Below are 57,671 nucleotides of genomic sequence, written 5' to 3' on the forward strand. Positions count from 1 at the left end.
TAATAAGCGCACGATATATCTTGTTAATGTGTTTTTTAGGAGCTAATAATTCATGTGTCAACTGACCATCATTAGTTAGCATCAATAAGCCAGTAGTATCCTTATCCAATCTACCTACTGGTGCTATTCCTTGATATTGATCTTTTTTTCTTAGTAGGTCAATTACAGTATTCTGGCTCTTATCTTCAGTTGCTGACAAGACCCCTTTTGGCTTATTTAATAAGAAATAGTGATATTTTTGGTAAGTAATTTTCTGTCCATCAACTAAAACTTCATCTTTTTCGTTCACTTTTTCTTTGGGAGTCTTAGCTTTTTGACCATTGATAGTCACAATTCCCTGCTTAATTAGTTTATGAACTTCAGATCGTGAGCCAACATTCATATTTGCCAAATATTTATCGATTCTCATTTTATTTCCCTTTTATATAAAAAACGCGACAATTCTGTCGCGTTAATTTTACAATAATTCAGCGTCTTCTGCTGCCTTATCATTTAAGAACTTTTCATTTGGATAAATTGGTGTTACTTCAATACCATCCATTGCACGCTGTAATAGCCCATCAACATCAAGTCTAGCTTCAAGCTTTCTAGCCTCTTCTAGCTTAGGCTTAGTCTTAGGACGTGGCGGAGCAAAGATAGTACAGCAATCCTCAAATGGCTTTATTGATAAATCAAAAGTACCAATATCCTCAGCTAACTTAATAATCTCTGTCTTATCCATAGTAGCTACTGGACGAATAACCGGAGTAGTAGTCACATCATTAATTGCTGCCATTGATTCCAAAGTCTGTGAAGCAACCTGACCAACAGATTCACCATTGAAGATAGCAAGACCACCACGTTTAGCACGAATCATATCAGCCAAACGCAACATGAATCGACGCTGAATTGTCATCAAGTAACCTTCCGGTAACTTCTCCTTAATTTGTTCTTGAATTTCAGCAAATGGAACCGCAATAAAATTAATCTTTCCAGAATAATTAGCCAAAATTCCAGCTAACTCCTTAGCCTTAGCTAATGCCTTGTCACTAGTATAAGGAGGACTGAAGAAATGAACCATTTCAATATCTACACCACGTTTAAGTGCTAGATATGAGGCTACTGGAGAATCAATACCACCTGATAACATCATTACTGCCTTTCCGGCACTGCCAACAGGCATCCCTCCGGCACCTTTAATCAATTGGTTAGAAATATAGATAGCATCTTTTCTAACTTCAATGCGCAAGACCAAGTCAGGCTTCTTCATCTTAACCTTAAGATTATCCATATTATCGAATAAGTAATCGCCAATCATTTCATTCATTTGGTTAGTATCATATTCGAATTCATGATCACTACGACGAGTATTAACCTTAAAAGTCATTCCATCTTTAAAAGTTGCCTGCATTAATTCTAGCGCTGTCTTTTTTACAGCTTCAATATCTCTTTCAACTTTAACAGTTGGAGAATAAGTTTGAATACCAAAGACACGCTTAAGACGATTATCAATCTTTTCAAATGATGCACCATTTAGCACAATGTGCAAGCGATCATGTTTAGGATGGATCTCAATTTCAGGGAAATCATTGAGCAATCTAGTAATATTACCAGCTAGACGACCAATGAAGTCCTTACGGTTTTTACCTTTAGTAGAGAGTTCGCCATAGCGAACCATTACTTCTGTATATTGCATTATTTCACCTTACTTTAAATGATTAATCTTTGCAAAATGATTATAAATCTTATCAAATACTTCAATAAATTGTACGGCTTCTTCAACAGTATTACTTGGATCAAAGCTCAAACGAATTGCACCTGTAGCAATATCATCAGGTACCTTCATTGAATTAAGGGTACCACTTTCAATACCGCTTCTTGAAGAACAAGCACTAGTAGTAGAAACAAAAATATCCTTTGATTCTAAGGTATGAACTAGTGTCTCACCACGAATTCCTTCCATACCCAAGCAAAGAATGCTCGGAACAAAATTATCGTTTATTGGTGAAAAAATATGCAAACCTGGCTTGTCTTTTAAATAGTTAATAATTTTAGTCTTAACAGCGAGCTCTTTTTCTGCGTTTTTCTTTTCGTCTTCAAGATACAAGCGCATTGCCTTTGCAGTTGCAGCAATTCCAGCTAAATTCTCAGTACTTGAACGCAGCCCCTTCTCTTGACCACCACCATCAATTAGTGGATCAATCATCTTGCCTTCTTTTTTGTAGAGGATACCAACGCCACGAGGGGCGTGGAACTTATGAGCCGATAAACTCATCAAGTCAACACGAGGAGTAAATACTTCATCCCAGATATTCTTACCAAGTGCCTGAACATTGTCAACATGGAAAGTTACATTAGGATAATCTGCTAGAATTTCACTAACTTCTTTAATAGGCTGAATTGAGCCGATCTCATTATTAACGCCCATAATTGAAACTAAAATAGTTTCACGATCCAGTGCCGCCTTTAAATCCTCAGGGTTAATCCGCCCAGTCTTATCAACTGGTAACATTGTCACACGAAAGCCTTGCTTTTCTAGAGCACGTACACTATTAGCTACACCAGCATGTTCAATGCTAGACGTAATAATATGATTGCCAAAATCCTTCTTAGCTAATGCTGTCCCTTTAATTGCCCAGTTATCAGATTCACTGCCGCTTGAAGTAAAGAAAATTTCATCTTGCTTAACACCAAGCAAATTAGCAATCTGCTTCCTAGAAGCTTCTAATAACTGATGGGAACGATCACCCATCTTATGAAGACTTGAAGGATTGCCCCAAATCTGTGTAGCAACCTTATCAAACGTATCCAGTGATTCAGGATAAATTTGAGTAGTTGCACTGTTATCAAAATAAATCATGCACTTTCCTCCAAAAAAACGGTCATTAAAAATGACCGTTTAATCAATAAATTTATCTTACCTTAAGTAAGCAAAAATTTCAATTATTCATCATCCTCTTGCTCAGCAAGTTCCCTTTCCTTTTTATCAGCATAGTATTCTTGCTCAAGTCGTTGGAATGATCCCGGTTCAGATTTTTCAATTGCAGTAGCAATTGTATCAAGAGCTTCTTGATATTCATATTCATTTTGGTATAAATTATAAGTTTCTTTACGAGCTTTTTTAATTTCAGGATCATTTAAGAATTTATTGGAGTACTGCATTGTCAATTCAACCAAATCAGCAGAACTTAAAATTTCTTCTGCTTCTTTTTTAAGACGTTCAATATCTTCTTGAATTTGAATTAATTCATCAGAAATATGTTCCATATTTATTCTGACTTGTTTCAATTCATTACTAGTTTTGGTTATCTCATTGACAACTAAAGTATACATTTGTACAAAGCTTTCTGGCTTTCCAGGTAGGCTTCTTCTCTCCAATTTACGATAAATTAATGAAACTTCTTGCTTAAACTTTTCAATCGAATCGTTAGCAACAGCTTCAGCATCAAATAAGCCATCAACATCTTGTGAAATTTGCTTTTCACGTTGATCAATCTCTTCCAACTTCTTTAACAAGTCAAGCCACTTGTTTTGGATTTCTGAATATACACCCTCACCGTCAGCTATCTTTTGACAATCTGTGCCAAATTCTACATTCAAGTGGTTGACCTCACTTTCTAAAGTCTTTGCCTCTTGCAATTCACCATGGGTTAACTCATAGCTTTCATCAATATGCTGCAGCTTAGTTACCAACTGCGATGAATTATGTGCACTATGTCCTAATAGCTCAACTATCTTATCTTGGTTCTTATCTACGAAAGGCCTAGCCTTAAATTCCTTAGTTAAGATGCTATATAAATTATCAATTTGACTAGCTATAATCTCATTATTCTTATTCGCAGAGTCAATGTTCATCTCACCCAAAGTAGTGAAATTCTTATCAATCTGATCGTAGATATTCTTTACTTCATCTAAGATATTTACTTCCTTAATCTTATACTTTTCCTTGACCATCTTCTTATAAGTATCATTGATTTCTTCTAATTGTTCCGGAAAAGTATTCTTTAAATCATTATCTAGTTCTTTAATCTTAGGAAGTTGTTTCTTTAATAGCCTAAGTTCTTCATCAATTTGATTCAATACTCGTTTGGCCTCGACATGATCTCCTTGAGCAGAGAGATTTTTAACTGAATCAAATTTACTCTCCATTGTAGTGAGCTTATCTTCAATCTTATCAAGTGCTACTTCATAATTATACGACTTAGCTAATACTTCCTTCCTCATCTCCTGATATTCTTTAAGCAAGGATGCATATTGAACTTGATTATCATGATTTGATTCAAGTAATTCAGTGAAGACTTTTTTGCTTTCTTTTAGATTTTTGTGAGCACGTAAGCTAAGTTCTTGGGCTTCGCTAGCTGTCTTTTTAGCTTTAAATAAACTATAGCGAGCATTCTCAGCAACACCGCGTTCAAGCAATTGATGTAATGTAGCAACATCTTGTGTTTCTACACTATCGTAGGTCTTCTTCCATTCATTAAAAGTAGCAAGACTTTTACCAGCTAGATCCATCTTATCTAGGCGCTTAATATCTTCCTTAATAGATGCATCATTTAAATCAGCACTATCTCGTTCTACTTTATCCAGCTTATTAGTATTCGATTTATTAATTACCACTGCTGTAGTGACAGCAACAATAATCGCAATGATAATTACTATAATTGTTATTGATAGTCCAGATGACATAATTTCCTCCAAATTTTCTGATTTTATTATAGCAAAAAAATTGATTAAGAAGTATTTAAAAAATACATAGTTTCACTTGATTTAAGCACCTTTTATCTCTATAATAGACGACGTGTAAAATATTTGCAGCAATAAGTGACAAGAACGTCAACATCTTAAGACGTTTAGTGAACGAGTAACCCGCCGCTGCACTGGGCGAAATATGCAACTTAAGATGCACGAATGTTGAACTTATTCCTTATATTTTACTCCAGAAATTTGTAATATTTTATGGAGGATTTTTTATATGTCAAGATATACTGGCCCAAGTTGGAAGCGTTCAAGACGTTTAGGTATTTCTCTTTCCGGTACTGGTAAGGAACTTAGCCGTCGTAACTATGCACCTGGTGATCATGGCCCTAATAATCGTGCTAAGGTTTCAGAATATGGTCAACAATTAAAAGAAAAGCAAAAGTTACGTTGGATGTTTGGCTTGAACGAACGTCAATTCCAAAACTTATTCATCCGTGCTGGTAAGATCCGTGAAGGTAAGCACGGTGTTAACTTTATGGCTTTACTTGAAAGTCGTTTAGACAATATCGTTTATCGTTTAGGATTGGCTGTTACTAGAGAACAAGCTCGTCAACTTGTTAACCATGGTCACATCTTAGTAAACGGCAAACGTGTTGACATTCCTTCTTACGAAGTTAAGCCTGGTGACGAAGTAAGCTTAAGAGAAAAATCAAAGAACTTACAACAAGTTAAGGATGCTCTTGAAGCAGTTACTGCTCGTCCCGCATTCGTATCATTTGACGAAAGTAAGATGACTGGTACTTTAGTACGTCTTCCAGAACGTGATGAAATGGAACCTGAAATTGACGAAGCCCTTGTTGTTGAATGGTACAACAAGAAACTTTAATTTTTTGGCTTCTATTACAAGTCCCTCCCTGTGGGTGGGGCTTTTTTTTGCCCAAAATTTCTTAAAATTGTTACACTAGTAAGTGTAATAATTTTATAAGAGGTGACAATTATGACTGAAGATTTAAATCAAAGATTAGAGCAAGCATCTCTAAATGGAGGCGTTCCACAAACTAAGCCTGATGAAAGGCGACGATTCTTAGGTTCATTGAGAGAACGAGCTTTAGTTAGGATGACTGTTGCACAAACTCAACAAGACAAATGGCAAAAAGTATTCTTAGATCATCTTAAAGATTATCAAGACTATACTATCTTAATTAATGGAAAGATGCCCCAGAATAACTTTATTAGTAAATTAATGGGTGATTGTGCTTCACTTAACGAAAAATTTACAATCGTTAGTGATAATACTGCTCAAACTGATCCTGATGCAACCGGTGTTCTAGTAGTATCCCAAAGCGCTATTAACAGAATGAGAATTGAAATTAACCAGGTCTATGCTCCTGAATTCCCTACCGAAAAACTAGCAGCGCCTAAGAAACATAAACACAACATATTAGAAAAAATATTTGGTAAAAAAGATTAATCATGCAACCATTAGCATATAGAATGCGGCCTACGAATTTAGATGAAGTTGTTGGCCAGCAGCATCTCGTAGGACCTGGAAAAATTATTCGTCGTATGGTCGAAGCCAAATTACTGTCCTCTATAATTTTATATGGACCACCTGGCATCGGTAAGACTAGTATTGCCAGCGCAATTGCTGGTTCGACTAAATACGCCTTTAGGAAGTTAAATGCCGCCACTGATAGTAAAAAAGACCTTCAAATTGTAGCTGAAGAAGGTAAGATGAGCGGTACTGTTATCTTACTTTTAGACGAAATTCATCGTTTAGATAAAATTAAGCAAGATTTCCTACTCCCCTTACTTGAATCAGGCCAGATTATCCTCATTGGTGCTACAACAGAGAATCCTTACATCTCTATCTCTCCTGCTATTCGGTCACGGTGTCAAATTTTTGAGTTGCAGCGCTTAGCAGAAGCAGATGTCAGCAAGGCAATCAATCGGGCTCTTTTAGATAAAGACAAGGGCTTAGGAAAATATAATATTGAACTTACCGACGACGCGCGTAAGATTTTAATTGAAAAAGGCAATGGCGATCTGCGATCAACATTAAATGGGCTAGAATTAGCTGTTGTCTCTACTAAGCAAGAATTAGAAAATGCTGGCAAAGAAACAAGCAAAATTACTATTAGCAAGACTGAAATGGCTGATTCTTTGCAAATGAAAAGCCAAGATTATGACAGTCATGGTGATAGTCATTACGACTTGATATCTGCTTTTCAAAAATCAATTCGAGGCTCTGATACTGATGCTGCTTTGTATTATCTAGCACAGTTATGTGAATCAGGCGACTTGATCTCAATCTGTCGCAGACTTACAGTTATTGCTTACGAAGATATTGGCTTAGCTAATCCACCAGCTTGTCAACGCGCCATCACTGCTATTCAGGCTTCCCAAACCATTGGCCTGCCTGAAGCTAGGATTGCTTTAGCTAACGCAGTAATTGAACTGTGCTTATCTCCTAAAAGTAATAGCGCAATTACGGCAATTGATAAAGCAATTGATGACGTTAGAAATAAAAAGAATGATCCAATTCCCAACAGCTTAAAAGATGCTCACTATCTAGGTGCTAAAAAATTAAATCATGGTGTTTCTTACATTTATCCCCACTCTTATCCTAATGATTGGATTCCACAACAGTATTTGCCAACTAACTTAGTAGGCTCTTCTTACTTTAATCCTAAAGGTAACTCTAAATTCGAACAAGCTCTTAAAAATCAATATCATAGCTTAAAAAAAATGCAGTCCGATGGTCTAAGAAAAAATAGCCACGGTTAAATTTATTGACAAGAAGACATAATTTGCTAAAATATATTATGGTCTGAGTTGATCGTGAAGTTTAATAATAAAGTTGACCGATCAAACAATAGACGTTGGAACTTATGAATAACTACCGAATCGGAATGCTAGCTAGTTCTAGAATCCATATTCGCTGCGACATAGGTTCAAATTTTGAACACTGCGGGTTCAACAAGCGTCATTATTCGAATCGTCAACTCAGATTTCTTTTGAATTTCAAAAAGCGGCTTCGGCCGCTTTTTTCATATCAAATTTATCTGGAGAATTTTTATGACAGTAAAGATTTTAATGCTTATATTTATTATTTTTCTTTTCTTAACTGCTTGGTATTACTTCTTCGCCCTTAACCAAGAGAAGTTCATAATTTTTGATATTAGTCAGAACTACAAGATAAAAAGACTAATTAAAACGACCGCTATTAGCTTGATAATAATGGGATTTATTGGGGTTATTATTTTATTCACGCTAAGTAAATATTATAATTTCATTACCCTATTTATCAGTGCTGTAATTATGACTATCTTTTCTTTCAGATTTACTAATTTAAATAATTAGTTTGAATTGCCCAATTTTTGGTAAAATATAAGTGAGAAAGGTGGTCAACATCATGTTAAAACAATATAAACACATTCAAGTTGCAGTTGATGGCTCAAAAGAAGCTGAGGTTGCCTTCAATAAAGCTGTAGAAGTTGCTAAGAGAAATGGAGCCAAGCTTGAAATCTTGCATGTAGTCGATACACGAGCATTCCAAGATGTTTCTAGCTTCGATTCTGCAATGGTTGAACAAGTTTCAAAAGAAGCTCAAGATAAGATTAAGGACTATTACCAAAGCGCTTTAGATACTGGAGTTAAAGAAGTTAACTATTCAATAGAATTTGGTTCACCTAAAAATATCATCGCTCATTCCTTCCCGGATAAACATGATATAGATTTAATTATCCTGGGTGCTACCGGTTTAAATGCAGTCGAAAGATTATTGATTGGTAGTGTCACTGAATACGTAACTAGAACTTCAGAGTACGATGTGCTGGTAATTCGTCAACCTGAAGCTCAAAAAGCAGATATTCAAAAGAATCAAGAATAAAAACAAAAAATACAGTAGAAGTTAAAATTCTACTGTATTTTTGTCTTTATTTAGACTTTCCTGACAGGAGTTCTGGTCTCTGAGCTAGTTCTACATAAAATGTATTTTATTCCCACATAAAAAGCAACATATCTAAAAGATAAGTTGCTATCATGATATTATAAAGGCTTTATTAATTTAATCAAAAGTCACCAGCGGTACTAAACATATAATCTCTATGGTGCCATTTCATTGATAGGATTAATCCTACACCTACCATATTACTTAATAAGGCCGATCCACCTTGAGAAACAAATGGTAACGGAATACCTGTTAATGGTAAAACATCAATACCCATGCCAATATTTTCAAAAATATGGAATAAGAGCATCATGATGATACCAGTAGAAATATAAGAATAAAAGGCATTCCTAGTTTCAAAGGTAATATCTACCATCTTATAAATTAAGTAAAAGTAAATCAAAATTAAGGCACAACTACCTACAAAACCAAACGATTCCGCAATGACAGAGAATATCATATCTGACGTTCTAACTGGTACATAGACGCTTACTTTACCAAAACCTGCACCAAATAGTTGACCTGATCCAATAGCCTTCATACTCTGCCATAACTGGTAGGCTCCAGATGAAGTATCTGCATAAGGTCTTAACCATGAATTAATTCTTTGAAATTGATATGCCTTAAAGCCAAAATTGCCTAAAACCACTTGGCCCCAATCAGTAGTAACAAGCAATATTGCAGTAGCTCCAATAGCTGCAGCCACTATTGCAACTGGAACAATAATCTTCCAAGAAATTCCTGAAACTAAAATTACTCCTACTACGATTGCAAAGAATACCAGCATAGTTCCAAAGTCATTTTGCAACTTCAGTAACACTGCCACTGGAAGCAACCATGCGGCAATCTTTGCCAGTAAAATCCAATCATTTTTGATTGTATGTGAGTACAAGGCATTATGCTTTTCAACGACACGGGCCAACATTAGGATAAATGCTGGCTTCATAATCTCTGATGGTTGGAACGTTAGTGGCCCTAGCTTAAACCAACTCTTAGCACCTGTACTTTGAAAAGTTTCTCGGTTATACAAAAACAATACAGCAATTAAAAGTACTATCCCCACACCGTAAACTATCGGTGCGACTCGATATAATTGATCTGCATCAAATTGCATCACAAAAATAATTAAAACAACTGATATTACATACCAAATTGCTTGCGAAGCTACCATCTTAACTGGTGAACCCACTGAGGAATCATTAGCTGCGGCAACCCAAATTGCATATAAACTAATAACAGCTAGTATTGCAACTGGGATAGCTATGCCCCATGCAATTCGATCATACCAAGCTGCTTTTTTTTCAACTTTTGCCATGAATAATTCCTAACTTATTATTTTTATTTTTCGTGTAAAGTGAAGTATGAAAGTAATTCATTAATTGCACTTTCTAGAGTTTTAGAGTAAAGACTGTGCTTATTCTTACTAGATACTGCACGATAGCGTTCCTCAACTTGTTCAATTACACCAATTGAACGCTTACCAGGAATAATTACTTCCCAAGTAGGATTAGCTACACCTTTTTTTTCATTTACTTCAATATCAATACTTTCAAGTTTTCTCGACATAATATCTCCTATTTGTGTTTGTGAAAAGCTTCAGCAATTATTGGATCCTCATAACGTTCTGGATGAGGATTACGCCTAAGAGTAAAATTATCTGGAACAGGATCCACACCACCTCTAATAAAGGGATTACACCGAATAATACGCGATACTCCCATAATTAACCCTAAAATAGCACCATGCTTCTTCAATGCGGTTATCATATACGACGAACATGTCGGATAATATCTACATGATGGTGGTAGAGCTGGTGAAATTATCTTCTGATAAATTCTAACTAAGCCAATCAAAATCTTCTTCATTATACAATATCTTAACTTAAAAATTGAAACAATTTAGCCCATGTGGAAGGAAAGAATATCGCAAACGGATTCGATCCTGCAACTCCACAGCCTACAAAAGCACCAATAATCAAGGCTAGCAAAAGATATAATATTACTTTACCTATTTGCTTTAAATGTTTCAATAAAATAGCTGAATTAAAAACTTTATTATCCATAATTAGCGTTTCTTGGTATGTTGTTCAATGTTTTGTAATAAAATTCCGGTCCCTAAAGCTACAGCTTCTAATGGATCATCTGCTGTTAGAACAGGAACTTGAAGATAATAAGTAATTAAACTATCCATATTTCTAAGCAGTGCCCCACCACCGGTTAACATAATACCGCGATCAATAATATCAGCGGAGAGTTCCGGCGGAGTTTGTTCTAGAACTTCTTTTGTGGCTGCTACAATCGACATTAATCCATCTTGCAAAGCAACCTGAATTTCTGGAGCAGTAATTGTAATTTGCTTAGGTAAGCCATCAACAATATCACGACCTCTAACAGTCATCGACTTATCAGGGTCAGGCTTAAATGCAGCCCCAATTTGAATTTTAATTTGTTCTGCGGTTCTCTGACCAATTAGCAGATTCTTCTCATTTTTAATATAGCTGATAATTGCTCTACTCATTGCATCTCCTGCCCATTGTAATGAGCGGGAAGTTACAATCTCTCCCATAGATAAAATAGCAATGTCGGTAGTACCACCACCAATATCAATTACCATATTACCTTGGGGCTTAAATATATCTAGCCCTGCACCAACAGCTGCAACTTTAGGTTCAAAGTCAAGATAAACTTGACCTCCACCAGACTTCTCCGCAGCTTGAATTATTGCTTTTTGTTCAATTGAAGTTATTCCAGTTGGTGCACAAATTAAAATATTAGGTTTAGACATAAAACCTTTAACATTTAATTTTTCAATGAAATAACTTAACATTTCTTCTGTAATATCAAAATCCGCAATAACACCATTCTTAAGTGGGCGAATTACACGAATATTCCCAGGGGTACGTCCTACCATCTCATAGGCGTCAGTTCCCACTGCGACAACTTTATCGGTATTAGTATCTACAGCTACAACAGACGGTTCGTTTAAAACTATTCCTTTACCTGATAAGTTAATCAGTACATTAGCTGTTCCTAAATCGATTCCTATATCTCTTGCCACGTTTGTGCCTCCAGTATTTAATCAATAAAAATTGTAACACAAAAGTGCGATTACTTTAAGAATTACCATTAACTTAGCTATTCTTAATATTTTCTAAAACAATAGTTTTAAGGCAATTGATTGATCTATCAATGCTAACAAAAATTGAGCTACTAAGTATCCTAATGCAATTGCTAAAAATAATAAAAATGCCTGAATTTCAAAAGTATGACCCTTTCTAAAGAATTTATCAACTCGTAAAGACTTTACAATTCTAAAGGAAATACCAATAGTTATCAAATACGTAATTATACTAACTAAAGCATGTGCTCCAACTTGTTTCATTTTTACTCCATTTATTACATAAAAAAGGGCCGACTTAAAGTCCGCCCTTTAATTATATTACTTACCGTAATTATCATGAACATTTAATCTGTTAACGGCACGACGTAAAGCAATTTGAGCTTCAAGATATTCTCTATCATTGTGCTTGGCTTCTGCTTCGCGCATATGTTCTTGTGCACGTTCCTTAGCTGATTGAGCACGTTGAACATCAATATTTCGAGCTCTTTCAGCACTATCGGCAATAATGGTAGCTACATTATCAGAAAATTCTACATAACCACCATTGACCGCAATATGGTCTATGCGATCATTCATGTCATGACCACGCTTGACTTTCACTTCGCCAATAGTTAGTGGTACGACAATTGGCAAGTGATCATGCATAATTGTAAGATCACCATCAATTGCACGCATTTCCAACATCTTAGCACGATGTGAATAAATTTCGCCATCAGGTGTTACGACGCTTACTGTTAAAAGTTTATCTGGTTCTGCCATCGCGCATCACCCTACTTTGCTTCTTCTAACATTGCTTTAGCTTCAGGATTCTTAGGAGTTACACCCATTTCCTTAGCCTTCTTAATAACATCCTCAATTGGACCAACGTTACGGAATGCATCTTCAGGAAGATCATCTAACTTACCGTCGATAATCATCTTAAAGCCTTTGATAGTTTCCTTGATTGGAACATATGAACCAGGTACACCAGTAAACTGCTCCGCAACAAAGAAGTTCTGAGATAGGAAAAATTGAATTCTTCTTGCGCGAGAAACAATTAGCTTCTCATCGTCTGATAATTCATCCATACCTAAAACAGAAATAATATCTTGTAATTCTTGGTAACGTTGTAAAATGTGCTGAACTTGTACAGCGACTTGGTAGTGGTCTTCACCAACAACTTCTGGATCCAATGCACTAGAAGTTGATTCCAAAGGATCAACAGCTGGATAAATACCCTTATCAACTAAACTACGTTCCAAGTTAGTGGTTGCATCCAAGTGTGCAAAAGTAGTAGCTGGAGCTGGGTCAGTATAGTCGTCAGCAGGCACATAAACCGCTTGGATAGAAGTAATAGAACCCTTCTTAGTAGAAGTAATTCTTTCTTGTAATTGACCCATTTCAGTAGCTAAAGTTGGCTGATACCCAACGGCACTTGGCATACGTCCAAGAAGTGCTGAAACTTCTGAACCAGCCTGAGTGAAACGGAAGATGTTATCAATAAAGAGCAATACGTCTAAGCCCTCAACATCACGGAAGTACTCTGCAATTGTCAAACCAGTTAAGGCAACGCGCATTCTGGCACCAGGTGGCTCATTCATTTGACCAAATACCATAGCTGTCTTGGCTAAAACGCCAGATGCTTTCATTTCAAAGTAAAGGTCGTTCCCTTCACGAGTTCTTTCACCAACACCGGTAAATACTGATATACCACCGTGTTCTTGAGCGATATTGTGGATTAATTCTTGGATAATAGTAGTCTTACCAACACCGGCACCACCAAACAAACCAACTTTACCACCACGAACATAAGGTTCGAGTAAGTCGATAACTTTGATACCAGTTTCAAGAATTTCTTCACTAGTGCTTAGTTCATCATACTTAGGAGCACTCTTGTGGATGCTGTCGCGTTCAATATCGTCAGGCAATGCTGGACCACCATCGATAGGGTCTCCCAAAACATTGAACACACGACCTAATGTAGCTTTACCAACAGGTACAGAAATTGGAGCTTTAGTATCTTCAACTTCCATACCACGTCTCAAACCGTCGGTAGAGTCCATTGAGATTGTTCTTAAAACGCCATCACCAAGTTCAAGTGTTACTTCAAGAATGATAGTCTTGCCGCTATTATTTACCACACGCAAAGCGTTATTAATATCAGGTAAGTCTTTACCGATTGGAAATTCTACGTCAACGACTGGTCCAATAACTTGAACAATTTCGCCTTTGCTCAAAAACATCTACCTCCTTTTCTATTGTTATTCTAAGGCATTAGCACCACCGATAATTTCGGTAATTTCGGTAGTAATTTGTGCCTGTCTAGCTCTATTTAATTTTATCTTCAAACCAGAAACCACATCATCTGCATTTTTAGACGCACTTTGCATTGCCGTCATTGAACTGGCATGTTCTGCAGTTTTAGCATCCAAAATAGCGCCAAAAATCATAGATTTAGCAAATTGTGGCAAAATAGCTTTCAACACAGAATCTATATTGGGCTCAATTAAATAATCTTTAGGCATAGTGTCTTCATGATTAATGTCAATATCAGAAATTGGCAACATCTTTTCAACACGAAATGCTGAAGTTAATGTATTTACATGGTGAGTATAACAAACATATAGTTCATCATAAACACCATTGAGGTACATCTTTACAACAGTTTCAATGACATCTTTAACTTGATCATAACTTGGGACATCATTAATACCGCTATATTCATAAACCACATTAAGATTTTGTTTTTTGAAAAATTGAGCAGCAACGCTACCCACAGTTAAAATCTTGACATCCTTATTCTCAGCTTCAGAATCTTTAAAAATACTCATCATATTTTTAATGACTTGGCTGTTATAAGAACCTACTAATCCCCTGTCACCACTAATTACTAAATAACCAGTAGATTTTATTTTCTTGCGAGGCTGAATTAATGATGTTAAAGTTCCCAAATTAAAAATATCGGAATAGTCCATCGAGCTAAAACTCTCTGAATCCATTTCAGAACTCGAAAGTTTGCTCAAAATCTGAGAACTCATTAAGTGAGAAACAGTTGTCCTGATCTTATCATTATAAACAGTGTAGCCTTGGTCCAATTTTTCAGTTTGATTAAGCTTAACTCCAGAAACCATTCTCATGGCTTCAGTTATTTGACCAGTTTTTTGGATTGAAGCAATCTTTTTCTTTAGTTCAAGGAGAGATTCTGCCAATGAAAAAACCTCCTCTTCTAATTTTTAGTGATTGTAAAACCTTCGTTGAAGTTCTTCAATGCTTCTTTTAGCTTATCTTCATCAGGTAACTCACCTGTCTTACGGATAACGTCAAGCAAGTCATCATGATTACTTGCAAAGTAATCATATAATTCAAGCTCATAACGTTGAATATCGGGAACAGGAATTGAATCAATAAAGCCGTGAGTCAAAGCATAAAGTATCAAAACTTCGTCTTCAACAGGAAGTGGCTTATGAAGTGGCTGCTTCAATACTTCAACAGTACGGCGACCACGATTTAATTTAGCTTGAGTAGCTTGGTCTAAGTCACTACCAAATTGAGCGAAGCTTTCCAGCTCACGATATGAAGCTAAATCAACACGCAAGGTACCAGCAACTTTCTTCATAGCCTTGATCTGCGCACTACCACCAACACGAGAAACAGATTCACCGGCATTGATAGCAGGACGTGTTCCAGCAAAGAATAAATCTGCTTCCAAGAAAATCTGACCATCAGTGATAGAAATAACGTTAGTTGGGATATATGCAGAAATATCCCCAGCTTGCGTTTGAATAAATGGTAAAGCAGTCATTGAACCGCCACCAAGCTTAGCACTTAACTTAGCACTACGTTCCAATAAACGTGAGTGTAAGTAGAATACGTCACCTGGGTAAGCTTCACGACCAGGCGGACGACGAAGAAGCAAGGAAAGTTCACGGTAAGCAACAGCTTGCTTGCTTAGATCGTCAAAGACAATCAAAACATCCTTACCATTGTACATAAACTCTTCACCCATAGCAGTACCTGCATATGGGGCAATATAAAGCATTGGTGCTGGTTCACTAGGACCTGCTTCTACAACGATTGTATAGTCCATGGCACCAAAACGCTTTAAGGTTTCAACAGAATTCTTAACTGTTGATTCCTTTTGTCCAATGGCAACGTAAATACAAATTACATCTTTACCCTTTTGGTTGATGATAGTGTCCAATGCTAAGGCTGTCTTACCAGTCTTACGGTCACCGATAATTAATTCACGTTGTCCTCGACCAATTGGAACTAAAGCATCGATTGCTTTGATACCAGTTTGTAAAGGTTGGTTTACGGATTGTCTATCCATAACACCAGGAGCTTTACTTTCAATAGGTCTAGTTTTATCAGTCTTGATTTCACCTAAACCGTCAACAGCTTGACCTAAAGGATTTACGACACGACCGATCATAGCATCTCCAACAGGAACTTCCATGATTCGACCAGTACGTTTCACTTGGTCACCTTCACGAATATTGTCAAATCTACCTAAAATAATGATACCAACATCATTAGCTTCAAGGTTTTGGGCAATACCATATGAACCGTTAGAAAATTGTAACAATTCACTTGAAAGTACATCGTTTAAGCCATGAGCTCTGGCAATACCATCACCAACATAAGTAACAGTACCCACTTCGTCAACGTTGAGCTTATCGTCGTATTTTTCAAGTTGTTGTTTGATCAAAGCACTAATTTCTTCTGCTTTAATGCTCAATGGTTTCACCTCTTTTATAATTAATTATTTATTAATTGCTCACGAATTTGTTGCAATTTAGTTCTAATAGAACCGTCAATTATGCGATCCTCAACTCTGAGGATTACGCCTCCTAAGATATTAGGGTCAACTTCATCAGTAAGGATCAAATCATTCAATCCATACTTTTTAGCATATGCTTTGCTAATCTTTTGGAGTTCTTCATCGCCTAACTTCACAGCACTTATAACTGTACCTTCAGCGATGTTTCTATACTTATTGTATAGTTGATCAAAAGCTTCAACTATAACAACAAATTCTGCAAATCTATCATATTGGAGCAAAAATTCTAAGAAATTCCTACTTTCAGCAGATAAACTTTGAGAAAAAGTATTTAAAAAACTCTCTTTTTCATTTTTAGGTAAAATCGGATCAGCCAACAAGCGAAGCATGTCAGGATTTTCATTTACCACTTGAAGTAAAACATTCATTTCTGAATGAACTTCTTCAAGCTCGTTAGCGTCTTCAGCATATGCAAATAAAGCCTTACTATATCTAGCAGCGATTTCTTCTCTACTTAAAGACATTAGTCATTCAGCCCCTTGATAAATTGATCTACCAAGTCCTTTTGATCTTCAGCAGATAAACTTTTAGCAATTACCTTTTCAGCAATCGCTACTGATAAGTCAGCTACTTGATCACGTGCTTCGTTCAAGGCATCTTTCTTAGCTTGAACAGCATCGGCATTGGCCTTTTTTCTAATAGCAGCAGCTTCAGAATCCGCATCATTAATAATAGATTGCTTCGTCTTCTCTGCATTACTCTTTGCAGTAGAAAGAATTTGTGTTGCCTCTTGTTTAGAGTCTTTCAACTCTGCTTCTCTTTGATTAGCTAAAATTTCCGCTTTCTTGCGGTTGCTTTCTGCTTGTTCGATATCATCAGTTATCTTCTTACGACGTTTTTCCATCATATCAGTAACTGGTCCCCAAGCAAAATGCTTAACTGCCAACAGAAGAATAGCAAAGATGACAAGGTAATAAATCATATCACCTATACCTAACTTCAAGGCTGCAAACATAAATTGCATGTCTTACCCTTCTTTCTAGTAATTACGAATAAATTTAAAACGCGAATTACTTTAAGAAAAGAATTAAGAAACCAATAACGATTGATAAGATAGGAACGGCTTCGATCAAACCAACACCGATAAACATAGTAGTTCTTAAATTACCTGAAGCTTCAGGTTGTCTTGCCATACCTTCAATAGTTTTTGAAATAACTTTCCCGTTACCGTAGGAAGCTGCTAAGGCAGCTAAACCAGCGGCAATTGCGGCAGCTAAATACTTCATATAAAAACCTCCGTAAATTATTCTTGTGTAACCTTATTACCAATATAAACCATAGATAAAGTTACGAATACATATGCCTGGATAGAGCCAATAAAGACAGAGAAGCCTTGCCAAATAAGTGTTAATGGTGCCGAAGCGATGATCGTCCAAAGACCTCCACTTTTTGCTAAGCGACCTCCAATTAAGGTTAACAAAACTTCACCGGCATAAATATTACCATAAAGACGTAACGACAATGTCAAGAAGTTAGTAAACTCTTCGATTAAGTTAATTGGAAGCAAGAATCCAACAGGTCTTGCATAATTACTCATATAACCTCTAAACCCAAACTTACGAACACCAAAGTTAAATGATAAAAGCAATGTCATCATTGCCATAGTCATAGTAATCAATGGATCGGCGGTTGGGGATTTGACAAGGACATGTTCGTTAACTGTAAACTCAAGAAACAATCCTAACTGGTTCATCATAAAGATGAACAAAAATAGTGTGAAAGCGTACAAAGACAAGTGCTTTTGAGCATCTTCATCCTCAACATTATCTTTAACGATATTGTTGGTAAACTCGATTAAATACTCAAGTAGGTTTTGCTTCTTATTAGGCTTCAACGTAATTCTACGTGAAAGATAATAAACCAAAGCAAACACCGCAATTGCCATTAACGTACCACCTAAGCAGTTAGTAAGATTGAAATTCAAGCCTAGGAAATTAACGATAACAGGTTTCTCACTCACTTCGTGACCTCCCTTCTTGTGCTGAATACCTCAAACACATTTAAAATCATAACACCCAAATTTCACAAATTCAAAGCTTTTTTGAGTACTTTTTATTTAGTGCCAAATAGGCGATCACCGGCATCTCCCAAGCCTGGGTAAATGTAACCGTTTGCCATTAATTTTTCATCTTCAGCAGCAGCATAGATATCTACATCAGGATTAGCTTCTTGAACAGCCTTAACACCTTCAGGTGCTGCAACTAAAACAGCTAATCGAATATTCTTAGCGCCACGCTTTTTAAGAGCTTCGATAGCCATATTAGCAGAACCACCGGTAGCAAGCATCGGATCAACGACTATACATTCACGTTCTTCAATGTCAGGTGGCATCTTGAAGAAATATTCATGTGGTTTCAATGTTTCTTCATCACGATACATACCAATGTGTCCAACCTTAGCAGATGGAATCATTTGTAAAACGCCATCTACCATACCAAGACCAGCACGTAAAATTGGAACGATAACTAACTTTTTACCAGCTAGCTCCTTTTGTGTTGATTTACCAATAGGTGTTTCAATCTCCACGTTCTTCAATGGTAAATCACGTGTCATTTCATAAACCATTAAGCCACCAATTTCACCAACAATTTGTCTAAATTCGTTAGTACCAGTGTCTTTTTTACGAATGATCGTTAACTTATGTTGGATCAACGGGTGATTCAAAACAGTAAACTTTCCCATAATGGCCTCCTATTTTTTAAATAATACTTCGTTGACTATTTTAGCAGAGTTTTTGTGTAATGTTGCGATAAAATATGTTTTCGCATTAAAAAAAGCGAGTTTTTTTAATGCTCGCTTTTAATTAAGATTATTTAGCTAAAAAATGATGTCCAGCTGCCGACTTATTAAGTCGATTCATATAAGCTGCACTAATATTCCCCTTGCTAAAACCCTGGACATAAATTTCATGAATGTGATTTTCATTATCAAAAAATCTCAATGCACCAAAAAGGTTATGGGCAGCTTCATCAATTGAATCTCCCAAATTAAATTTATTATCACTATTGATTTTAGCTAGCACTGGATTAAGGGCAGCTACACCAATATTAGGACCTTGTGGAATCTTTTGAAAGTCTTCTTCCTTATCAACAATATAAACTGGGGCACTTGGCGCATAATGGCGGTATTTCATTCCTGGAGCCTTGGGTATACCTTTGGTTTGGGTTGTCCCTTTATTCATCAAAACTTCTTGGCCTAAAACTTGCGCAATTTCTTGGGGAGTTATCTCACCCGGACGCAAAACTATCGGCTGATCAACTGATAAGTCAACAATGGTTGACTCCAATCCAATCTCGGTTGGACCATTGTCAATAATCCCTGCAATTTTACCATTTAAATCATGATACACGTGCTGGGCGGTAGTAGGGCTTGGCTTAGTAGAAGTATTGGCAGATGGGCCAACAATTGGATCTCCTAATTTAGAAATTAGTTCATGTGTTAATTCATCATTAGGACACCTAAAGGCTGCCGTAGGAAGTCCTCCTGTAACTGCAGTTGGTAGAGAATCTTTTTTGACAAATAAGATAATCGTTAATGGACCAGGCCAAAAGTGTTTAATCAACTTTTTAGCTTTTTCTGGTACTTGGTCAACGAAGCGCGACATCATCTTTTCATCAGATACAGTTACAATCAGCGGATTGTCACTTGGACGCCCTTTAGCTTCATAAACACCTTTTACAGCTTTTTCATTTGTGGCTAAAGCACCTAGGCCATACACAGTTTCTGTTGGGAAAGCAACTAGTTTTCCTGCTTTTAAAAGAGTAACTGCTTCTGGAATTTCTTCTTTTTTAAAAATTTTAGTTTCCATTACTTCTCCCACTTTCCATGTATCATACGAGGCTTACCAGCAATATCATCCCTAAACTCAATCTCAAAATCTGGCAACTCATTTGCGAATAGCTGCTGTAAAGCTGCTTTTTCACTAAAGCCAAATTCCATAAAGAATTGACCTTGAGAATTTAAGTGATCTCTAACTTGCTTGACAAACTTACGATAAAAGTCTAACCCATCTTCTCCACCATAAAGAGCTTCATCAGGCTCATTATTGATGACATTTTGATCCATTAATGACTTCTCACTAAGCTTAATGTAAGGCGGATTAGAAACAATTAAGTCAAACTTAGCCAAGCCTACTAATACATCAGCCTTTCTAGTAGTGACATCTAAATCATACTTCAAAAAGTTTTCTTCACTTATTAGCAAAGCCTTGTCAGTAATATCACTTGCATAAAGATTCAGATCTTTAATACCTCGCTTCTTAGCTTCACTAGCTAGGGCTGTCATAATTGCACCTGAACCAGTACCTAAATCTAAGACAGTATCACTATCTTTAATATTCTCTAAAGCCCACTGAACTAACTCTTCAGTTTCAAAGCGGGGAATCAATACACCCTTCTCTACTAAAATCTTATAACCTAAAAACCAAGCATAGCCCAAAATATATTGTGGGGAATTACCCAGCAATAATTTTTTCATGTCTTTTTGAGCTTGTTTTTGCTGTTCAGGGGTTAACTCATCCTTAAGATGCAGTTGAAATTGACTTGGAGTATAGCCTAGTCGCTCACCTAAAACATAATCTACATCTTCACTAAGAAGTTGAGGATCATCATTTAAAGTTTTCTTTTTGATTTCTTCTAGTGTTTTAGGCATTTTCTTCAGCCATCTTCTCTAATTGTTGTGTTTGGTAGTAAAGAACCAGTGCATTGATAATTTCATCAAGTTCGCCATTCATGATTCGATCCAACTTATTCAAAGTCAAGCCAATGCGATGATCAGTAACACGATTTTGAGGGTAATTGTATGTTCTAATTCTCTCCGAACGGTCACCAGTACCGACAGCATTTTTACGGTTAGCATCATATTCAGCTTGGTTTTGGCTTTCATAGTAGTCATAAACACGTGACTTCAAGATCTGCATAGCCTTTTCACGGTTTTGTTGTTGTGATCTTTGGTCTTGCATTGCAACTACAATTCCAGTTGGCAAGTGTGTCATTCTAACAGCACTAGAAGTCTTATTGATGTGCTGACCACCAGCACCAGATGAACGATAAACATCAACACGAATATCCTTAGGGTCAATATCAATATCTACTTGTTCATATTCAGGCATAACCGCTACTGTAGCCGTTGAAGTATGAACACGACCTTGCGATTCAGTTACAGGGATTCGTTGTACACGGTGAGCACCATTTTCATACTTTAATTTTGAATAAACTTTATCACCAGTAATCATGATTGCAACGTGCTTATATCCACCAACTTCAGTTGGCTCTGAATCAATCATAGATACATTCCAACCTTGAGTTTCAGCGTATTTTTGATACATTCTGAGTAAGTCGCCCGCAAATAAAGACGCTTCATCCCCACCAGCAGCACCGCGAATTTCCATAATGATGTCTTTATCGTCATTAGGATCTTTAGGCAGCATCAAAATCTTAATATCTTCTTCAAGTTCAGCAACTTCTTTTTCTAATTCAGAATTCTCTTCTTTAGCCATCTCAACTAAATCGCTATCTGATTCATTAGAAATGATATCTTTATTGTCACTGATTTCTTTTTGGTCAGCTTTATACTTGCGGTATTTTTGCACAACTTCACGCATATCAGCTTCTTCTTTAGAAATCTCCATATAGCGCTTAGTATCATTAATGACTTCAGGGTCAGCCATCATTTCCTGAAGTTCTTCATAATGAGCTACTAACCCTTCCAATCGAGCCATGACTTTATCCATCTATTAACTATTCCTTTCCTTATCTAGCTTTTAATTTCTTTCTTCACCTGGATGAAAATAATGAAAACGACAAACTGGATAATATGATTCATCTCCACCAATCTGTACTTGTTTCCCCTCATACACTGGAGTTCCATCGCTAATTCTTAAATTCATTGTAGCCTTATGACCACAATAATGACAAATAGTTTTCATTTCTTCTATCTTATCAGCAAAAATCAGCAGATTTTCACTACCTTCAAATAAATGATTTTGAAAATCATTCTTTAATCCAAATGTCATTACCGGTATTTTTAATTCATCTACAATTTTAGCGCATTCTAGCACGTGATGTCTTTTTAAAAATTGAGCTTCATCAATTAAAACACATGCTATCTTACCATCACCAGCAGCAATATCTTTTTGGTTAGCATTTTTAACATAATCAAAAAGATTCAGATCGTCTTCAATTGGAGTAGCCTTGCGGTGTAATCCGATTCTAGAAGCAACAGTTCCGACACCGCTGCGGTTATCTAAGCCACTAGTCATCAGGACAATCTTTCTTCCTTGAGCTTCATAATTATGAGCCACCTTAAGAATTTCAATCGTCTTGCCGCTACTCATTGCACCATATCTAAAAAACAATTGAGCCATATTTATTTCCCCTTCTTTTCAAAATTCCTGCTTAATAAGTATAGTAGAAAATATAATTTTATGCATAGAAAATAGAAAAAAGTCGTTTTATCTTAATCTATATGCTATAGTTAAAACTAGTTTTAAAGTGAGGGATGAAAATGAGTTTTAAATCAAGTATTGCCACTATTGGTGGTAAGTCTTCATATTGGTTCTTACATAACGTGTTAAAAGGTGGGACAAGTTTTCCGGGTAAATTTGCCATGAAAATTGATCCTCAAGTTTTAAATTCTCTATCTAAAGGCTACGAAACTATTATTGTTACTGGTACTAATGGTAAGACTATGACTACCGCTTTAATTGTTGAAGCCTTAAAGAAAAAATATGGTGATATTCTAACTAATCCATCTGGAAGCAATATGCAACAAGGAATTGTAACAGCCTTTTTAGCACATAAAAATAAAAAAGCTAAAAAGAAAATTGCTGTCCTAGAAGTTGATGAAGCTAATGTCAAGATGGTTACTAAATTACTCCATCCAAAATACTTTGTCTTAACGAATATTTTTAGAGATCAAATGGATCGTTATGGCGAAATATACACCACTTACGAAAAAATTATTAATGGTATTAAACTAGCACCAGATGCTACTATTATTGCAAACGGTGACGCCAGCATCTTCTCATCAGTTGACTTACCTAATAAAAAGATTTTTTATGGCTTTAACTTATCTAATGATAAGGCAAAAAATGACTTCAAAGCTCCAGTTAATACCGATGGCGTATTGTGTCCTAAATGTGATCATATTCTGCACTATCATGAAAGAATTTATGCAAACTTAGGAGACTTCTTCTGTACCAACTGTGGCTACCACAGGCCACACTTAGACTACACTGTAAATAAAATTATTGAACAAACTCCCAATAGCTTAAAGTTCCAAATGGGTAATAAAGAATATTCAATTGGTATTGGTGGAACCTATAATATCTACAACGCCCTAGCAGCTTATACAGTTGCACGTGAATTGGGATTAAGCGAAGATGAGGTTGCACAAAGTTTTGAAAAAAATAAGCGTATTTTTGGGCGCCAAGAGTTAATTAACTATTCTGGTAAAGAAATAGACTTAATCTTAGTTAAGAATCCAGTTGGCTTAGATGAAGTGTTGCACATGCTTAATACTGAAAAGGATAGTTATTCATTAGTAACACTCTTAAATGCTAACCATGCTGATGGAATTGACACTTCCTGGATCTGGGATGCAGACTACGAGGGACTTAATAAAGCTAAAATTCAAAAAATCTTAGTTGGTGGTCAGCGTTGGCACGATATGGGATTCAGATTGGAAGTAGCAGGATTCAATCCGGCAATGATGACCACAGTTACTGACAATGAATCTTTACTTGATGAAATTAGTAAATTGCCAACTAAGAAGGTATATATATTATCAACTTATACCGCTATGTTAGCCCTTCGTAAAACAATGGCAGAGAAAAAAATTATCAAAGCTGGTATGTAAAAAGATGAGCGTACGCTCATCTTTTTTTGCTTTTAATGCTTATAGGTATTCTCTTGTAAGAATGTCGCAACAATTTTTTCTCTAATAGATAAGAATATTTCATTATGTCCACTAGGATGTATTCGATTAGTTAAAACAATCAATCCTGACTGATTAAGCCTGTCCAATAACATGAAAGTCCCAGTAAAACCCGTATGATATAAAATTGGGTGCTTATCAATTGGATCAAAACACAAATCCCATCCCCAAGAACGAGCATGAACTCTCTTAGGGGTGTGAATTGAATATAATTCAGTAATCGTATCTTGACTGATTGGTAAACTGTCATCCCTTAAACCTAAATATCCTTGCGCCATCTTAATTAAGTCATTCATATTTGAGAACATCCCAGCTGATCCACAATCCTTGCCTAATGTGCGAGCTTTAGGATCATGTACGACTCCTTGCAATATCTTCCCGTTTACCAGCAGCGCTGTAGGCACACAATCACCTGCAACAGGGTTAAATGTCGTATTTTTTAGCTTAGCAGGATAAATAACCTGCTCTTTAATAACTTGTTGCACACTTTGATGATAAATTTTTTCTAAAACTAGTCCTAATAAAATAAAATTAGTATCAGCATACCTCATCCTAGTTTCAAATTCTTCAGTTACTGGTAAGTTAATAATTGCCTTTAACAATTCTGGAGCTGGTAATTGATCACGATTAGGTATCCAACCCTTAATTCCACTAGTATGAGTTAACAAGTGAAATAACCTAACTCTCCTATCTTTAAAATCTGGAATAAAGTCATTTAAAGGCTCAGTAAAGTTTAACACTCCATCTTGATATAATTTCAAAAAAACATTGGTTGTCCCTAATACCTTAGTCAAACTAGCTAAGTCGTATAAAGAAAATGGATTAAGCTGTGTCTTATTCGGTATCAAACTAGCTAAACCAATTGTTGAATTAGTTACTTGATCTTTTTTGATAAATGTATAATTAACTCCAGGCACAATGCGATCGCTGATCATTTGTTCAATTAAATGTTGCGTTTTAAAATAATCAATCATAATTATTCTCCTATATGTTAATCTTACCTGATTCAAACTTAAGAAAAAAGTTTTTTAGTACTTGACATTTTGTTCCAGATAACTTATATTTAATTATGTTGATTTTGCCCGTTGGTCAAATGGTTAAGACGCCACCCTCTCAAGGTGGAGTTACGAGTTCAATTCTCGTACGGGTGATTTACTGAGATATAGCCAAATTGGTAAGGCACAGGATTCTGGTTCCTGGATGTTTCGGTTCGAGCCCGAATATCTCAATTTTCTAGTAAGTCTTTAATTTCAAGTGGTTATAAATCTTGAGATTAAAGGCTTTTTGTTTTTTTCGACTTTTTCAAATTATTTGAAAATTCAAAAATAAGAGGTAATTTAAAGAGGTAACCTCTTTTAAGAGTTTAATTAAGCAAAATCGTTTTAAATTGGTATACATTAGTTAATTAAAACAAGTAACAGTTAGTAATTAGTTGTAAAACTAGTTGCTTTTTATTTTTTCGGATTTTCTGAAGATTGTAACAATTGTAGCGATATTTGTAGCAACGAAAATTTAATAAAGCATATATGCGTTAATTTAAGTAAATAACTAAAGAATAGGATCAAAATTATATTTTTTTAAATCTTGACCCTATTCTTTAGCTATAGAAAGTTATTTTTTATTACCTCTAATTATTCTAAATGTAACATTCTCCAATCGCATACTAAGATTAATATTCCCAAAATTGTAGTAAAACAGAATGCCCATTTACTACCTTGAGCGGTTAGAGCAGAGTAAGAGAGTCCACCTTCATTTTGAGAGATTGCAATAACAGCAGCTAAAATTGTCGTTCCCATCGATCCTGCTAGTTGCTGACTAGTCTGGCAAACAGCTGTTGCATCAGCATGTAGTCTACCTGATTGTATCTTCAAAGCCTCAGCCATGGTATTACTAAATGACATTCTGTGTCCTAATACTAGTAGTGAATAAACTACGACAATCATCAATATACTTAAATTTATTCCCCAAATAGCAAACAATATGCAACTTACTATCATTAAACTTGCGCCAGTATAAAGAATAATTCTAGCTCCTATACGGTCATACAAACTACCAAAATATGGATTAAGCAAACCAGCGATAATACTTCCTGGTAATAATATTAAACCAGCAATTAATGATGATTGGTGATCTACAATTTGTGCATAATTTGGCAGAATAAAACTTGTCCCAATATTAATAAATTGTAATAAAAAATAAGCTACCGCACCATAAATAAATGCTTTTTGTTTAAAAACTTCTAAGTTAAGCAATTGTTTATTAGACTTTTTTGATAAGCGGACAAATAATATTAAAAATATAGCTGCAATGAATAGCATCCCCCACAACCAGATATTTTTAATTCCCTTGCTAATCTGATTTAATCCTATTATTAAACTAACTAAGGCCAAGCTTAGCGTAATATAGCTTAACCAAGCAAAACCTAGCTTCTTGGTATTATGATATCTTTGAACATTAAATAAGCCGAATAAAAATATACCTAGTGCAAGAACACTTACTATAATAAAAATCCATTTCCAATTAAAAAAATAAGTTACTGTTCCACCAAATGTTGGTCCTAATGTAGGAGCCATAGCAATTACTAAGCCACCGATCCCCATATAAAGCCCCCATTTATCTCTAGGCATAATCTCAACAATTAGATTAAACATCAATGGGGTACATAATCCAGCACCAAATGCAGAAATAAGTCTCCCAATTAACATAATCAAAAAATTCGTTGCAAAAGCAGAAACCAAACTTCCTACAATGAAACTAATACAAGCAAAAGAAAAAAGCTGTTTTGCACTAAAACGTTGATTTTGATAAGACGAACTAATCATGATAATCGCAATTATCAAAAGATATCCTGTCGTTGTCCATTGAATAGTATCTAAGCTTACTTTGAATTGATTCATTAAAGTCGGAAAAGTAACGTTTAGACTAGTTTCTGTTAAAATTCCTAAAAATGACATAAAAGCAACGGCTAATACTGCACATATATTCTTTACATTTACTTTTTCTTGCATAGAAACTCCTCTTTAAAGCGCAAAAAGAGCAGAGATTAAGACCTCCACTCTTTTCAAAAAATATTTAATTAATTTTAGTTATTAAAGACGCTTAGTTAAGTCGTCATGTAAATCTTCATAACCAGGTTTGTTCAAAAGACCAAACATATTTCTCTTGTAGCTTTCAACACCTGGTTGGTTGAATGGATTAATACCATTCAAATAGCCTGAAATACCTACAGCCAATTCGAACCAGTAGATCAAGTAGCCTAAAGTGTGTTCACTTTGGTCCTTAATATCAACAGTCATAACTGGTACACCACCATCAGTGTGAGCAAGAACTACACCTTCATAAGCACGATCGTTAACATAGTTCATAGTCTTACCTGATAAGAAGTTCAATTGATCCAAGTTTTCCTTATCATCTGGAATAGTAATGTCATGAGCTGGATTAGAAACCTTAACAACAGTTTCCATTAAGTTACGACGACCTTCTTGGATATATTGACCAAGTGAGTGTAAGTCAGTAGTGAAGTTAGCGCTTGATGGGTAGATACCTTTTTGGTCTTTACCTTCAGATTCACCCATTAATTGCTTCCACCATTCACCTAACATTCTTAAGGTTGGTTCGTAGTTTTCAAGGATTTCAGTAGTATAACCCTTACGGTAAAGAATATTTCTAAGAGCAGCATATTGGTATGGGTTATCTTCTTGTGCATTAGGATCAGTATAAGCAGCACGAGCATCTGCAGCACCCTTCATCAATTCATCAATATTACCACCTGCAACGGCAATTGGAAGTAGACCTACAGCAGATAATACTGAGAAACGACCACCAATGTCATCTGGAACAACAAATTCTTCATAACCTTCTGAATCTGCTTCAGTCTTTAAGGCACCCTTTTGACGGTCAGTAGTTGCGTAAATTCTCTTAGCAGCTTCTTCTTTACCATATTTCTTGATTAATTTCTCTTTCAACACACGGAATGCGATTGATGGTTCAGTAGTAGTACCTGATTTAGAAATAACATTGATACTGAAATCTCTGTCGCCGATCCATTCAATCAAGTCATAAAGGTAAGAACCTGAAATTGAATTACCACAAAATACTACAGTTGGGTAGTCGCTCTTTACCTTACCGTAAAAAGCACTGTTTAAGAACTCAATTGCTGCTTGAGCACCCAAGTAAGATCCACCGATACCAATACCAACTAAGACTTCAGAATCACCTTGGATCTTCTTAGCGGCCTTCTTAATACGAGCAAATTCATCCTTGTCGTAGTTAACTGGTAAATCAACCCAACCAAGGAAATCGTTACCTGCACCAGTACCTTCACGTAATTCCTTGTTAGCTGCAGTAACCATTGGTTGCATTTCTTTTAGTTCATTTTCATGAACAAAAGGTTTTAATTTGCTTGCGTCAAAATGTACAACTTCTGTCATTTTTAAACTTCCTTTTTATCTATATTGTTAATTTTTACACATACATCTTTATTTTAGCAGAAAAATTATAAAAAACTAGACGAATTGCTTATGATAATGCAAAATAACTCGATATAGTATATAGCCTACTATAGTTCCGCACACATTAAATGAAACATCATCAATGTCGCTCACACCAGTCATTAAAATAAATTGCAAAGCTTCAATCCCTATGGAGGTAAACATCCCTAAAAAAGTTACCTTCCAAAAACAATATCTTTTCCTTAAAATAATCGGCATCAATAATCCATATGGTACAAACCAAGCAATATTGCCAAAAGAATTATAGAAAAAATCTAGCTTGCTAGCACCATGTACCAGCTTAAATGTTTCTTTCATAAAAATTAAGTTAACATCAGATAAATTGCGATGGAAATTAAATGTAAGTTGCCATGGGAAGTAGGTGTCCCTAAATGTTGTTAACATCAATAACAAGATAAAATAAAAAGTAAACAGCCAAACTGCAACTTCCGAACGGATACTTCTCCTTCTCCTAACCGTCAATAACCACAATAGACGTAACACTACAAATATCAAAAAATAAAACAAAGTCTTGTCTAGACTATAAAAGATCAATTTAATTAAAGCAAAGTGATTAATTCTTCCTGCTAAAGCATGGGTAATCATATCGTATAAAGGTTGTAAAAATAACATAGGCATATCCTTTTATTTTTTTGGTTAATTATACCGTAAATCGACCGAGAATTTTCTACAAGTATTTCATTAAAAATATTACAAAAGTTTCAAACTTACTAAAAAAATTTGTTGTTTCATCAAAAGACCAGTAAAATTGTGAATATATATAAAGGAGTCTATTAAGGTGAACAAATTTAAAATTCAGTTTTGGCAAACAAGAATCGGATTTTTCACATTATTGAATCTATGCTTTTGGCTAAAGTATATGTTTGTCGTATATTTTGATTTTAAGCTAAGTTTAACTGATCCTTATCAGCAATTTATAGTTTGGCTTACTCCCTTGGGTACATCAATTATTCTGTTGAGTTTAGGTTTATACATATCTAAACCAATCTTATCCTACATTAGCCTACTAATTATCGACAGTTTAAATACGATTTGGCTGTTTGCTAATGTAATCTACTACCGTCAATTTTCAGACTTTTTAACTGCTAAGACCATCCAAAACGCAGGCAAAGTCTCCCAAGGCCTAGGCAAAAGTACTGTTGCACTCTTAAATCCTTCAGATATTATCATTTGGATAGATTTAATTGTTATTATTATTCTGCTATGTTTAAAAATCATCAAGCTTGATTCACGCCGTTATGGCCTGACAAGACCCTTTGCAGTGACATCATTTGGGGTCTTTATGCTTAGCTTAAATATGATGCTGGCTGAAACATCTAGACCACGCTTACTACGTAATACGTTTGATCGTTCTTATGTCGTTAAATATCTTGGACTAGATACTTATAGTGTCTACGATGTTGTCAAAAGTGCGCAATCTAACCAAGTGAAAAAAGACGCTACCTCTGACGATATTAGCAATATTCTAAGCTTTACCCAGTATAACTATACTCCAGCATCTAATGTCTATTTTGGTAAGGCAAAGAATAAAAATGTCATTATTATCCACTTAGAAAGCTTCCAACAATTCATAATTGGTTTAAAAGTTAACGGTCAGGAAGTAACTCCATTTTTGAACTCTCTTTATAAGAATAAAAATACCCTGAGCTTCAGCAATTTTTACCATCAAGTTGGACTTGGTCGAACATCTGATGCAGAAAACTTACTTGAAACTGGTACTTTTGGTATTTCAGATGGTTCGCTATTTTCTTCTTTAGGCTCAGAGAATACCTTCCAAGCTGCTCCGCAAATTCTCCGCCAAAAAGGTTATACTTCGGCTGTCTTTCACGGTAATATTGGAACTTTTTGGAACCGAAATGAAGTCTATAAGAACCTAGGTTATAACTACTTCTTTGATGCTAGTTATTTTTCTCAAAATAAAGAAGATAAAATTGGTTACGGACTAAAAGACAAGCTCTTATTTGCTGAAAGTGCTAAATATCTAGAGCGGATGCAGCAGCCCTTCTATACTAAATTTATTACTGTTACTAATCATATTCCATTTGACATGGATAATATTGATAAAGATAACTTTAAAACCGCTAAAACCAGCGACCAAACCGTAAATAATTACTTGGAAACTGCACACTATTTAGATGAATCTGTTCGTGAATTCTTCAACTACCTTAAAAAGACCGGCTTATACAAAAACTCAATGATTGTTCTCTACGGCGATCATTATGGCCTATCAGACAGCGAATATACTGCTCTAGCGCCATTATTAGGACGTAGTGCTAGTTCTTGGAGTGAGTATGATACTATTCAAGAACAAAAAGTTCCTTTCATGATCCACATGGCTGGACTTAAAGGCGGTATTAACAATGAATTGGGTGGCGAAATTGATGTCTTGCCAACCTTGCTCCACTTACTTGGTGTAAATACTAAGAATTACATCCAATTCGGTAGTGATTTATTATCACCTCAGCACCGACAAGTCGTAATCTTTCGTAACGGAACAATCGTCACCCCTGACTACATTATCGTTGGTGGTAAAGGAACCAAGGGGACCGTCTATAATAATCGCAATGGTCAGAGAATAACTAAGTTTACCCCTAAACAAAAAGAAAAAATCAATAAGTTAGCAAAATTCGGCTATGAAACTCTTCATGACTCTGACTTATTAAATAATAAAAACTTGCTACGTTTCTACACGCCAAAGGGCTTTATTCCAAGTTCTCCAAGTCAGTTTGACTATAAGACAAATTATTCTCAAATGCTTGAAATTCAAAAAGAATTAGGTCCAGCTTCGACATCACTTTATTCGCAAAAGCACGGTTCAACTACTAATCTATATTCAACTAATGCTCCTGAAATTAATCGTGATGAGATAAATAAGGTCCCTGCTAGCGTATTAAATGAATTACAAGAAAGTAAACAATCTAAAGCATCATCTAAAACAAAATAACCTTACATAAATAGGCTAGGATCAAATCCTAGCCTATTATTTTATTTTTGATATTTTTCATAACCTTCGTCATATAGGGTAACGGTAAATGTCGAACCTAAATTAGGCTGTGAATCAACTTCAATCTTGCCACCATGTTGCTTAATTAAAGACGACACAATTGCTAGGCCCAAGCCTGATTCGCCACTACCTAGCTTTGCTCTAGAAGCATCAGCCTTATAAAAACGATCAAAAATAAACCTCTTTTGTTCTTCATTCATCCCAATTCCAGTATCTCTTACACTAAATTGGGTTCCATGTTCTATTCTGTGGCCACTAATCGTAATCGTGCCATTTTTAGTAAATTGTAAGGCATTTTGAACCAAGTTAACCATAATCTGGGTAAAGCGATCACGGTCAGCATAGACTTCGATCTTTTCTGGACAATGCAGAACTAAACTGTCATTTTCTTGTTCTGACTTATTTTTCATTTGGGTGAGCAGGTTACTAAGAACAATAAAAGCATTAAACTTTGTCTTTAACAAGGTTAGTTTATTACTGCGAATCTTTTCATAATCTAGATTTTCGTTAACTAATCTTATTAAGCGTCTAGTTTCACTCTGCATCAGGGCTATCGACTTAGGCTTATCCGCTTCTGAAATTGCATTATACTGCAGGCCCTCCAAGATACCGTTAATAGTTGTTAATGGCGTCCTCATTTCGTGGGCTGCATCAGCCATGAATTGATCTCGGCGTTGTTCTTGAGCCTTAATTTCTTCGTGTGATTGTTTTAATGCACTAACCATAAGATTAAAATCATGAGCTAAGTCATCTATTTCATCGGTTTCACCATGATTCAAATGAACATTAAAATTGCCCTGTGCAATCTTCTTAGTCGCCTTAGAAAGACGCTTAACTCGATTAGAAATGAAGTATGAGAGAATAAAGCTTAAAACTAATCCCACCATTAACGTAATTAATAAGGCAGTTACTAAGTTGCGCTTCTCGCGTTTAATCGTTTCTTCTACGTTCTGGACCCTAGAACCAATCCAGAGAATTCCAATGAACTTGCCATTTTGACGCCAAGGATAGAGAATGCTCGTATAAGCATCTCGATTGGAAAAAGACACCCTGCTATCTTCATGATCATTCTTGATCTTGATAACCTTGCCACGCTTTAAGCTCTGAATAATACTTTTAGGAATACTCAACTTAGCTGGCGTTTCTGGATATACTTGCTCGCTCTTATTGTTAAAGATCCGCAAGCTCATATCCTCTCCTTGCATGACAACTTGCATCTTACTTAAAAAATCATGATTCAACCCCTGCTCATCTTCTAATGCTAAGCTTTCTAGTGAACGTGCATATCCTTCTAGACGCTGGTAACTCTGTTCATAAGCTTGGTTAGTAGCAAAATTTAATGCTGAATAACCAATAATTGCAATACTCGTTACAATTATTAGCAAAAATGCAAGCATCTGTTGATAAAACAGCTTCATTTTTAAACCTCAGAATCGTCAAATTTATAACCTACTCCCCAAACAGTTTGAATGACTTGCGGTCCGACTTGCTCTAATTTTTGACGAAGCTTTTTAATGTGGGCATCGACAGTTCGTTCTTCACCATAAAATTCATATCCCCAAACAAGTTCTAATAATTTATCCCGTGAAAAAACTTGCTTCGGTTTTTGAGCCATTGTTAATAAGAGATCAAATTCTTTAGGCGTTATTCCCTCTACCTTCTGGTCATTTAGTAATACTTCACGCCGATCTTTGGAAATCTTGAGGTGCTTAGTCACCACATCGAAATGCATGTGATTATCAACTTTATCAAGATGAGTTCTGCGATATAAGGCCTTAATTCTGGCAATCAAAGCCAAGGGACTAAAAGGCTTAGTCACATATTCATCTGCACCAATACCCAAGCCTAAAATTTGATCAGATTCAGAATCACGAGCAGTCAAAATAATTATTGGTATCTTCTGCGATACTTCTCTAATTTCTTGAGCAACTTCCATCCCATCTTTTTTTGGTAAGTTTAAATCTAAAGTTATGATGTCATACTCACTTTGCTTTTGTTTAAACATCTCAACAGCAGCTACACCATCAAGAGCAACATCGACTTGCCAATCTTCCTTAGCGAAGAAGAGTTTCATCATTTCAGCAACTGAATTATCATCTTCTACCATTAAAATATTCATTATCTTTTATCCCTAAATCCTTTTACTTTTGTGTGTTTTATCTTATCCGGTTCTACATAATCATGCGGCAATTCATGACGTTTCCTTAAAAAGGTCTGTAGCTTCTTTTCAGTTAAGATTATCGGCGCCAGGATAAAGAAATAAAAGGTAAGCAGCCATAAAATAAAAAACTTGTCCCAATTCAAATAGTGAATTAGTGTACCTATTGCCATTTGGATTGCTCCGAATATTACCAAATATTTCCTTGATACACGTTGTGCATAGGCAAAGCTGGCCTTATTCACAGCTGCTAAATATGACAAATAACCATACATCCGATTAGGAACGCTAGCTGGATGCAAAAACCAAATGACCCCCACAGCAAACATTATCGCACCACAAGCTACATAGATCATTTGGTTTTCACTCTCTTTCTAAAAATTATTCCTTACCTGGAGCTGATATAACTAACCTTAAGTTATCACCGCTAAAACTAAAATTCTTCATCTCATTAGTGATAATAAAGTTACTACCTAACTTAATATTATAATCTTTATTATCTACCTTGAAGCTACCATTTCCCTTAATTACAGAAACTAGCATGTAAGGATGATTATCTAACTCCCAGTTAAATGTACCATTTACATCAATTTGCCACAAGTAGAAATGAGGAGATACCGGTGGCTTAGCTAAAGTAGTAATCAGCGCACCGGTAACTTCTTGTTTAGTAATATCTAGCTTAGGATCTGTTGATGGAACTCTTATAGTATCAAGCGATTGCTTAATATGCAAATCCCGTTTTTGACCAGTTTTTTGGTCGATGCGATCCCAATCATATAGGCGGTAAGTTACGTCACTTGACTGTTGCGTTTCAATAACCATAATTCCTTTGGTTAGTGCATGAACAGTACCTGCCGGAACATATAAAAAGTCGCCCTCTTTAACTGGAACATATCGAAATAGCTTATCCCACTTGCCATTATTGATCCAATCTTCTAATTCTTCTTTACTCTTGGCATTATGACCATAGATCAGCTTAGCATCAGGCTCAGCATGTAAAACGTACCAACTCTCAGTCTTACCTGAATCATTCTCATGAATTCGGGCATACTCATCATCTGGGTGGACCTGAACAGATAAATTATCGTTAGCATCTAAGAACTTAACTAATAATGGAAATTCCTTAGCAGCTGGATTACCAAATAGTTCCGGATGAGCTTGATAAACTTGTCGCAAGGTTTCACCTTTATAAGGTCCTTGTGTTACAGTTGATGCATCATTCTTATAACCAGAAATAACCCAAGCTTCGCCAACTTTCCCTTCAGGGATATCATAGTGCAGTTCAGTATTCAGCTTCCTACCACCCCAAATCTTGGGTCTAAAATATGGTGTTAAAAAAATAGGTTCCATGTTAATCACCTCATATAAAGTCTATACCTTTCTTACAATTAACATGAAACCACTTTCAGATATTAAAATCAATCTTTATTTAGCCATATTTTGAAAATCGTGAATTGCCTTACTTAATCTAGCCATTGCATCTTCAACCATCGGCTTCGGACAAGCCAAATTAATTCTTAAAAAGTCATTCCCATTGCCACGATAAACGCTGCCAGCTGAAACGACTAGACCAGTATCTTCTCTAATAAATTGACTAAGCCCAGCGCTATTATCAGATACTTCACTTATGTCTAACCACATCAAATATGTTGCCCTACCAGCTACTACCTTAACCTCAGGTAAATATTCCTTAATAAAATTAGTCGCATAGTCAAAGTTATTATTTAAAACCTGCTTCAACTCTTTCAACCAGTTATGCCCCTTGGTATATGCAGCAATACTTGCTGGAATTGCTAACAAATTCGGCTCGGCTAGTTCTTCACTATTAAGTCCACGATTAACAATTGAGCGCAAATTATCATTTGGGATGATAACTGTCGCCGCATGCAAGGCAGCAACATTAAAAGTCTTACTTGGTGAGACTAAGCTAATTACATTCGATAATAAATTAGTATCAATAGCAAAGGCAGGTATATAGGAATCACCAAACCTAACTAAATCGCCATGGATTTCATCGGAAAGCAAGACTACATGGTACTTTTTACATAAGCTGGCAATCCTTTCGATTTCTGCCTTAGTCCAGACCTTGCCAATTGGATTATGTGGATTACAAAAAATCATTAATGCAGTTAATGGATCAGCTAATTTTTCTTCTAGATCTTGCCAATCAACGCTATAAGCTTCCCCATCAAAGACTAAGTCGCTAGATAACACATGACGACCGTTATTCTCAATTGAATTATAAAAGATATTATAAACCGGCTCTTGGACCAATACATTATCGCCCAAATGCGACACTCTTCTAACTATTGAAGAAATAGCCGGCACAACTCCAGTTGAAAAAATCATCCAGTCATCCTTGGGCTTAAAGTTATGTTCTTGTTCATACCAACCCGCAACTGCATTAAAGTAATCATCTTGCGGCTCTTCATAGCCAAATGCTCCTAGTTGAAGCTTGTCTTGCATTGCCTGAATAATTTCAGGAGCAATCTTAAAGTCCATATCCGCAATCCACATTGGTAATTCATTATCTTTAATATTCCATTTAACCGAATCGGTGTGGCGACGCGGCGGAATAGTTGTAAAGTCATACTTCATTTATTTTGCCTCTTGATTAGTATCAGAATGATCAATTCTCTCAAACACTGGTAAATCTGAAATTATCTGAGTTGCTTGAGGATCTACCTTTTCAGGGTCGATAATTATGGTCTTAATTCGATGAGCATGAATCTTACCAGAAATTGGATTCTTAATTGAATCAACTTCATTAGTAATTTCTGCCTTAATCTTAGAACATTTTTCAAAGGCAAGTCCAGTATGAAGCAGTTGACAATTTTCTAATTTTAAATCATTGATATAACATAAGCCCTGGTCGCTTTTGATGCTGCAATTAATAAATTCAATATGATTAGTATTCCAAGCTAGATATTCACCATCCAAGCTACAATTGACTAACTTAACATTTTCACAATTCCAAAAAGCATCTTTTGAAACAAAGTGACAATTATGGCATTCAATATTATTAGCTCCATCAAAGACGTAATTACCAATAATATCTACATTCTCTAAATAAATATCTGAACTATCTTTACCAAAATAGTCGCCGTTAACTTGTGAGTTAGTAATCTTAATTTGGTTACAAGACCACATAGTTTCTTCAGCATTAGAGAAGAATACATGATCTAATTCAATCTTACTACATCTCCGAAACAGCTTCGGTGCTTGCAAGTTACTGTTCTTGATACTAATGTCATTTGTATACCAGATGCCACTACGAGACATAGTTTCAAAAGTACTGTTAACAACATTGATCTGATTGCTGTACCATAGCGGATACTTATAAGTAAAAATTGTATTCTTAATGTCCAAGCCACTTGTTTCTTTTAAAGGAGATTCACCATAACCAAAAGTTATACTATCTAAAACCGCATCCTCAATTCCATAAAGAGATCGTTCGCCTTCAAAATATTTATCTCTAATAACTTTTCTCATTTTAAGCTTCCTTATCTTAAAAAATATAATAATTTTGCTATCATAGATATTTTTAAATAACTAGGCAAACAAGTCTAATACTTAATCTTTATGTTCTACTATAGAAAAAATGCATAATTCTTAGTCACGATTATAGCTAACTCTTTTTACTCGTTTAGTGAAATATTGCCATAAATAATAACCTAAATAGCAAATTATGATAAATGGAATCGTATAATATAATGCCACTCTCTGATTTTTATCAAACCAAATTAAAGCACAAGAAAGAAAACTAGCTATAAAAGCAAAATATGGTACTAATGGATAGCAAGGTGTCTTATATTTCAATTCATTTAAATCATGTCCTTCAGCTATAAATTGCCGTCTAAAATTCAATTCAGCAATGGCAATTGCCATCCATACGATAACTACCGCTAAGCCAGAAATTGAAACCAATACTAGATAAACTGTGCTTGCAGCCACCTTACTTGAAACCAAAGTAAAGATACCGCCAATCATGCTAGCAATTAATGAAGCTGTAGGAACACCACGCTTACCAGTCTTCTTAAAAATTTTAGGAATTGTTCCCTCATTGCTAAGCGACCATAACATTCTAGTTGAAGCATATAGACCAGAATTAGCTGCTGAAATAATAGCCGTCAAGACCACGAAATTCATAATATCTGCCGCAAAAGGAACGTGAATCTGCTCCAACACATATACGAATGGGCTTTGCGTTACACCAGCAACTTTATAAGGGATTAAGGCAGCCATTACCACAATACTACCAATAAAGAAAATGACTAAACGCCACAAGGTAGTCTTAATTGCACTAGGTATTGCCTTTTGAGGTTTAGCTGCTTCTCCGGCTGTAATTCCGATAAGTTCCGTTCCTGAAAAGGCAAAGTTAACAGTTAACATTGTAGTAAACAATCCGCCCCAACCATTAGGGAACCAGCCATTCTTATAGAAATTAGACAAGCCCGGCGTATGAGTAAATCCTTTAATTGGCAAAACTCCGCAAATCGCTAAAAATCCCAAAACTATAAATACGACTATTGCAAATACCTTAATTGCAGATAGCCAGAATTCACTTTCTGCAAAAGTTCTAACCGAAAAAAAGTTACTCAAAAAAATTAAAATCATACAAGCCAAGCTCCAGATCCAAACTGGAATTTGCGGAAACCATTTTTGCATGATTAGACCAGCAGCCGTAAATTCTGATCCTAAGGCGATAGTCCAAGTTAGCCAATACATGATTGCTACCATAAATCCTGTAGCTGGACCAATGTATTTTTTAGCATAAACATGAAAAGCCCCTGTATAAGGCATTGCTACAGATAATTCACCTAAACAAAGCATTACTGCAAATACAATCACAGCCCCTACTAAGTAAGCAATAACTGTTCCTAAAGCTCCAGCCTCATGAATTGTATAGCCTGAACTTAAAAATAATCCAGTTCCAATTACACCGCCAAGTGAAATCATTCTAATATGACGTGTTTCCATCTTCCTGTTTAGATGCGTTTGATGTTTCATATTATCACCTCAATTTGGTTAAAGTTTGACTAATCCGTTTAATCTCTTCTGGTCCCGTAGTGCAACATCCCCCAATTAACCGCGCTCCTAATTGATACCACCTGGCAGCTAGTTGCGAGAATTCATATTGCTTTTCAACTTTTTTCCATTGTTTAACTTTAGGATCATAAACAGTTCCAGAATTTGGATAAACTACTAAGCTTTTATCAGTATATTTATTCATTTCAATTAGTGCTTCATCTACTAGATCAGGATTTACGCAATTAATTCCTACCGCGAACACTTGCTGATATTCATTTATTTTCTTGATAGCTTCTTTTAAAGATGTTCCATCACTAATTTGCTTACTATTTTTTAAGGTAAAGCTAACATATACTGGGATATTTTTAGCGTTTTTCTTGACCCAATCTAACAGGACAATTGTTTCAGATAGTTTAGGTTGGGTTTCAATTGCAAGAATGTCAGGATCTTGACTTAAGACAGTCTTCAGACGCGGAAGGTGAAAAGCTAAGTATTCATCTCTACTTAACTCATAATCACCACGATATTCACTGCCATCAGCCAAATATGCGCCATAAGAACCGATAGTTGCAGCGACATAATTATGTTGCCCTGTTCTATTTTCATAATCATCACGGGCCTGCTTAGCAATTTTGACACCATCTGCAATAAATTTTTTAGCCTCTTGCAAGGAGTACCCAGCTTCAACAAAGGCCTGACTATTTGCTTGATAAGTATCAGTAATTACCAGTTGGGCTCCTGCTTGAAAATAATCCATATGTGCTTGATAAACCTTGTCTAAATCATCAATTAAGGCAATTCCAGTCCATAACTTATTGTTAGTATCAACGCCTTGTCTTTCTAATTCATCTGACATTGCCCCGTCAAGTACTAGTCCTTTCTTAGCTTCTTCAATTAAACTCATCTTAAGATACTCCTTTCGTAAAACAAAAAAGCACTCAATCCTAAAAAGGACGAGTGCTTCGTGTTACCACCTTTATTCGTCTATTACTTACGTAATAAACCTCACTGACTACTATCATAGCCTGTAGTAGATAACGGTCTACAATCCCCGTTGCTGGCTAAATGTCACCAACACTGATATCCAAGCCCATGTTCACCAATGTCACTTAATTATCTCGCACCAACCGATAATTCTCTGCTATAAGTTAGATTAGTTACTCTGCTCTTCAAGCTCTTTTAAATATTTGTTAATAATATATAATTTTAGTTTTAATCTGTCAAGAATAAAATTGACACACTGTTGATATTTTTCTTAGCCCAATTATTAAAACTTTCTAGAAAGATACATTCTTCTAACATTTTTTATTCTATTACAATATTCTTTTTTTAGATTTTTTTCGGTCAAATTTCGGTCAAAAAATTACTTAATAAATCTACGTTTATCAAGAACATTAAAAGATAACCTTTCAATACTATCTATATTTGTTAGATTTTCAGATAATTTTGAAAAATAAAAAGTCTTTATTACAAGCTTTTAAGTCACTTGATAATAAAGACTTCAATCAACTATGGAGATGAGGGGAGTTGAACCCCTGTCCAAACGCATTCCGTCATTAACCTCTACGATCATAGTTATATTACTTGATCTCGCCTTAACACTACGCCATATAACAGGGCTGATGTATTAAGACATACCTAGTCAATCTTATTTTTAACTATTCAGGTAAGGTAGTTAAACGTAGCTCACTAATGGTAAAACCCAAGAAGCAGCCATGAGCAAACCGCTACTGGATCACGAGAGCTGACTAAGCAGCTACTGCGTAAGAATTTTCGTTATTTGCAGTTATATTTAACTGTGACGTTTTAACGTAGACGTGACCTACGAATCGCAGTCAATGCGAATCTACGCCTGTCGAATCCCAAAACATCCCCAGGTACGTTAACTATCTTAACATACCTGAGAATGAATTGCGACTATAACGAATTATTTATCTAAATGAGCCAAACGAACAACATCACGTTCAATCATTAATTCCTCATCAGTTGGAATAATCATTCCAATAACCTTAGAATCGGGCTTAGTAATTATCTTTTCACCGTTAGTACTATTAGCTTGTTCATCTGGAATTAGACCAATAATACGCATTTGGTCCATCACAGCTTGACGAATAGCTGAATTGTGTTCACCAATACCAGCAGTGAAGACAATTACATCTAAGCCACCCATTTCCATAAAGTAAGAACCAATATAGCGAACTAAACGATTAATAAAGATTTCTCTGGCTAGCTTAGCACGCTTATTGCCCTTCTCTTCAGCAGCTATAATATCACGCATATCTGGTGAAACACCTGAAATACCTAATAAGCCTGACTTATGGTTAAGAATATCAATTGCATCATCAAAGTCGCTGATACCACTCTTCATCATAATATATTGAATAACTGATGGATCAATATCACCGCTACGCGTGCTCATTGTTAAGCCAGCTACTGGGCTAAATCCCATTGAAGTATCAAATGACTTACCATCCTTAACAGCAGTAATAGATGCCCCACTACCTAGGTGGCAGACAATCATCTTCATGTCTTCAAGTGGCTTGTTAAGCAGCTTAGCTGCACGCTGGGTCACATAACGTACTGAAGTTCCATGAGCGCCGTACTTTCTTGCGCGGTACTTTTCGTAATAATCATAAGATACTGAATATAGATATTGCACAGGATCTAATGTCTGATGGAAAGACGAATCAAATACTGCTACTTCAGGTACACCAGGAAGTATTTTCATAAAGGCACGAATACCATCAGCTTCTGGAATATTGTGCAATGGAGCATACTCAGATAAGTCATATAGCTTCTGAATATTGTGTTCATCAATAAGAGCACTATCTTTAAATTCTTCCCCACCAGCAACTACTCGGTGACCAACACCAGCAATTTCTGAAAAATCTTCAATGACATTATGTTGCTTAAGCCAGTCTAGGAGTTTTTGAACTGCTTGTTCTTGAGTCGGAATATCCTTCTCTTCTTCAAACTTAGTTCCATCTGCTAATTCTAAAGAAAAAACAGAGTTATCCAAGCCAACACGATCTGCCATCCCAGATGCAATTACCTTCTCATCAGGGTAAGAAAACAACTTGTACTTAAATGAAGAACTACCAGAATTTATTGCTAAAATCTTTTTCATTTTATACCTCTTAATTTTACTAGATACATTACTCAACATCTTTATTGTACCAGTCATTTAACTTCAAATTAAATTCAACTAAAGACTTAGGATCTTTTAGTGAATCTAATTTTGCAATTAATACTTCTTTAGGTTTAACATTCTCGCCATGATTTTGCAAAACTAAAATAGATTTTTGTTGGACTTCATTTGCAAACATATCATTAGGTAACTCGACAATTGCTTGAATATTCACCTTCTTAGCTAGCCACGGCATGAAGTCAGCTGAATTCTTATCTGAAAATAGGAGCTTAGGCACAACTAAAAAGGCATAGCCACCTGAGCGAAGATTCTTGATTGCTTGTTCAATCATTAAAGTATGAGTAAATGAATGTCCTTGTTTAGCATGATTTTCAAAGTTTTTAGCATTATCATCTAGTGGATAATAACCTACTGGTAAATCTGTCAAAATAACATCCGCTGTTGGAATCATCCATGAATCAAGGGCATCTTGACGAAATAGCTCAATATTTAAATCATCTAAGTGAGCACCAACATCCGCTAGATCAAGCAACCCCTCATCATTATCAATTCCAAATAACTTATAGTCATTCTTAGAATGATTTTCAGCAATTAATTGTCTAACCACAGAATATAACAGTGTTCCAGTTCCAATTGCAGGATCAACAATTGATTTAAAATTCTTAGGAACAATCTTTTGCCAGATTAGGGCAATTACTGTCGCAATAATTGTTGGTGTTGGCATTTGCGTATAGTCTCTGCCATCTTCATTAACTGCCTTCAAAGCTAATAAGGTAAAAATCTGCATCTTCAATTGACGTGACATATTTTCATAGCCTAAAGCATGATATTTTTCAGTTAATTGCGCGACAGTTTCTTTATCGGGTGCTCCGGCTTCAACTTTAATTTTTCCATTTTCTAAATTATCAAAAGTTTCAGTCAAAGCTGATGAAAAGGACACGTTTAGATCCTTTTGTAATAATTCAACTACTTCTTGAAATTTTGGATAAAGTTCTTCTAATTTTTGTTTTTGCATAGTTCTAACCCCTTTACCTTAATATTCTATAGGTTAGTGAATTAAGTCGCAAGAACTGTAAATTTTCAATTAGAGGAAGTATTTCAATAACATTAAGTTATTTTCCATATTTTGGCAAAAGTAATTCATATAAAATTCCGTAAATAATATGCAAGTAGTCAATACTAAGACAGCACTAAGTAGTGCGCTTGCTGGAAGTTTCTGGCTTTTCTTTTTGATCGTTAACATCTTTTGGCTTGCTCTTTTCTTTTTTAACTTTTAGCGGTTTATCAACTTTAAAAACTAACTCACTGCGTCCGCCCTCTTCCTCATTAACACTAATTGTAAACTCATCAATATCATAAGAAAAATGGCTCGATCTAAGATTCAATAATAGTGGAACGTGTCCACCGTCAATACCGCTCATTCTGACCATGTTATGATAGCTTTCAATAACGTAAGTATCAAATACAGGTTCACCGTTATCCTTTTCAGAAACTAATGTTTTCAAAACTATTCTGGCACCATTAGAACTATCAGGATAAATTTCAACATGCTTTTTTCTTTTAAGGAATTTATCTAATTGCATATAACTGTATGCTACATTGTTGGCGGGATCTTTTAGCTTTTCGCTGTTTTTGATTATGCCGAGCGTATTTTGCAAAATCGTAAAGCACATCAACGTAATCATTAAGGCTAGAATTGCTTCTGCAATTGTGAAGCCCTTAAGCTTATTTAACTTCATATACTACTTTACCCATAGTCTTATCTAGAACTTGATCGGCTCCAGCCTGTTCATAGAGATGATCGTGAACTGTTACTTGCTGTTTACTAGTATTGTTAAGGACATAGCTAGCATAAGCTCGGTCAATTCTTCGATCAATGTTTTGATTAATCTTTTTAGTTTGACCCAATGTATAAAACAATAAGGTAACGCCCAAACATGCTAAAAATAAGCTAACACTCGCCTCTAATAATAAAAAGCCTCTCTGCTTAACCATCAACCATCTTACCCCACATCATTTGAATCTTGATCTTTACCCTTTGATTGTTATTAACAAATGTAATTGTCCTAGGAGTTAAGTTGCCATCTTGTGAAATATTAATTGGAAAGCCATAAATATTAATATTATCAGGCAACTTATATCTTTTAGTTCCTTGATTGCCACTCCTTACCTTAATTTGTTGCTTATTAGTATCATATTCCACAATCCTGATACTATGAGTGAGAGCAGCTTGCCTAGCTGCATAGTTAATTGCTGTTCGACATGATCTTTTAGCGTTAAGCAAGTCAACTGACTCTTGGTATCCTCTTAGATATAAGGCTGGCACTAATGCCAAAAAAGCTACGATGAAGGTAATGATGATCGTTTCTGCTAAAGTGAAGGCTTTAATTCTCTGGACCTTTGACAATTCCATCTTTAATTTCATATTTATTCTTTATAGCACGATCATATTGTTTGTCAGTTATTAATTTCTCTTCTTTAAGATCATCCCAGCTTGGATTTTCCTTACCAGATAGTTCAACTTGCGTTTGCAAAGTAGTCTTAAAAGCTTCTTCTGTTCTATCTTCTGCTTTTTTCCTTTGGGTACTTAAATTTGGTACTACCAACAAAATTAAAATAGCAATGATTGCAATCACAACCACCATTTCAATTAAGGTAAAGCCCTTAGCTTTCTTAAAATTTTTTAGTAATGATTTGATTTTTGTTTTCATTTTTTCTCCTACATATTCTGCATCGTAGCGTACATCGGTAATAATATTTTTAAATACATCCCCAAAATGCACACCCCAATAAAGATAAAGCAAATCGGCTGAATATTAACAACCATCCTGCTAATCTTCAAATTTAATTCATAAAATAACGTCTTGCCTAAAATTGCACATCTCTTGCCGATCTCTTGCTTAGTAGCTCCTGTACTAATCAGCAATAATAAGCTCTTCGGCAAAAATACCTCAGTTTCAATAATCTGCTTGAGAGTCTTGCCTGACTCTAATTGATGATAAATCTTACTACCTAGAACTTGCTGGATTGAACCTATTGGTTGACTTTGGAGTAAGATGCACATCTGCCGGAGCGAGAAGCCATCTTGCAATAAGATAGCTAAATCATACACAATTAAATAATGCACATAAATCTCAACAGTTTGACCAATTATCGGAATTGAGCGCAGCTTTTTTAGAGAGTTATAATCTTGCCTATTAAGTAAATAAAATAAACGACTAACGGCAATAATTCCTCCGATTACCAATAAAGCTAAGAAGCCGAATAAGATATCACTACCACTATCAGAAATTAACATCTCATTCTTCAAAAATGTATGCATAAAAAATAATAGTACCAACATCATACTCACTAACATTGCTGGATAGGCTAACTCACTCTTAATTTTTTTCAATTGCTTAATCTTCAGCCTACTTAATTGTGCTAATTGGTCTAAGCAGTCAACTAAACTCCCATCTACCAGCGCCATCTCAATCTGGGCAGCTACTGTCTTAGAGAACCCTAATTCTAATAAGACCTGACTAAACTTCTCACCTGCTGCTATTTTTTGGTTTAAGTTATTTAATAGTGTTCTTTTAGCTGACCAAATCTGTGGCATTAAACTTAAAGCTGCATTCAAAGAAAAGCCATTAGCCAGCGTCTGCCTTAAATAATCTAAAAAGATTAACTGCTCACTAGTTGACAGCTTATCCTTCTTGGTAGTCATTAAAAGTAACTTCATCTATCTGCCCCTGCTTCTTCAAATAAGTTAAGTTATTCTTCCAGGAAATAAAATTACCCCGTTCAGAATTAAATATTTCATCTCTTAATTGCTTACCGCTAGCAATATCTAAAATGCAGCTCAATTGTCTATCTTGATTCAATAATAGACGTTGATAAGAAATTGCGGTTAGGGAATTAGCTAATTCATCTTGCCTAACTCCTAATCCTTCTAAGCGTGACAAAGTCTGAAAAGTACTCTTAGCATGTACAGTTGCTAGCACTAAATGTCCACTTAAGGCAGCATTGACAGCTAACTTAGCCGTTTGGCTATCTCTAATCTCACCGATAATCAAAATGTCTGGTCGGTGGCGTAAGGCTGCCTTAAGTAAGTCAGAATAAGTAATTGCTGCTACGTTATTGACTTGCGTCTGTAAAAACGTCTCCTCCCAAATCTCAACTGGATCTTCAATCGTCATTACCATCTTGTTGCAACTAATTGAGTGTGCAACTTGATACATGGTTGAAGTCTTGCCAGATCCAGTTGGTCCGCTAGTAACGATCATGCCACGCCGCTTAGCAAGTAATTCTAATTGCTCTAGTTGCTCAGGCAAAAAATACCGATTCTCCTGCATCCCATAAATCACCCTAATAACTAAAGATTCTTGATCATTAAAGTTACCTATGCATGACAGGCGCAAGAAGTAGCGCTTCTTAGCAACCTCCTTAATCAAGGAACCAACTTGCGGACGACGATGCTCAGCAATATCCATTTGCGAAATAAACTTATAATAATTAAGTAACTCTCTACCTAATGCATAGTCTACTTTTTTGAATTCTTGAACGTTTTCTTTTAGTCGGAACTTGACTAAATACTTGTCAATAGCAGGCATGATAAAGATATCACTTACTCGCTTATTAATTGCGTCAATAAGAATATCATTAGCTATAGCTTGTATATCCATCTAAATCTCCTTCCATGAAATTGTGGCCACAATCTTATATACGCAAAAAAGTGGATTTTCTTTTTTTAAAATGTAAAAAAAATAGACCTAGAAAATTCTAGGTCTACTTCTAAATATTATTCTAATCTTCGTCGTCTGCTGCAGCAGTGTAAACATTAGACACATCATCACTGTCTTCTAAGGCATCAATTAAGTGTTCAAATTGTTCCTTCTTATCTGCTGGAACTGGAGTAGTGTTCTGAGGAATCATAGTTAATTCAGCGTTAGCTAACTTGTAACCAGCCTTCTCTAATGCGTCTCTAACAGTAGTAAATTGCTTAGCATCAGTGTAGATTTCAAATGCATCATCACTAGTCTGCAAGTCATCACCACCTGCATCCATAACATCTAATAAGACTTGATCTTCATCTGCATCAGTAGTTGAACGATCAATTACAATATAACCCTTACGGTCAAACATGTAAGCAACTGAACCAGTAGCACCAAGTGAACCACCATTACGAGTAAAGGCAACACGTACGTCTGAAGCAGTTCTGTTCTTGTTATCAGTCAAAGCTTCAACTAAGACTGCAACACCACCTGGAGCATAACCTTCGTAAGTGATTTCGTCGTAGTGTTCGTCAGAGCCACCCTCAGCCTTCTTAATAGCACGCTCAATGTTGCTCTTAGGCATGTTAGCTGCACGTGCCTTATCCATAACTAAACGCAAGCTAGGATTTCCTGAAGGGTCAGGACCACCACTCTTTGCAGCCATGTAAATTTCACGAGATAACTTTTGGAAAATCTTACCTCTTTTAGCGTCTTGCGCATTCTTGCGGCCTTGAATATTGTGCCATTTTGAATGTCCTGACATCAGAATCCTTCTTTCTTTAAATAAATATAGTTAACCCTGTTAATCATAACTCACCGGCGCTTAATATTCAATTATCCTTAGAAAAATAAATCACAAATATTTTTATTTTTTGGCTAAAGTTTTGTTTTTGATCATTTTAGTTCTGATGCTGTAGACAATTATACAAATTAAGATTGCTAATAAGGCTCCGCTGGCATCTAAGCAAACATCCCACACACTAGGTGTGCGATCACCTGTTAGCATCTGGTGGAATTCATCTAATCCAGCCAAGATAATTATTCCTAGCCAGATATATAAAGGACCTGCCCACTTCTTAAAAATCCTATCTAAGCCAAAGCAAGAAAAGAATCCTAATAAAAAATATGAGCCAAAGTGGGCCATCTTCCTCATCACGAACTGAGTCATCCCAGCTACACCATTATCTAATTGAGCGTTATGCCAACGATTCTGATAATAGATATTCCAATTACCTACAATATCTTCCAAAAACCTAAAATGACGATGAATAAATCCAGGCGACATTTCTTGTTCATGATAAGTCATTGAACTAGAAATAAATAAACCAATTAAAATCACCGCCATTAAACAGATAAATACTATTTCTCTAGTAGTTAACCTTAACTTATTCATGCTATTTTTTTATTAAATTCTCCTCTACTAACTTGATCAATCTCTTGGCTATCTTAGATTTATCCATCCGCTGCCAATGAAGTGGGCAAGATTTTTTTTGCAAGATTGTAACTTCATCTTCATCATTGCCAAATACATTCTTAGAAACATCATTAGCTACAATAATATCTGCATTCTTAGATTCTAATTTCTTAGTTGCATTTTCAAGTAAATCATTCGTTTCAGCAGCAAAGCCAATAACTAGTTGGTCGGGCCGCTTCAAAGCTCCAATAGTCTTTAATATATCTGGGGTTTCTTCCAAATCCAATTGGTATTGTATTTTAGCTTGCTTTTTGATTTTATGGTTAACATAATTCTTCACCCGATAATCAGCTACTGCTGCGGCCATAATTAAGACATCCGCCGCTTCAAAATTCTCCTTGACTGCCTTAAGCATCTGTTCAGTGGTTTCTATCTGACTAACTTTTATATTAATATCGTCAGGAAGATCAACGCTGATGTTGCCAACAATTAAGTCCACCTTAAAGCCAGCACTTGCCGCAGCCTTAGCCAAGGCAATACCCATCTTGCCGCTGGAGCGATTGCCAATATACCTGACTGGGTCAATCGGCTCTAGCGTTCCACCAGCAGTAATGACAATTCTCTTATCAGAATTAGAATTACTTAAAAAGCTATCAACCCAAGCTAAGACTTGACTAACTTCTGGCATCCTACCCTTACCGCTATAGCCTTCTGCTAGACGACCAACTACTGGCTCCAACACCTTAACACCATCTGCCTTAATCTGGCTAATATTACGCTGGGTACTAGGCTTAGACCACATATGGCTATTCATTGCTGGTACAACCAAGATTGGACTGCTCGTAGCTAATAAGGTTGTAGAAGCTGCATCATCTGCCAGACCATAAGCAAGCTTAGCAATAATATTGGCTGTTGCAGGAACAACTAGAGCTAATTCACTCCAATCAGCTAATTCAATATGACTAATCTTAGCCTGCTCACTTTCAACCCATAGATTATCCAAGACTGGATACTTAGTCAGCGCCGCAAGAGTCTGCTTAGCAACGAAATGCTCTGCATTCTCAGTCATTACGACCCTAACCTGGTGACCTTGCTTTTGCAGGCCGCGGACAACTTCAACTGCCTTATAAGCTGCAATTCCACCAGTTAAATAAACTGCAATTCTACTCACTCAACATACCTCCGAACTAATAACTAACTATAGTAGTTTTTGAGCTAAAAATTAACTATTCTTCTATCTCTTGACCAAATCTTAGAAAATCACACTTATCTAAAAAGAATTCTTTGACTAAATATTCTATAATATTGTTAATAAGATAAGGAGCTTTTATTATGCTTGACGATAAAATAAAACAAATCTTTAATAATTATCCTGCTAGATCTGATTTAAAACAACTGGAGGATGCAATTGGCTTAAAGCTAGTCAATGAATCTAAACTTTCACTTACTGATATTGACGAAATCCACTTCAATTATCGACTAGGTGACCTATTAATTCTACCTTCACCTGACCTTGACCAGTTAATTGTCCGTGACCTCATGTCAAGAGATATTTCTAAACTCTATTCCACCGTTGAAAAAGTTGGCAACGTAATCAAGGTCACCCAAGGTCCCAAGAAGTTAGTAGGATTATTTAAAAATAAGGTTATTATCCTACTTCCTGCTAGCTATACTGGATTTTTGACTATTAGAAGTCAGTCTGGCGATGTTAGCTTCAGTTCTCTAGACCAAGATTGTCTGTTAGATGTCACTGCTATCTCTGGCGATGTCCATATGCTTAACTCTAATGTTGCTAGACTCCAAGCCGATCTTAAATCAGGCGATATCAACTTATCAGCTAGTCAAATCAGCGATTGCCATATTAATACTCAATCCGGCGATATCACTGCTAGTGACGTTAATATTGACGATAAAAATGGCGAGATGGCATTGAGTGCTACTAGTGGTAAAATCAATCTCGCCAACATTTCAACTAAAAGATTATTAATTACCAGTCATAGCGGTAACATTAAGATATTGGTACCTGATAACCTACAATTTAAATTCTTAATCTCTTCTAAGAGTGGCAATATTATCTTGCCAATGGATGCAATAATTTATGCAGAAGATAATTATAATCCGCTTAGAGGCTATGTTGGCTCGCAAGATGCTAGCTCTCAACTGGATATAACTAGTAAGAGTGGTAATATTAAGATCTTAAATGTAAATAATGATATCTAAAAAAATATATTCCTCAAAATTCTGGAGGAATATATTTTTTGTATAATTTTAATCAAAATCAATACTTCTGCTTAAATCAATGTTTTCATTGGTTTCTTGAATAACTTCATTGATCTTAGCTTGCAAGGCTCCGATTGCCCCATCACCTAAATATATCCGCTTAGGCGGTTCAGCCATTTGGGCTAGCTTAATTAAAGCCTCGCCAACTAGTGCGGGATTGCCACTTTGATTATGGTTTAAGTTTTCAAATCCATTCATCATTCGTCTTACCAAACTATAATCTTCAATTACCTTTTCGGGACGCTTCATCGAACTATTATCCAAGAAGTCCGTTCTCACTCCCCAAGGACATACAGCTGTAACCTTAATGTTAAAGTCCTTCACTTCATCTGCTAGTGCCTCACTAAACATAATTACAGCTGCCTTAGTTGCAGAATATATTCCTTGTGTTGGTCCAGTAACTGTTCCTGAGATTGATGACATATTGATGATGCGACCAGACTTTTGCTTACGCATATACGGCAATACAGCTTGTGTTACTTCCAGTAAGCCAAAGAAATTAACATCAAAGTTAGTCTTTACTTCTGCAATTGAAAACTCTTCAACCGCACCTAAAAGTGCGTAACCGGCATTATTGACTAAGACGTCAATTTGACCCAATTTTTCAATAACTTCACTAATAGCTTTATTAATACTCTCTTCAGTAAATAACATTTGTACAGCTTTAAAATTGGCAACCTTATCAGGTAATTCCTTCTGCACTTTGCTTACAAGTTTATCTGGAGTACGACTTGTCCCGACTACCGTATATCCAGACCTTAATCCTGCTAGGACAGTTTCAAGTCCAATACCTTTAGAAGCTCCAGTAACCATCATTACTTGCTTTGTCATAGTATCATCCTTTTTCTAACTTTGGAATAATAATTATTATTAGACATAATATACCACATATAGTTTTGTTCTAGTTAATAATTCATCTCAATGTCTTTAATCTTTAACTAATTCTATAAGTTACAACTGTTCACACGTTCTTTTAGCCAAAAAACTGCAAAATTATTGAACAAGCAAAAGCCGTTAACAACTTAGCCAAAAGTATAGCTGCGGCTTTTTTTGCTTGTTTTAGTTTTTTAATTCCTCAATGAACTCTTTTACAGCTTTTACCAAGTTAGTCACAGACTTGAATAAGTCTGTTAACTCATTAATCCTACTCTACATATCCATAAAAAAATGAACCGAATCAAACGACTCGGTTCATTTTCATTAGGTATTTATTATTTGAAGTGGATTGTTTGCACTTGATTACCGTGACTAACATTGCCTTCAGCAACCTCTTCTGGATCGAGGGAGTTAATAATATCCATGTTAGTGTAAACTACGATTGCTGAATCATCACGGCCACTATCGGTAATCTGCTTAAGATCCATGCTGGCAAGTTGCTGACCAGCCTTAACCTCATCGCCTTGCTCAACCATCACTTCAAAAGGCGCACCCTTTAACTCAACAGTATCAAGACCTAAGTGGATTAAGATTTCTAATCCATCCTTAGTCTTAACACCAATTGCGTGTTTAGTTGGAAATAATGTTGAAATAGTCCCATCAACTGGTGAAAAGATGTCGCCATTGCTGGGCTTAATTGCATAACCATCGCCCAGCATCTTAGTTGAAAAAACATCATCCTTTACTTTAGTGATGGGCATAATCTCACCATCTGCAACTGCACAAACTTCAAGACCTTTTTTCTTTTTGAAGAAATTAAACATTGTAGAACCTATCCTTTCAAATTAACTAAGATAATAAAGCTAAAACAAATTATCAATAACAATCCAGAAACTACACTGATTAAGCTGACACTACCATCACGTCTCCCAGCTGGTAAGCTCTTAGATTCGTGAATGCCGATTATAGCCAGAACAAATCCGACTAAATTACCAACTAAAATATGAGAAACAGCCTGCCAGACCATGAAGAAGTGATAACTCTCATAGGACTTCAATAATTCTTGCTTACGAATAGCCAAATAATAGCCAATCATAAAGTCAGTAATTGTGATAATGATCCCAATTGCAATCGTTGGTTGCTTCAGCATTGCTTGCCATGATTGATTACTTGCTAATGCTCTTAATTCAACCAATAACCAAAATGCAATCGGTATTACAAGTAAGACATAGGAATACCAAGCTATAGTTTTCTTAGCATCTAAATGTACTGCCTTAGCAATCTTATCTATTAACCTAGAGAATAAATTTTTTGATATTGTCTGCATATTAATCCTCTTTTTCAAGTTGCCAACTTAAATACTCGCTTACTAATAAATCAATTAGATAATAAGCTGAAGTAAATGCAATGCTCTCTTTTTCTTTACTGGGGAAATTCTTAACAAGAGGAACTACAGGAAAATACATATTATATTCTGAAAGAGAAGCCAGCTTATTACGCTCCATATTAGTAAATGAAACTAAGATAAGTTTGTCATTTTCAAGTTTAAGTTGGGTAAGTTCTGAATCAACAATTTCGCCATCTCCGGTAAAAGATACCACGAATAAGATATCACCCATCTTGGCATGCTGGGTCACTTGATGTAATTCATCAACAGCTGCTGGTAAGATAGTCGTGTGAACCCCTGCTACAAAGAACTCATGCGATAGATACTGAGCAACTAATTGTTGCTGCCAGCCAGTAGAATAGATATAGACCATACTTGCCTTATCTATTGCTTGATATAAGTTTCTCATATTCAAACTAGCAAAGTACTTCGTAGTATCTTCATTAGCCTTAACCAAATCTTGTGCAAAATTGTGCTGTGGCTTGATAGTCTTTTTGTTTTGACTTACGAGTTCATCTAAATCGAACTTTAATTCGCTGTAGCCTCTCAACCCCAATTTCTTGCAAAGTCTGAAGATTGCAGATTGAGAAACATACAACTTCCTGGATAGTTCAGATAAACTTAAATTACTACATTCCTCGGGATTACTGAAGATATATTGGATAATCTTCTTCTCGGAATCATTTAGATCATCTTTTCGATTCAAAATCATTGTCTTTAAATTAGTCATCTATTCCATATGCCCCTTTAGATAATATATTCAACAATTACCTAAATTTTAGCATATTTTAGTAATCCCTTACACTTACATAAGTTCTTTCATATTATCTACAATGTCGCCAGCTTCGAGTCCAACAACAATATCTACCTCTTTATCTTTTCTTTGGACTTCTTTAGCATCGAACTTCTTAAATTCTGCGTCAGCTGCAACCTTGTCCACATCAACGACATGAACTCTTACTCTAGTGGAACATGCAATAATATCATCGATGTTAGCTTCGCCACCAAGTAAGTCAAGATAACCAGTTGCCCTTTCAATATATGGATTATCAGGCTTGTTTGAAACTGTAGCTTGACCACCTTGTTGCTTCATCAATTCGTTCATTTCATCAAGAACTTGAGGAACATCTAAGCCTACGATAACTTGAATAGCCTTACCATGGTGAACAACGTTAACTGCCTTATTAGCTTTAAATTCTGCATCAGGTGCAACCTTATCAGGATCAGCAACAGATACACGAAGTCTAGTAGCACATGAGCTTAATTCAGTAATGTTGTTAGCACCACCAAGTAAGTCTAAGTAAGCAGTAGCTCTAGCAATATAAGGATCGTTAGCATCCTTACCAGCATTCTTAGCTGCCATCTTCTGCTTGTATTGACTCTTATTAATTAACTTAACATCTTCATCATCAGCCTCACGACCAGGAGTTACATAGTTGAACTTCTGAATCATAATCTTAAAGATTAGGTAAGTTAAGATACCGAAGATAATGCCGACAGCGAATTGCATGACATATACCTTCCAGTGGTGTTGCCATAATGGTAGCCAGTTCATTGAAGCAATACCAATTGCACCATCACCCATCATACCTCTTAAGCCGAAGGCATACATAGTAGTGTTCATAGTAGCAGCCATTACTGAGTACACTACCCAGAGAATTGGAGCTGCAAACAAGTAAGTAAAGTCAATAGGTTCGGTAATACCAGCAAATACAGAAGTCAGAGCTGCTGGAATTAATAAAGCAGAAGTTTGCTTCTTCTTACTCTTCTTAGCAGTTGCATAGAATGCAAGACAGATAAATGGTACTAAGAATACTTTTTCATTACCGTAAAGTTGGAAGCCTTGGTATGGTGCAAGTTGAGTAAGCGGCTTAGAACTTGCAGCATATTCTGACAAGTGCTTCAACCAGTCTGGTTGAAGTCCACCAGCTACAACTGCTGGTCCTAATTGGAATGGAATATATACCAAGTGGTGAAGACCAGTAGGAATTAAGATACGGTTCAAGAAGTTGTAAAGCCAGACACCAATCGCACCACTAGAAATAATAAAGTGTTGCAATCCACTAATGCCATTTTGTACCTTTGGCCAGCCCCAGCAAGTAAGTAATGCTAGAGGAATCATGGCAAAGAAGCCAAGAACATAAACATAAGTTGAACCTTGGAAGGTACCTAACCATTCAGGTAACTTCTTATCGAAGTACTTGTTGTGAATCCAAACTACAACTAAGGCAACAACAATCGCACCTAAGATACTTGTATCAAGGGTCTTGATGCTAGCAATATTAGTTAAACCATGGTTAGTTGAGTTAGCCACGATTTCAATTTTGGCAAAGTTAGGAATCCCAAATGCACTGCCCCAGTGGGTAAGCATCGCATTAACAAAATAGTTAAAAGTTAAGTAAGTAATAACTGATTCCATTGCTGCTCTACCACGAGCCTTATTAGCAAGACCTAATGGTAAACCTACAGTAAATAGAATTCCTTCTTGATTGAAGACTGTCCAACCACCAGCTGAAATCGTATCCCAAATCGAATTCCAAGTGGTGCCTGGGTTGGCTATTGAGCCAAACAATGTCGGATTATTGAATAAGCTACCTAGCGCTACAACGATACCTGCAAATGAAAAGAGCATAACAGGAACGAACATTGCAGCCCCAAAGCGCTGTATTTTCTGCATCATTCTTTTTCACCTCACTAAGAAAAAAAGTAAGCAGGCATATCAACCTACTTACTTCAACTCAAATATATTATTTAAGTTCTGGCCAATATGGCTTGTTGACAACCATCATGTCGTCTAAGATCTTCTTAGCAACTGATGCATCTGGAACTGTCTTGTTCAATGTGAATGCTTGGAGCATCTTGTTGTATGAGTGCTCTACATAAGCGTCTACGACTAATTTTTCACAAGTTTGTTGTTCCATCATTAGGCCGCGTTGGAATCTACCAGCTTCACCTGTTGCCATTGGTTGGATACCATCAGCACCAAATAATGCAGGTACTTCAACTACTGAATCTGGATCCATATTAGAGATAGCACCATTGTTAGCGCAGTTAGCTAAGAATTTTTCATGTGTATTAAAGGCAATTGCGTGACAGATGTCTACAATATACTCTGAGTGCAAGCCTGAAATGTCCCAAATGTTATCTGCTGCAGTACCAGCCTTAACGATACGTTCACACTCACCAAAGACAATCTTTTGACGATATTCAAGAATTTCATCAGTACGAGTGTGCTTTGGATCAGCATTTGCGACCTCCCATTGTGGGAAGTAGTAGTATTGCATGTAGTTATTTGGTAAGGTCTCTGGCTCTAAGGCATATTCATCGGCAACCTTTCTAAAGGTTGCTTCCCATGAAGCTTCAGTACTCTTGTCATAGTCGCCGCCTACCCAGTAGCCGTGCTCTTTGACATATTCCTTCAACTTAGGCATTAAGTCTTCGCCAGTCTTCTTGTTTCTAACTTCTTTCCACCAGCCGAAGTGGTTCAAGCCGTAGTAGTTGAAGTCGATGTCGTGCCAGCTGTCTAAGCCACAAATAGCAGCCATTCTATCCATGTCGTCGATTGGCATGTCACAAATATTAATGACCTTAGCATTTGGACGAAGACGACGACATGCTTCAGCAACAATTGCAATAGTGTTGGAATAGTTAATCATCCAAGCATTAGGTGAATATTCTTCCATCCAGTCAATAATTTGAAGGATTGCAGGAATTGAACGTAAACCGTATGCCATTCCTCCGGGTCCTGTAGTTTCTTGACCCATAACACCATATTTTAGTGGGATCTTTTCATCGTAGCTTCTCATCTCATACTTACCAACACGGATAGAACCCATTACGAAGTCAACGTCGGTAAATGCTTCCTTAGGATCAGTAGTGTATGAGAACTTAATCTGTGGAGCACGTTCTTTCATGATAATTTCAACTGCTTTGGCAATCTTTTCTTGACGTTCAGCATCATTATCATAGAACTTCAACTGTCTTAATGGGAACTTGTCTTGACTCTTAATTAAGTCTAAAACAAACCCTGGCGTAAATGTACTGCCGCCTCCGGCAATAACTACTGAATACTTCTTTTCACTAGTCATAATCTATATATCCCCTCATATATCGTTTAACTTCGAAGACCTTCCAACTGATATCGCCTTTTGGAATTTATCTTCTTAAGTAGTCAGCTAACTTACATTTATATTTATACCATATTGCGTAAGTGTTGTAAGTGTTTTTGGTATACATAGATAACTTATTTCAGAATTTGCTTATTTGTTTCAAAACGTGAAAAATATTTCACTTATTTTATACAAAAAAAAGAGGCTAATCGCCTCTTTCTGTCTGCAAACATTGTTATAATTGCACTCGCACAAATCAATGCTTAAATTTAATTTTTCATCCCATAAATATTTTTAGCAACTTGAATAAGCAAAAAATACTAGCTTTAAGCGGTTTTATCTTTCAGCTATAATGTTATTTACAGCAAGTTTTATGAGCGGTGGCTGTTTTTTCCTCCCGGAGGTGAGGCCTATGGTCAAAATTCTAAAGGAAAAGTTTCAGCCATGTCGGTCTTTGAAGCATTATCATTAATGCTCTCATTCGGTGTGTTCTTGT

61 protein-coding genes, 2 tRNA genes, 1 other RNA gene and 1 other annotated feature (2 of these 65 running past the window's edge) are annotated in these 57,671 nt (G+C 35.9%); of the genes, 11 read left to right on the top strand and 53 right to left on the bottom strand.

The window, feature by feature from the left end:
• From J2Z60_RS04895 to ezrA, 4 genes are all read right to left on the bottom strand, one after another.
• Positions 1-409, bottom strand: partial view of a pseudouridine synthase gene (locus tag J2Z60_RS04895; protein ID WP_209686560.1) — the 5' portion only. 302 nt of this gene lie to the left of the window's left edge; the window shows 409 of its 711 coding nt (coding positions 1-409); it begins with the start codon at positions 407-409; its stop codon lies off the left edge, out of view.
• Between the two features lie 48 nt (positions 410-457).
• A complete protein-coding gene (gene thiI, locus J2Z60_RS04900) occupies positions 458-1,675 on the bottom strand; it encodes a tRNA uracil 4-sulfurtransferase ThiI (RefSeq protein ID WP_209686561.1) in 1,218 nt (405 codons plus the stop codon).
• A gap of 9 nt (positions 1,676-1,684) precedes the next feature.
• Positions 1,685-2,839 (bottom strand): cysteine desulfurase family protein, encoded by a 1,155-nt coding sequence (locus J2Z60_RS04905; RefSeq protein WP_209686562.1) that lies wholly within the window; start codon positions 2,837-2,839, stop codon positions 1,685-1,687.
• An 83-nt stretch (positions 2,840-2,922) separates the two neighbouring features.
• Positions 2,923-4,665: a septation ring formation regulator EzrA gene (ezrA, locus tag J2Z60_RS04910; protein WP_209686563.1), complete on the bottom strand. Its 1,743-nt coding sequence runs from the start codon at positions 4,663-4,665 to the stop codon at positions 2,923-2,925.
• 286 nt (positions 4,666-4,951) lie between these two features.
• Between ezrA and rpsD the strand changes: the two genes are divergently transcribed.
• From rpsD to J2Z60_RS04935, 5 genes are all read left to right on the top strand, one after another.
• Positions 4,952-5,563: a 30S ribosomal protein S4 gene (gene rpsD, locus J2Z60_RS04915; protein ID WP_209686564.1), complete on the top strand. Its 612-nt coding sequence runs from the start codon at positions 4,952-4,954 to the stop codon at positions 5,561-5,563.
• Between the two features lie 111 nt (positions 5,564-5,674).
• Positions 5,675-6,148 (top strand): YueI family protein, encoded by a 474-nt coding sequence (locus tag J2Z60_RS04920; RefSeq protein WP_209686565.1) that lies wholly within the window; start codon positions 5,675-5,677, stop codon positions 6,146-6,148.
• A 2-nt stretch (positions 6,149-6,150) separates the two neighbouring features.
• On the top strand, positions 6,151-7,464 hold the full coding sequence (locus J2Z60_RS04925) for a replication-associated recombination protein A (protein WP_209686566.1): 1,314 nt from the start codon (positions 6,151-6,153) through the stop codon (positions 7,462-7,464).
• A 291-nt stretch (positions 7,465-7,755) separates the two neighbouring features.
• Complete coding sequence (locus J2Z60_RS04930) at positions 7,756-8,040, top strand: hypothetical protein (protein ID WP_209686567.1); 285 nt, start codon at positions 7,756-7,758, stop codon at positions 8,038-8,040.
• Positions 8,041-8,092: 52 nt separating this feature from the next.
• Positions 8,093-8,569 carry a universal stress protein gene (locus J2Z60_RS04935; protein ID WP_209686568.1) on the top strand — a complete coding sequence of 159 codons (477 nt, stop codon included), beginning with the start codon at positions 8,093-8,095 and terminating at the stop codon, positions 8,567-8,569.
• Between the two features lie 181 nt (positions 8,570-8,750).
• Here the strand turns inward: J2Z60_RS04935 and J2Z60_RS04940 are convergent, their stop codons facing one another.
• From J2Z60_RS04940 to J2Z60_RS05030, 19 genes are all read right to left on the bottom strand, one after another.
• A complete protein-coding gene (locus J2Z60_RS04940; protein ID WP_209686569.1) occupies positions 8,751-9,944 on the bottom strand; it encodes an FtsW/RodA/SpoVE family cell cycle protein in 1,194 nt (397 codons plus the stop codon).
• A 23-nt stretch (positions 9,945-9,967) separates the two neighbouring features.
• A complete protein-coding gene (locus J2Z60_RS04945; RefSeq protein WP_209686570.1) occupies positions 9,968-10,195 on the bottom strand; it encodes a DUF2969 domain-containing protein in 228 nt (75 codons plus the stop codon).
• 8 nt (positions 10,196-10,203) lie between these two features.
• Positions 10,204-10,494: a membrane protein insertion efficiency factor YidD gene (gene yidD, locus J2Z60_RS04950; protein WP_209686571.1), complete on the bottom strand. Its 291-nt coding sequence runs from the start codon at positions 10,492-10,494 to the stop codon at positions 10,204-10,206.
• An 11-nt stretch (positions 10,495-10,505) separates the two neighbouring features.
• The gene (locus J2Z60_RS04955) at positions 10,506-10,691 is read right to left on the bottom strand and encodes a DNA-directed RNA polymerase subunit beta (RefSeq protein WP_209686572.1); all 186 of its coding nucleotides are present in this window, start codon (positions 10,689-10,691) and stop codon (positions 10,506-10,508) included.
• 2 nt (positions 10,692-10,693) lie between these two features.
• Entirely contained in the window at positions 10,694-11,686 is a 993-nt protein-coding gene (gene mreB / locus J2Z60_RS04960; protein ID WP_209686573.1) for a rod shape-determining protein, read from the bottom strand.
• 93 nt (positions 11,687-11,779) lie between these two features.
• Entirely contained in the window at positions 11,780-12,010 is a 231-nt protein-coding gene (locus J2Z60_RS04965; RefSeq protein WP_209686574.1) for a DUF1146 family protein, read from the bottom strand.
• Between the two features lie 57 nt (positions 12,011-12,067).
• Positions 12,068-12,508, bottom strand: coding sequence for a F0F1 ATP synthase subunit epsilon (locus J2Z60_RS04970; protein ID WP_209686575.1), 441 nt, complete (start codon positions 12,506-12,508; stop codon positions 12,068-12,070).
• 11 nt (positions 12,509-12,519) lie between these two features.
• A complete protein-coding gene (atpD, locus tag J2Z60_RS04975; RefSeq protein WP_209686576.1) occupies positions 12,520-13,965 on the bottom strand; it encodes a F0F1 ATP synthase subunit beta in 1,446 nt (481 codons plus the stop codon).
• Between the two features lie 24 nt (positions 13,966-13,989).
• On the bottom strand, positions 13,990-14,937 hold the full coding sequence (locus J2Z60_RS04980; RefSeq protein WP_209686577.1) for a F0F1 ATP synthase subunit gamma: 948 nt from the start codon (positions 14,935-14,937) through the stop codon (positions 13,990-13,992).
• 17 nt (positions 14,938-14,954) lie between these two features.
• On the bottom strand, positions 14,955-16,466 hold the full coding sequence (gene atpA, locus J2Z60_RS04985; RefSeq protein ID WP_245328720.1) for a F0F1 ATP synthase subunit alpha: 1,512 nt from the start codon (positions 16,464-16,466) through the stop codon (positions 14,955-14,957).
• Positions 16,467-16,486: 20 nt separating this feature from the next.
• A complete protein-coding gene (locus J2Z60_RS04990) occupies positions 16,487-17,032 on the bottom strand; it encodes a F0F1 ATP synthase subunit delta (RefSeq protein ID WP_209686579.1) in 546 nt (181 codons plus the stop codon).
• The gene (atpF, locus tag J2Z60_RS04995; protein ID WP_209686580.1) at positions 17,032-17,532 is read right to left on the bottom strand and encodes a F0F1 ATP synthase subunit B; all 501 of its coding nucleotides are present in this window, start codon (positions 17,530-17,532) and stop codon (positions 17,032-17,034) included. Before atpF ends, J2Z60_RS04990 begins: the two co-directional genes overlap by 1 nt.
• A gap of 46 nt (positions 17,533-17,578) precedes the next feature.
• Positions 17,579-17,794 (bottom strand): F0F1 ATP synthase subunit C, encoded by a 216-nt coding sequence (atpE, locus tag J2Z60_RS05000; RefSeq protein ID WP_209686581.1) that lies wholly within the window; start codon positions 17,792-17,794, stop codon positions 17,579-17,581.
• Between the two features lie 17 nt (positions 17,795-17,811).
• Positions 17,812-18,528, bottom strand: a complete 717-nt coding sequence (gene atpB / locus J2Z60_RS05005) for a F0F1 ATP synthase subunit A (protein ID WP_209686582.1) — start codon at positions 18,526-18,528, stop codon at positions 17,812-17,814.
• A 92-nt stretch (positions 18,529-18,620) separates the two neighbouring features.
• Complete coding sequence (gene upp, locus J2Z60_RS05010; RefSeq protein WP_209686583.1) at positions 18,621-19,250, bottom strand: uracil phosphoribosyltransferase; 630 nt, start codon at positions 19,248-19,250, stop codon at positions 18,621-18,623.
• Positions 19,251-19,377: 127 nt separating this feature from the next.
• Positions 19,378-20,376, bottom strand: a complete 999-nt coding sequence (locus tag J2Z60_RS05015; RefSeq protein WP_209686584.1) for an L-threonylcarbamoyladenylate synthase — start codon at positions 20,374-20,376, stop codon at positions 19,378-19,380.
• Positions 20,376-21,218, bottom strand: a complete 843-nt coding sequence (gene prmC, locus J2Z60_RS05020) for a peptide chain release factor N(5)-glutamine methyltransferase (protein ID WP_209686585.1) — start codon at positions 21,216-21,218, stop codon at positions 20,376-20,378. Before prmC ends, J2Z60_RS05015 begins: the two co-directional genes overlap by 1 nt.
• Positions 21,211-22,299 (bottom strand): peptide chain release factor 1, encoded by a 1,089-nt coding sequence (gene prfA / locus J2Z60_RS05025; RefSeq protein WP_209686586.1) that lies wholly within the window; start codon positions 22,297-22,299, stop codon positions 21,211-21,213. The genes prmC and prfA overlap by 8 nt, the downstream gene beginning before the upstream one ends.
• A gap of 30 nt (positions 22,300-22,329) precedes the next feature.
• Positions 22,330-22,932 carry a thymidine kinase gene (locus J2Z60_RS05030; protein WP_209686587.1) on the bottom strand — a complete coding sequence of 201 codons (603 nt, stop codon included), beginning with the start codon at positions 22,930-22,932 and terminating at the stop codon, positions 22,330-22,332.
• Between the two features lie 140 nt (positions 22,933-23,072).
• Between J2Z60_RS05030 and J2Z60_RS05035 the strand changes: the two genes are divergently transcribed.
• Positions 23,073-24,425 carry a Mur ligase family protein gene (locus J2Z60_RS05035; RefSeq protein WP_209686588.1) on the top strand — a complete coding sequence of 451 codons (1,353 nt, stop codon included), beginning with the start codon at positions 23,073-23,075 and terminating at the stop codon, positions 24,423-24,425.
• Positions 24,426-24,457: 32 nt separating this feature from the next.
• Here J2Z60_RS05035 and J2Z60_RS05040 read toward each other — a convergent pair whose 3' ends face one another.
• Positions 24,458-25,477, bottom strand: a complete 1,020-nt coding sequence (locus J2Z60_RS05040) for a serine hydrolase domain-containing protein (RefSeq protein WP_209686589.1) — start codon at positions 25,475-25,477, stop codon at positions 24,458-24,460.
• A 105-nt stretch (positions 25,478-25,582) separates the two neighbouring features.
• Here J2Z60_RS05040 and J2Z60_RS05045 point away from each other — a divergent pair.
• A tRNA-Glu gene (locus J2Z60_RS05045) sits at positions 25,583-25,654 on the top strand.
• A 5-nt stretch (positions 25,655-25,659) separates the two neighbouring features.
• Positions 25,660-25,732 (top strand) — tRNA-Gln (locus tag J2Z60_RS05050).
• Positions 25,733-26,134: 402 nt separating this feature from the next.
• On the opposite strand, the gene J2Z60_RS05055 is transcribed toward J2Z60_RS05050, so the two are convergent.
• From J2Z60_RS05055 to J2Z60_RS05065, 3 genes are all read right to left on the bottom strand, one after another.
• Positions 26,135-27,511, bottom strand: coding sequence for an MFS transporter (locus J2Z60_RS05055; protein ID WP_209686590.1), 1,377 nt, complete (start codon positions 27,509-27,511; stop codon positions 26,135-26,137).
• Positions 27,512-27,592: 81 nt separating this feature from the next.
• Positions 27,593-28,933 carry a glucose-6-phosphate isomerase gene (locus J2Z60_RS05060; RefSeq protein WP_209686591.1) on the bottom strand — a complete coding sequence of 447 codons (1,341 nt, stop codon included), beginning with the start codon at positions 28,931-28,933 and terminating at the stop codon, positions 27,593-27,595.
• A gap of 75 nt (positions 28,934-29,008) precedes the next feature.
• Complete coding sequence (locus J2Z60_RS05065; protein ID WP_209686592.1) at positions 29,009-29,626, bottom strand: VanZ family protein; 618 nt, start codon at positions 29,624-29,626, stop codon at positions 29,009-29,011.
• A gap of 166 nt (positions 29,627-29,792) precedes the next feature.
• On the opposite strand from J2Z60_RS05065, the gene J2Z60_RS05070 reads away from it, so the two are divergent.
• Positions 29,793-31,958 carry an LTA synthase family protein gene (locus J2Z60_RS05070; protein WP_209686593.1) on the top strand — a complete coding sequence of 722 codons (2,166 nt, stop codon included), beginning with the start codon at positions 29,793-29,795 and terminating at the stop codon, positions 31,956-31,958.
• 41 nt (positions 31,959-31,999) lie between these two features.
• Here J2Z60_RS05070 and J2Z60_RS05075 read toward each other — a convergent pair whose 3' ends face one another.
• The 20 genes from J2Z60_RS05075 to coaBC all read right to left on the bottom strand — a co-directional run bounded on the left by J2Z60_RS05075 (position 32,000) and on the right by coaBC (position 49,694).
• Complete coding sequence (locus J2Z60_RS05075; protein WP_209686594.1) at positions 32,000-33,436, bottom strand: sensor histidine kinase; 1,437 nt, start codon at positions 33,434-33,436, stop codon at positions 32,000-32,002.
• 2 nt (positions 33,437-33,438) lie between these two features.
• Positions 33,439-34,137, bottom strand: a complete 699-nt coding sequence (locus J2Z60_RS05080) for a response regulator transcription factor (protein ID WP_209686595.1) — start codon at positions 34,135-34,137, stop codon at positions 33,439-33,441.
• Positions 34,137-34,532 (bottom strand): SdpI family protein, encoded by a 396-nt coding sequence (locus J2Z60_RS05085; protein WP_209686596.1) that lies wholly within the window; start codon positions 34,530-34,532, stop codon positions 34,137-34,139. The genes J2Z60_RS05080 and J2Z60_RS05085 overlap by 1 nt, the downstream gene beginning before the upstream one ends.
• Positions 34,533-34,557: 25 nt before the next feature.
• A complete protein-coding gene (gene manA, locus J2Z60_RS05090; RefSeq protein WP_209686597.1) occupies positions 34,558-35,526 on the bottom strand; it encodes a mannose-6-phosphate isomerase, class I in 969 nt (322 codons plus the stop codon).
• A gap of 75 nt (positions 35,527-35,601) precedes the next feature.
• Complete coding sequence (locus J2Z60_RS05095) at positions 35,602-36,774, bottom strand: MalY/PatB family protein (protein WP_209686598.1); 1,173 nt, start codon at positions 36,772-36,774, stop codon at positions 35,602-35,604.
• Complete coding sequence (locus tag J2Z60_RS05100) at positions 36,775-37,668, bottom strand: DUF3737 family protein (RefSeq protein ID WP_209686599.1); 894 nt, start codon at positions 37,666-37,668, stop codon at positions 36,775-36,777. It abuts the gene before it with no gap.
• Positions 37,669-37,788: 120 nt separating this feature from the next.
• Positions 37,789-39,186 carry an amino acid permease gene (locus tag J2Z60_RS05105; RefSeq protein ID WP_209686600.1) on the bottom strand — a complete coding sequence of 466 codons (1,398 nt, stop codon included), beginning with the start codon at positions 39,184-39,186 and terminating at the stop codon, positions 37,789-37,791.
• Positions 39,187-39,190: 4 nt separating this feature from the next.
• The gene (gene mmuM, locus J2Z60_RS05110; RefSeq protein ID WP_209686601.1) at positions 39,191-40,111 is read right to left on the bottom strand and encodes a homocysteine S-methyltransferase; all 921 of its coding nucleotides are present in this window, start codon (positions 40,109-40,111) and stop codon (positions 39,191-39,193) included.
• A gap of 42 nt (positions 40,112-40,153) precedes the next feature.
• Positions 40,154-40,390: a binding site (T-box leader), on the bottom strand.
• Positions 40,391-40,716: 326 nt separating this feature from the next.
• Positions 40,717-41,082: a transfer-messenger RNA gene (gene ssrA, locus J2Z60_RS05115) on the bottom strand.
• A 52-nt stretch (positions 41,083-41,134) separates the two neighbouring features.
• Entirely contained in the window at positions 41,135-42,334 is a 1,200-nt protein-coding gene (locus J2Z60_RS05120; protein ID WP_209686602.1) for an acetate/propionate family kinase, read from the bottom strand.
• 28 nt (positions 42,335-42,362) lie between these two features.
• On the bottom strand, positions 42,363-43,370 hold the full coding sequence (locus J2Z60_RS05125) for a class I SAM-dependent methyltransferase (protein ID WP_209686603.1): 1,008 nt from the start codon (positions 43,368-43,370) through the stop codon (positions 42,363-42,365).
• A gap of 175 nt (positions 43,371-43,545) precedes the next feature.
• Positions 43,546-44,094 carry a ComGF family competence protein gene (locus J2Z60_RS05130; protein WP_209686604.1) on the bottom strand — a complete coding sequence of 183 codons (549 nt, stop codon included), beginning with the start codon at positions 44,092-44,094 and terminating at the stop codon, positions 43,546-43,548.
• Positions 44,081-44,350, bottom strand: a complete 270-nt coding sequence (locus tag J2Z60_RS05135; RefSeq protein WP_209686605.1) for a type II secretion system protein — start codon at positions 44,348-44,350, stop codon at positions 44,081-44,083. The genes J2Z60_RS05130 and J2Z60_RS05135 overlap by 14 nt, the downstream gene beginning before the upstream one ends.
• Positions 44,343-44,768 carry a hypothetical protein gene (locus J2Z60_RS05140; protein WP_209686606.1) on the bottom strand — a complete coding sequence of 142 codons (426 nt, stop codon included), beginning with the start codon at positions 44,766-44,768 and terminating at the stop codon, positions 44,343-44,345. Before J2Z60_RS05140 ends, J2Z60_RS05135 begins: the two co-directional genes overlap by 8 nt.
• Entirely contained in the window at positions 44,740-45,066 is a 327-nt protein-coding gene (locus J2Z60_RS05145; protein ID WP_209686607.1) for a prepilin-type N-terminal cleavage/methylation domain-containing protein, read from the bottom strand. The genes J2Z60_RS05140 and J2Z60_RS05145 overlap by 29 nt, the downstream gene beginning before the upstream one ends.
• Before the next feature lie 8 nt (positions 45,067-45,074).
• A complete protein-coding gene (locus J2Z60_RS05150; protein WP_209686608.1) occupies positions 45,075-46,076 on the bottom strand; it encodes a type II secretion system F family protein in 1,002 nt (333 codons plus the stop codon).
• Entirely contained in the window at positions 46,042-47,019 is a 978-nt protein-coding gene (gene comGA / locus J2Z60_RS05155; RefSeq protein ID WP_209686609.1) for a competence type IV pilus ATPase ComGA, read from the bottom strand. The genes J2Z60_RS05150 and comGA overlap by 35 nt, the downstream gene beginning before the upstream one ends.
• Positions 47,020-47,140: 121 nt before the next feature.
• Positions 47,141-47,872 (bottom strand): YebC/PmpR family DNA-binding transcriptional regulator, encoded by a 732-nt coding sequence (locus J2Z60_RS05160; protein WP_209686610.1) that lies wholly within the window; start codon positions 47,870-47,872, stop codon positions 47,141-47,143.
• A 102-nt stretch (positions 47,873-47,974) separates the two neighbouring features.
• Positions 47,975-48,502, bottom strand: coding sequence for a VanZ family protein (locus tag J2Z60_RS05165; protein WP_209686611.1), 528 nt, complete (start codon positions 48,500-48,502; stop codon positions 47,975-47,977).
• A gap of 1 nt (position 48,503) precedes the next feature.
• Positions 48,504-49,694 (bottom strand): bifunctional phosphopantothenoylcysteine decarboxylase/phosphopantothenate--cysteine ligase CoaBC, encoded by a 1,191-nt coding sequence (coaBC, locus tag J2Z60_RS05170; protein ID WP_209686612.1) that lies wholly within the window; start codon positions 49,692-49,694, stop codon positions 48,504-48,506.
• Positions 49,695-49,855: 161 nt separating this feature from the next.
• On the opposite strand from coaBC, the gene J2Z60_RS05175 reads away from it, so the two are divergent.
• Entirely contained in the window at positions 49,856-50,743 is an 888-nt protein-coding gene (locus tag J2Z60_RS05175) for a DUF4097 family beta strand repeat-containing protein (RefSeq protein WP_209686613.1), read from the top strand.
• 48 nt (positions 50,744-50,791) lie between these two features.
• Here J2Z60_RS05175 and J2Z60_RS05180 read toward each other — a convergent pair whose 3' ends face one another.
• The 6 genes from J2Z60_RS05180 to J2Z60_RS05205 form a co-directional block, all read right to left on the bottom strand.
• A complete protein-coding gene (locus J2Z60_RS05180; protein WP_209686614.1) occupies positions 50,792-51,634 on the bottom strand; it encodes an SDR family oxidoreductase in 843 nt (280 codons plus the stop codon).
• 380 nt (positions 51,635-52,014) lie between these two features.
• Positions 52,015-52,503 carry a PTS sugar transporter subunit IIA gene (locus J2Z60_RS05185; protein ID WP_209686615.1) on the bottom strand — a complete coding sequence of 163 codons (489 nt, stop codon included), beginning with the start codon at positions 52,501-52,503 and terminating at the stop codon, positions 52,015-52,017.
• Between the two features lie 8 nt (positions 52,504-52,511).
• Complete coding sequence (locus J2Z60_RS05190; protein ID WP_209686616.1) at positions 52,512-53,006, bottom strand: hypothetical protein; 495 nt, start codon at positions 53,004-53,006, stop codon at positions 52,512-52,514.
• A 1-nt stretch (position 53,007) separates the two neighbouring features.
• A complete protein-coding gene (locus J2Z60_RS05195) occupies positions 53,008-53,796 on the bottom strand; it encodes a MurR/RpiR family transcriptional regulator (RefSeq protein WP_209686617.1) in 789 nt (262 codons plus the stop codon).
• Positions 53,797-53,871: 75 nt separating this feature from the next.
• Positions 53,872-55,746 (bottom strand): PTS sugar transporter subunit IIBC, encoded by a 1,875-nt coding sequence (locus J2Z60_RS05200; protein WP_209686618.1) that lies wholly within the window; start codon positions 55,744-55,746, stop codon positions 53,872-53,874.
• Positions 55,747-55,813: 67 nt separating this feature from the next.
• A complete protein-coding gene (locus tag J2Z60_RS05205) occupies positions 55,814-57,154 on the bottom strand; it encodes a family 4 glycosyl hydrolase (protein ID WP_209686619.1) in 1,341 nt (446 codons plus the stop codon).
• A gap of 492 nt (positions 57,155-57,646) precedes the next feature.
• Here J2Z60_RS05205 and J2Z60_RS11085 point away from each other — a divergent pair, with 492 nt between their 5' ends.
• On the top strand, positions 57,647-57,671 hold the 5' portion of the coding sequence (locus J2Z60_RS11085) for a putative holin-like toxin (RefSeq protein ID WP_425352221.1). The gene runs 32 nt beyond the window's last position; the window shows 25 of its 57 coding nt (coding positions 1-25); it begins with the start codon at positions 57,647-57,649; the stop codon falls past the right edge of the window.

Source organism: Lactobacillus colini, assembly GCF_017874575.1.
GTDB lineage: Bacteria > Bacillota > Bacilli > Lactobacillales > Lactobacillaceae > Lactobacillus > Lactobacillus colini.

Bases quoted from the DNA above. Each gene is read 5' to 3' on its own strand.
- thiI (WP_209686561.1), bottom strand. From the start codon at position 1,675: ATGCAATATACAGAAGTAATGGTTCGCTATGGCGAACTCTCTACTAAA.
- J2Z60_RS04905 (WP_209686562.1), bottom strand. From the start codon at position 2,839: ATGATTTATTTTGATAACAGTGCAACTACTCAAATTTATCCTGAATCA.
- ezrA (WP_209686563.1), bottom strand. From the start codon at position 4,665: ATGTCATCTGGACTATCAATAACAATTATAGTAATTATCATTGCGATT.
- rpsD (WP_209686564.1), top strand. From the start codon at position 4,952: ATGTCAAGATATACTGGCCCAAGTTGGAAGCGTTCAAGACGTTTAGGT.
- J2Z60_RS04920 (WP_209686565.1), top strand. From the start codon at position 5,675: ATGACTGAAGATTTAAATCAAAGATTAGAGCAAGCATCTCTAAATGGA.
- J2Z60_RS04925 (WP_209686566.1), top strand. From the start codon at position 6,151: ATGCAACCATTAGCATATAGAATGCGGCCTACGAATTTAGATGAAGTT.
- J2Z60_RS04930 (WP_209686567.1), top strand. From the start codon at position 7,756: ATGACAGTAAAGATTTTAATGCTTATATTTATTATTTTTCTTTTCTTA.
- J2Z60_RS04935 (WP_209686568.1), top strand. From the start codon at position 8,093: ATGTTAAAACAATATAAACACATTCAAGTTGCAGTTGATGGCTCAAAA.
- J2Z60_RS04940 (WP_209686569.1), bottom strand. From the start codon at position 9,944: ATGGCAAAAGTTGAAAAAAAAGCAGCTTGGTATGATCGAATTGCATGG.
- J2Z60_RS04945 (WP_209686570.1), bottom strand. From the start codon at position 10,195: ATGTCGAGAAAACTTGAAAGTATTGATATTGAAGTAAATGAAAAAAAA.
- yidD (WP_209686571.1), bottom strand. From the start codon at position 10,494: ATGAAGAAGATTTTGATTGGCTTAGTTAGAATTTATCAGAAGATAATT.
- J2Z60_RS04955 (WP_209686572.1), bottom strand. From the start codon at position 10,691: ATGGATAATAAAGTTTTTAATTCAGCTATTTTATTGAAACATTTAAAG.
- J2Z60_RS04965 (WP_209686574.1), bottom strand. From the start codon at position 12,010: ATGAAACAAGTTGGAGCACATGCTTTAGTTAGTATAATTACGTATTTG.
- J2Z60_RS04970 (WP_209686575.1), bottom strand. From the start codon at position 12,508: ATGGCAGAACCAGATAAACTTTTAACAGTAAGCGTCGTAACACCTGAT.
- J2Z60_RS04990 (WP_209686579.1), bottom strand. From the start codon at position 17,032: ATGTCTTTAAGTAGAGAAGAAATCGCTGCTAGATATAGTAAGGCTTTA.
- atpF (WP_209686580.1), bottom strand. From the start codon at position 17,532: ATGCAATTTATGTTTGCAGCCTTGAAGTTAGGTATAGGTGATATGATT.
- atpE (WP_209686581.1), bottom strand. From the start codon at position 17,794: ATGAAGTATTTAGCTGCCGCAATTGCCGCTGGTTTAGCTGCCTTAGCA.
- upp (WP_209686583.1), bottom strand. From the start codon at position 19,250: ATGGGAAAGTTTACTGTTTTGAATCACCCGTTGATCCAACATAAGTTA.
- J2Z60_RS05015 (WP_209686584.1), bottom strand. From the start codon at position 20,376: ATGGAAACTAAAATTTTTAAAAAAGAAGAAATTCCAGAAGCAGTTACT.
- prmC (WP_209686585.1), bottom strand. From the start codon at position 21,218: ATGCCTAAAACACTAGAAGAAATCAAAAAGAAAACTTTAAATGATGAT.
- prfA (WP_209686586.1), bottom strand. From the start codon at position 22,299: ATGGATAAAGTCATGGCTCGATTGGAAGGGTTAGTAGCTCATTATGAA.
- J2Z60_RS05030 (WP_209686587.1), bottom strand. From the start codon at position 22,932: ATGGCTCAATTGTTTTTTAGATATGGTGCAATGAGTAGCGGCAAGACG.
- J2Z60_RS05035 (WP_209686588.1), top strand. From the start codon at position 23,073: ATGAGTTTTAAATCAAGTATTGCCACTATTGGTGGTAAGTCTTCATAT.
- J2Z60_RS05040 (WP_209686589.1), bottom strand. From the start codon at position 25,477: ATGATTGATTATTTTAAAACGCAACATTTAATTGAACAAATGATCAGC.
- J2Z60_RS05055 (WP_209686590.1), bottom strand. From the start codon at position 27,511: ATGCAAGAAAAAGTAAATGTAAAGAATATATGTGCAGTATTAGCCGTT.
- J2Z60_RS05060 (WP_209686591.1), bottom strand. From the start codon at position 28,933: ATGACAGAAGTTGTACATTTTGACGCAAGCAAATTAAAACCTTTTGTT.
- J2Z60_RS05065 (WP_209686592.1), bottom strand. From the start codon at position 29,626: ATGTTATTTTTACAACCTTTATACGATATGATTACCCATGCTTTAGCA.
- J2Z60_RS05075 (WP_209686594.1), bottom strand. From the start codon at position 33,436: ATGAAGCTGTTTTATCAACAGATGCTTGCATTTTTGCTAATAATTGTA.
- J2Z60_RS05080 (WP_209686595.1), bottom strand. From the start codon at position 34,137: ATGAATATTTTAATGGTAGAAGATGATAATTCAGTTGCTGAAATGATG.
- J2Z60_RS05085 (WP_209686596.1), bottom strand. From the start codon at position 34,532: ATGATCTATGTAGCTTGTGGTGCGATAATGTTTGCTGTGGGGGTCATT.
- manA (WP_209686597.1), bottom strand. From the start codon at position 35,526: ATGGAACCTATTTTTTTAACACCATATTTTAGACCCAAGATTTGGGGT.
- J2Z60_RS05095 (WP_209686598.1), bottom strand. From the start codon at position 36,774: ATGAAGTATGACTTTACAACTATTCCGCCGCGTCGCCACACCGATTCG.
- J2Z60_RS05100 (WP_209686599.1), bottom strand. From the start codon at position 37,668: ATGAGAAAAGTTATTAGAGATAAATATTTTGAAGGCGAACGATCTCTT.
- J2Z60_RS05105 (WP_209686600.1), bottom strand. From the start codon at position 39,186: ATGAAACATCAAACGCATCTAAACAGGAAGATGGAAACACGTCATATT.
- mmuM (WP_209686601.1), bottom strand. From the start codon at position 40,111: ATGAGTTTAATTGAAGAAGCTAAGAAAGGACTAGTACTTGACGGGGCA.
- J2Z60_RS05120 (WP_209686602.1), bottom strand. From the start codon at position 42,334: ATGAAAAAGATTTTAGCAATAAATTCTGGTAGTTCTTCATTTAAGTAC.
- J2Z60_RS05125 (WP_209686603.1), bottom strand. From the start codon at position 43,370: ATGCAAAAACAAAAATTAGAAGAACTTTATCCAAAATTTCAAGAAGTA.
- J2Z60_RS05130 (WP_209686604.1), bottom strand. From the start codon at position 44,094: ATGAAGTTAAATAAGCTTAAGGGCTTCACAATTGCAGAAGCAATTCTA.
- J2Z60_RS05135 (WP_209686605.1), bottom strand. From the start codon at position 44,350: ATGGTTAAGCAGAGAGGCTTTTTATTATTAGAGGCGAGTGTTAGCTTA.
- J2Z60_RS05140 (WP_209686606.1), bottom strand. From the start codon at position 44,768: ATGGAATTGTCAAAGGTCCAGAGAATTAAAGCCTTCACTTTAGCAGAA.
- J2Z60_RS05145 (WP_209686607.1), bottom strand. From the start codon at position 45,066: ATGAAAACAAAAATCAAATCATTACTAAAAAATTTTAAGAAAGCTAAG.
- J2Z60_RS05150 (WP_209686608.1), bottom strand. From the start codon at position 46,076: ATGAAGTTACTTTTAATGACTACCAAGAAGGATAAGCTGTCAACTAGT.
- comGA (WP_209686609.1), bottom strand. From the start codon at position 47,019: ATGGATATACAAGCTATAGCTAATGATATTCTTATTGACGCAATTAAT.
- J2Z60_RS05160 (WP_209686610.1), bottom strand. From the start codon at position 47,872: ATGTCAGGACATTCAAAATGGCACAATATTCAAGGCCGCAAGAATGCG.
- J2Z60_RS05165 (WP_209686611.1), bottom strand. From the start codon at position 48,502: ATGAATAAGTTAAGGTTAACTACTAGAGAAATAGTATTTATCTGTTTA.
- J2Z60_RS05175 (WP_209686613.1), top strand. From the start codon at position 49,856: ATGCTTGACGATAAAATAAAACAAATCTTTAATAATTATCCTGCTAGA.
- J2Z60_RS05180 (WP_209686614.1), bottom strand. From the start codon at position 51,634: ATGACAAAGCAAGTAATGATGGTTACTGGAGCTTCTAAAGGTATTGGA.
- J2Z60_RS05185 (WP_209686615.1), bottom strand. From the start codon at position 52,503: ATGTTTAATTTCTTCAAAAAGAAAAAAGGTCTTGAAGTTTGTGCAGTT.
- J2Z60_RS05190 (WP_209686616.1), bottom strand. From the start codon at position 53,006: ATGCAGACAATATCAAAAAATTTATTCTCTAGGTTAATAGATAAGATT.
- J2Z60_RS05195 (WP_209686617.1), bottom strand. From the start codon at position 53,796: ATGACTAATTTAAAGACAATGATTTTGAATCGAAAAGATGATCTAAAT.
- J2Z60_RS05200 (WP_209686618.1), bottom strand. From the start codon at position 55,746: ATGATGCAGAAAATACAGCGCTTTGGGGCTGCAATGTTCGTTCCTGTT.
- J2Z60_RS05205 (WP_209686619.1), bottom strand. From the start codon at position 57,154: ATGACTAGTGAAAAGAAGTATTCAGTAGTTATTGCCGGAGGCGGCAGT.